This is a genomic window from Hydrogenophaga sp. PML113 (assembly GCF_001777155.1).
In the GTDB taxonomy this organism is placed as follows: domain Bacteria; phylum Pseudomonadota; class Gammaproteobacteria; order Burkholderiales; family Burkholderiaceae_C; genus Hydrogenophaga; species Hydrogenophaga borbori.
The window spans coordinates 224,098-281,071 of record NZ_MIYM01000004.1; the positions used below are offsets into that span (position 1 = coordinate 224,098).

At 70.8% G+C, this 56,974-nt stretch carries 49 protein-coding genes (2 of these 49 running past the window's edge); 20 read left to right on the top strand and 29 right to left on the bottom strand.

The annotated features are described in order from the left end of the window. The 3 genes in view from BHU06_RS09530 to BHU06_RS09540 are tightly spaced (at most 3 nt apart) and all read right to left on the bottom strand, a layout consistent with a single transcriptional unit that may run on beyond the window. A protein-coding gene (locus tag BHU06_RS09530; RefSeq protein ID WP_070398938.1) for a TenA family transcriptional regulator crosses the window boundary here: on the bottom strand, positions 1-411 show its 5' portion. Its footprint begins 264 nt before the window's first position; only the first 411 of its 675 coding nucleotides appear in the window; it begins with the start codon at positions 409-411; its stop codon lies beyond the left edge, outside the window. Further along, the gene (locus BHU06_RS09535) at positions 408-1,889 is read right to left on the bottom strand and encodes an AMP-binding protein (RefSeq protein WP_070398939.1); all 1,482 of its coding nucleotides are present in this window, start codon (positions 1,887-1,889) and stop codon (positions 408-410) included. The genes BHU06_RS09530 and BHU06_RS09535 overlap by 4 nt, the downstream gene beginning before the upstream one ends. A 3-nt stretch (positions 1,890-1,892) precedes the next feature. Continuing rightward, positions 1,893-2,561 carry a thermostable hemolysin gene (locus tag BHU06_RS09540; protein WP_175442829.1) on the bottom strand — a complete coding sequence of 223 codons (669 nt, stop codon included), beginning with the start codon at positions 2,559-2,561 and terminating at the stop codon, positions 1,893-1,895. Between the two features lie 254 nt (positions 2,562-2,815). On the opposite strand from BHU06_RS09540, the gene BHU06_RS09545 reads away from it, so the two are divergent. After that, positions 2,816-3,832 carry a porin gene (locus BHU06_RS09545; RefSeq protein ID WP_070398941.1) on the top strand — a complete coding sequence of 339 codons (1,017 nt, stop codon included), beginning with the start codon at positions 2,816-2,818 and terminating at the stop codon, positions 3,830-3,832. A 120-nt stretch (positions 3,833-3,952) separates the two neighbouring features. Here BHU06_RS09545 and soxB read toward each other — a convergent pair whose 3' ends face one another. The 8 genes from soxB to soxC all read right to left on the bottom strand — a co-directional run bounded on the left by soxB (position 3,953) and on the right by soxC (position 11,065). Continuing rightward, positions 3,953-5,677 (bottom strand): thiosulfohydrolase SoxB, encoded by a 1,725-nt coding sequence (gene soxB / locus BHU06_RS09550; RefSeq protein ID WP_070398942.1) that lies wholly within the window; start codon positions 5,675-5,677, stop codon positions 3,953-3,955. Positions 5,678-5,759: 82 nt separating this feature from the next. Beyond that, on the bottom strand, positions 5,760-6,407 hold the full coding sequence (soxX, locus tag BHU06_RS09555) for a sulfur oxidation c-type cytochrome SoxX (protein WP_070398943.1): 648 nt from the start codon (positions 6,405-6,407) through the stop codon (positions 5,760-5,762). Positions 6,408-6,421: 14 nt separating this feature from the next. Beyond that, positions 6,422-7,228: a sulfur oxidation c-type cytochrome SoxA gene (gene soxA, locus BHU06_RS09560; RefSeq protein ID WP_070398944.1), complete on the bottom strand. Its 807-nt coding sequence runs from the start codon at positions 7,226-7,228 to the stop codon at positions 6,422-6,424. 83 nt (positions 7,229-7,311) lie between these two features. After that, positions 7,312-7,623, bottom strand: a complete 312-nt coding sequence (soxZ, locus tag BHU06_RS09565; protein ID WP_083293140.1) for a thiosulfate oxidation carrier complex protein SoxZ — start codon at positions 7,621-7,623, stop codon at positions 7,312-7,314. 45 nt (positions 7,624-7,668) lie between these two features. Further along, positions 7,669-8,124, bottom strand: coding sequence for a thiosulfate oxidation carrier protein SoxY (gene soxY / locus BHU06_RS09570; protein ID WP_070398946.1), 456 nt, complete (start codon positions 8,122-8,124; stop codon positions 7,669-7,671). Positions 8,125-8,167: 43 nt separating this feature from the next. Continuing rightward, positions 8,168-8,500, bottom strand: coding sequence for a c-type cytochrome (locus BHU06_RS09575; protein ID WP_070399214.1), 333 nt, complete (start codon positions 8,498-8,500; stop codon positions 8,168-8,170). A 65-nt stretch (positions 8,501-8,565) separates the two neighbouring features. Next, positions 8,566-9,588 (bottom strand): c-type cytochrome, encoded by a 1,023-nt coding sequence (locus BHU06_RS09580; protein WP_254668143.1) that lies wholly within the window; start codon positions 9,586-9,588, stop codon positions 8,566-8,568. Positions 9,589-9,718: 130 nt separating this feature from the next. Next, positions 9,719-11,065, bottom strand: a complete 1,347-nt coding sequence (gene soxC / locus BHU06_RS09585; RefSeq protein ID WP_070398948.1) for a sulfite dehydrogenase — start codon at positions 11,063-11,065, stop codon at positions 9,719-9,721. A gap of 209 nt (positions 11,066-11,274) precedes the next feature. Between soxC and BHU06_RS09590 the strand changes: the two genes are divergently transcribed. The 3 genes from BHU06_RS09590 to BHU06_RS09600 all read left to right on the top strand — a co-directional run bounded on the left by BHU06_RS09590 (position 11,275) and on the right by BHU06_RS09600 (position 15,262). Then, positions 11,275-11,577, top strand: coding sequence for a c-type cytochrome (locus BHU06_RS09590; protein ID WP_070398949.1), 303 nt, complete (start codon positions 11,275-11,277; stop codon positions 11,575-11,577). Positions 11,578-11,588: 11 nt separating this feature from the next. Continuing rightward, positions 11,589-12,866, top strand: a complete 1,278-nt coding sequence (locus tag BHU06_RS09595; protein WP_070398950.1) for an NAD(P)/FAD-dependent oxidoreductase — start codon at positions 11,589-11,591, stop codon at positions 12,864-12,866. Positions 12,867-12,985: 119 nt separating this feature from the next. Next, on the top strand, positions 12,986-15,262 hold the full coding sequence (locus BHU06_RS09600; protein ID WP_083293141.1) for a cation-translocating P-type ATPase: 2,277 nt from the start codon (positions 12,986-12,988) through the stop codon (positions 15,260-15,262). On the opposite strand, the gene BHU06_RS09605 is transcribed toward BHU06_RS09600, so the two are convergent. The 3 genes from BHU06_RS09605 to BHU06_RS09615 all read right to left on the bottom strand — a co-directional run bounded on the left by BHU06_RS09605 (position 15,256) and on the right by BHU06_RS09615 (position 20,267). Then, positions 15,256-17,172: a hypothetical protein gene (locus BHU06_RS09605; protein WP_070398951.1), complete on the bottom strand. Its 1,917-nt coding sequence runs from the start codon at positions 17,170-17,172 to the stop codon at positions 15,256-15,258. The two genes, BHU06_RS09600 and BHU06_RS09605, sit on opposite strands and share 7 nt — an antisense overlap. Positions 17,173-17,282: 110 nt before the next feature. Continuing rightward, on the bottom strand, positions 17,283-19,019 hold the full coding sequence (locus BHU06_RS09610) for an FG-GAP repeat protein (RefSeq protein ID WP_070398952.1): 1,737 nt from the start codon (positions 19,017-19,019) through the stop codon (positions 17,283-17,285). Positions 19,020-19,511: 492 nt separating this feature from the next. Further along, on the bottom strand, positions 19,512-20,267 hold the full coding sequence (locus tag BHU06_RS09615) for a hypothetical protein (protein WP_254668144.1): 756 nt from the start codon (positions 20,265-20,267) through the stop codon (positions 19,512-19,514). 42 nt (positions 20,268-20,309) lie between these two features. On the opposite strand from BHU06_RS09615, the gene BHU06_RS09620 reads away from it, so the two are divergent. Beyond that, a complete protein-coding gene (locus BHU06_RS09620; RefSeq protein ID WP_070398953.1) occupies positions 20,310-22,574 on the top strand; it encodes an ATP-dependent DNA helicase in 2,265 nt (754 codons plus the stop codon). A gap of 12 nt (positions 22,575-22,586) precedes the next feature. Here the strand turns inward: BHU06_RS09620 and BHU06_RS09625 are convergent, their stop codons facing one another. Continuing rightward, positions 22,587-23,906, bottom strand: a complete 1,320-nt coding sequence (locus BHU06_RS09625; protein WP_070398954.1) for a hemolysin family protein — start codon at positions 23,904-23,906, stop codon at positions 22,587-22,589. A gap of 27 nt (positions 23,907-23,933) precedes the next feature. Between BHU06_RS09625 and BHU06_RS09630 the strand changes: the two genes are divergently transcribed. After that, complete coding sequence (locus BHU06_RS09630; protein ID WP_070398955.1) at positions 23,934-24,767, top strand: symmetrical bis(5'-nucleosyl)-tetraphosphatase; 834 nt, start codon at positions 23,934-23,936, stop codon at positions 24,765-24,767. Between the two features lie 12 nt (positions 24,768-24,779). Here BHU06_RS09630 and BHU06_RS09635 read toward each other — a convergent pair whose 3' ends face one another. The 3 genes from BHU06_RS09635 to dcd all read right to left on the bottom strand — a co-directional run bounded on the left by BHU06_RS09635 (position 24,780) and on the right by dcd (position 27,913). After that, on the bottom strand, positions 24,780-26,246 hold the full coding sequence (locus BHU06_RS09635; protein WP_070398956.1) for a DEAD/DEAH box helicase: 1,467 nt from the start codon (positions 26,244-26,246) through the stop codon (positions 24,780-24,782). Positions 26,247-26,397: 151 nt separating this feature from the next. Continuing rightward, positions 26,398-27,285 (bottom strand): neutral zinc metallopeptidase, encoded by an 888-nt coding sequence (locus BHU06_RS09640; protein ID WP_070398957.1) that lies wholly within the window; start codon positions 27,283-27,285, stop codon positions 26,398-26,400. A gap of 61 nt (positions 27,286-27,346) precedes the next feature. Further along, on the bottom strand, positions 27,347-27,913 hold the full coding sequence (gene dcd, locus BHU06_RS09645; RefSeq protein WP_070398958.1) for a dCTP deaminase: 567 nt from the start codon (positions 27,911-27,913) through the stop codon (positions 27,347-27,349). A gap of 94 nt (positions 27,914-28,007) precedes the next feature. Between dcd and hemP the strand changes: the two genes are divergently transcribed. From hemP to BHU06_RS09695, 10 genes are all read left to right on the top strand, one after another. Then, positions 28,008-28,196 carry a hemin uptake protein HemP gene (hemP, locus tag BHU06_RS22805; protein WP_070398959.1) on the top strand — a complete coding sequence of 63 codons (189 nt, stop codon included), beginning with the start codon at positions 28,008-28,010 and terminating at the stop codon, positions 28,194-28,196. Positions 28,197-28,304: 108 nt separating this feature from the next. Then, the gene (locus tag BHU06_RS09655; RefSeq protein ID WP_070398960.1) at positions 28,305-30,527 is read left to right on the top strand and encodes a TonB-dependent hemoglobin/transferrin/lactoferrin family receptor; all 2,223 of its coding nucleotides are present in this window, start codon (positions 28,305-28,307) and stop codon (positions 30,525-30,527) included. Between the two features lie 20 nt (positions 30,528-30,547). After that, the gene (locus BHU06_RS09660) at positions 30,548-31,621 is read left to right on the top strand and encodes a hemin-degrading factor (RefSeq protein ID WP_070398961.1); all 1,074 of its coding nucleotides are present in this window, start codon (positions 30,548-30,550) and stop codon (positions 31,619-31,621) included. 8 nt (positions 31,622-31,629) lie between these two features. Further along, positions 31,630-32,520 carry a hemin ABC transporter substrate-binding protein gene (locus tag BHU06_RS09665; protein WP_070398962.1) on the top strand — a complete coding sequence of 297 codons (891 nt, stop codon included), beginning with the start codon at positions 31,630-31,632 and terminating at the stop codon, positions 32,518-32,520. An 88-nt stretch (positions 32,521-32,608) separates the two neighbouring features. Continuing rightward, a complete protein-coding gene (locus BHU06_RS09670) occupies positions 32,609-33,625 on the top strand; it encodes an iron ABC transporter permease (RefSeq protein WP_254668153.1) in 1,017 nt (338 codons plus the stop codon). Further along, positions 33,622-34,428, top strand: a complete 807-nt coding sequence (locus BHU06_RS09675; protein ID WP_083293144.1) for a heme ABC transporter ATP-binding protein — start codon at positions 33,622-33,624, stop codon at positions 34,426-34,428. Before BHU06_RS09670 ends, BHU06_RS09675 begins: the two co-directional genes overlap by 4 nt. Before the next feature lie 113 nt (positions 34,429-34,541). After that, positions 34,542-35,132, top strand: a complete 591-nt coding sequence (locus BHU06_RS09680; RefSeq protein ID WP_070398964.1) for a GbsR/MarR family transcriptional regulator — start codon at positions 34,542-34,544, stop codon at positions 35,130-35,132. A 25-nt stretch (positions 35,133-35,157) separates the two neighbouring features. Further along, positions 35,158-36,519 (top strand): cytochrome ubiquinol oxidase subunit I, encoded by a 1,362-nt coding sequence (locus tag BHU06_RS09685; RefSeq protein ID WP_070398965.1) that lies wholly within the window; start codon positions 35,158-35,160, stop codon positions 36,517-36,519. An 18-nt stretch (positions 36,520-36,537) separates the two neighbouring features. After that, positions 36,538-37,536: a cytochrome d ubiquinol oxidase subunit II gene (locus tag BHU06_RS09690; protein ID WP_070398966.1), complete on the top strand. Its 999-nt coding sequence runs from the start codon at positions 36,538-36,540 to the stop codon at positions 37,534-37,536. A 153-nt stretch (positions 37,537-37,689) separates the two neighbouring features. After that, positions 37,690-39,633 carry a metallophosphoesterase gene (locus BHU06_RS09695; RefSeq protein ID WP_070398967.1) on the top strand — a complete coding sequence of 648 codons (1,944 nt, stop codon included), beginning with the start codon at positions 37,690-37,692 and terminating at the stop codon, positions 39,631-39,633. A gap of 57 nt (positions 39,634-39,690) precedes the next feature. Here the strand turns inward: BHU06_RS09695 and guaD are convergent, their stop codons facing one another. The 10 genes from guaD to BHU06_RS09745 form a co-directional block, all read right to left on the bottom strand. After that, positions 39,691-40,974, bottom strand: coding sequence for a guanine deaminase (gene guaD, locus BHU06_RS09700; RefSeq protein ID WP_070398968.1), 1,284 nt, complete (start codon positions 40,972-40,974; stop codon positions 39,691-39,693). A 79-nt stretch (positions 40,975-41,053) separates the two neighbouring features. Further along, positions 41,054-42,151, bottom strand: coding sequence for a BMP family ABC transporter substrate-binding protein (locus BHU06_RS09705; RefSeq protein ID WP_070398969.1), 1,098 nt, complete (start codon positions 42,149-42,151; stop codon positions 41,054-41,056). 107 nt (positions 42,152-42,258) lie between these two features. Continuing rightward, positions 42,259-43,122, bottom strand: a complete 864-nt coding sequence (locus tag BHU06_RS09710; RefSeq protein WP_070398970.1) for a hypothetical protein — start codon at positions 43,120-43,122, stop codon at positions 42,259-42,261. 170 nt (positions 43,123-43,292) lie between these two features. Beyond that, positions 43,293-44,303: an adenosine deaminase gene (locus tag BHU06_RS09715; protein ID WP_070398971.1), complete on the bottom strand. Its 1,011-nt coding sequence runs from the start codon at positions 44,301-44,303 to the stop codon at positions 43,293-43,295. Positions 44,304-44,305: 2 nt separating this feature from the next. After that, on the bottom strand, positions 44,306-45,301 hold the full coding sequence (locus BHU06_RS09720; protein ID WP_070399218.1) for an aromatic ring-hydroxylating dioxygenase subunit alpha: 996 nt from the start codon (positions 45,299-45,301) through the stop codon (positions 44,306-44,308). Positions 45,302-45,364: 63 nt separating this feature from the next. After that, positions 45,365-46,513, bottom strand: coding sequence for a BMP family ABC transporter substrate-binding protein (locus BHU06_RS09725; protein ID WP_070398972.1), 1,149 nt, complete (start codon positions 46,511-46,513; stop codon positions 45,365-45,367). Positions 46,514-46,603: 90 nt separating this feature from the next. Further along, complete coding sequence (locus BHU06_RS09730) at positions 46,604-47,524, bottom strand: ABC transporter permease (protein WP_070398973.1); 921 nt, start codon at positions 47,522-47,524, stop codon at positions 46,604-46,606. Between the two features lie 100 nt (positions 47,525-47,624). After that, positions 47,625-48,680: an ABC transporter permease gene (locus tag BHU06_RS09735; protein ID WP_070398974.1), complete on the bottom strand. Its 1,056-nt coding sequence runs from the start codon at positions 48,678-48,680 to the stop codon at positions 47,625-47,627. Continuing rightward, entirely contained in the window at positions 48,667-50,220 is a 1,554-nt protein-coding gene (locus BHU06_RS09740) for an ABC transporter ATP-binding protein (protein WP_070398975.1), read from the bottom strand. Before BHU06_RS09740 ends, BHU06_RS09735 begins: the two co-directional genes overlap by 14 nt. Beyond that, positions 50,217-51,173 (bottom strand): LysR family transcriptional regulator, encoded by a 957-nt coding sequence (locus BHU06_RS09745; protein WP_070398976.1) that lies wholly within the window; start codon positions 51,171-51,173, stop codon positions 50,217-50,219. The genes BHU06_RS09740 and BHU06_RS09745 overlap by 4 nt, the downstream gene beginning before the upstream one ends. 155 nt (positions 51,174-51,328) lie before the next feature. On the opposite strand from BHU06_RS09745, the gene xdhA reads away from it, so the two are divergent. Continuing rightward, complete coding sequence (gene xdhA, locus BHU06_RS09750) at positions 51,329-52,816, top strand: xanthine dehydrogenase small subunit (protein ID WP_070398977.1); 1,488 nt, start codon at positions 51,329-51,331, stop codon at positions 52,814-52,816. After that, on the top strand, positions 52,813-55,119 hold the full coding sequence (xdhB, locus tag BHU06_RS09755) for a xanthine dehydrogenase molybdopterin binding subunit (RefSeq protein WP_070398978.1): 2,307 nt from the start codon (positions 52,813-52,815) through the stop codon (positions 55,117-55,119). The genes xdhA and xdhB overlap by 4 nt, the downstream gene beginning before the upstream one ends. 13 nt (positions 55,120-55,132) lie before the next feature. Here the strand turns inward: xdhB and BHU06_RS09760 are convergent, their stop codons facing one another. Beyond that, positions 55,133-55,822 carry a phytanoyl-CoA dioxygenase family protein gene (locus BHU06_RS09760; protein WP_070398979.1) on the bottom strand — a complete coding sequence of 230 codons (690 nt, stop codon included), beginning with the start codon at positions 55,820-55,822 and terminating at the stop codon, positions 55,133-55,135. Positions 55,823-55,875: 53 nt separating this feature from the next. On the opposite strand from BHU06_RS09760, the gene BHU06_RS09765 reads away from it, so the two are divergent. Together BHU06_RS09765 and BHU06_RS09770 are read left to right on the top strand one after the other, a co-directional pair. Continuing rightward, a complete protein-coding gene (locus BHU06_RS09765) occupies positions 55,876-56,454 on the top strand; it encodes a mechanosensitive ion channel family protein (protein WP_070398980.1) in 579 nt (192 codons plus the stop codon). A 123-nt stretch (positions 56,455-56,577) separates the two neighbouring features. Continuing rightward, on the top strand, positions 56,578-56,974 hold the 5' portion of the coding sequence (locus BHU06_RS09770; RefSeq protein ID WP_070398981.1) for a glycine zipper 2TM domain-containing protein. Its footprint extends 155 nt past the window's final position; only the first 397 of its 552 coding nucleotides appear in the window; the start codon lies at positions 56,578-56,580; its stop codon lies beyond the right edge, outside the window.

Here is a 56,974-nt window from a genome sequence, read left to right on the forward strand (position 1 = left end):
TTCGAGCACGTTGACCATGCCGAAGAAGCTCACCGGGTTGTGGCGGGCGATGCGGTCGTACACGTAGCCGACCATGAGCTCGGTGGGCAGCGAGGGCTCGCCGCGGCGCACCGCGTCGGGGTCGCCGCCGCAGGCCGCGATGTCGTTGAGGATCCACTCCTGGTGGCCGTACTCCTCCTCGATGTACTCGGCCACGGCCTGGCGCAGCCATTCCAGGCGATCGGGCAGGCGCGCGCCACAGGCCATGAGCAGCGGCACCGTGTGCTTGACGTGGTGGTAGGCCTGGGTCAGGAAGGCGATGTAGTCGGCCGTCGACACACGGCCTTCCATGGCCTGGCCGATGATGGGCGCGCCCAGCAGGTAGGCCCGTTCGCTGGCGGTCTGCGCCTGCAATTGGTCGAAGAAGTTCATGCGATGTCCTTGGGTCGGGAGGTGGGATCGATCGCGGCCAGGGCCGCGTGGTAATGCGCTCGCAGCGCGTCGCGCCGCAGGCGGCCATTGCTGGTGGCCAGGCCGTTGTCCGCGCTGAAGGCTTGCGCGGCGCGCCGCCAGTGGTGCGCGCGCGCGTAGTCGGGCAGGGTCTGGTTGACGGCGGCCACGGCGGCGGCCAGTTCGCCGTCGCTCACGCCGGCGTGTCGGGGCACCAGCACGGCCAGGTTCTCGGGCAGGGCCTCGCCGTACAGCCAGGCCTGCGCGATCGGCGCCTGCTGGACCAGCTCCGACTCCACCCATTCGGGGTTGACGTTGCGGCCGTAGGCGGTGATGAACTGGTGCTTCTTGCGCCCGCTCAGCAGCAGATGGCCTGCCTCGTCGAAGCGACCGAGGTCGCCGGTGGCCAGCCATTCGCCGGTCTCGGGCGCTTCACCCAGGTAGCCCAGGGCGCGCGCGCCCTGCACGAGCACCTCGCCGTCGTCGGCCAGCCGCACGCGCGCGTGCGGCAGCGGCCGGCCCACGGTGCCGATGCGGTTGTCGTTCGGCGCGTTCAGGCACACCACCGAGGCGCACTCGGACAGGCCGTAGCCTTCGAACACCGGCAGGCGCGCGGCCACCGCGCGGCGCAGCAGCGAAGGCGCCACGTGCGCGCCGCCCACGGCGATGAACCGCAGGCTGGGCGGCGGCGTCCAGCCGTGCTCGACCGCGCCCACCAGGGCCTGCAGCAATTGCGGCAGCAGGATCAGGCTGTGCGGCTGGCTCTCGCCCAGGCGCCTGAGCAGGCGCGGCAGGTCAAGCCCGCTCGCGCCCAGCAGGCCGATCTCGGCCATGGGCCGCAGTTCGGTGCGGGCGCCGCCCAGCAGCGGCGCGTACACGCCGGCCACGTTCTCCAGCAGCGTGGCCAAGGGCAGCACGGCCAGGTGCTGGCGCGCGCCGCTGGCCCCCACCACGTCCCAGAGGCTGGCCGCCACGGCGAGCATGGCCGGCGCGTCGAGGCACACGCCCTTGGGCAGGCCCGTGGTGCCCGAGGTGTAGGTGATCTTCACCGTGCCGGGGAACACCGGCGGCGCGTCGGCCACCGGGCGCTGGCTCAGGCCCGGCGCCACGGGGCGAAAGCCCGCCTCCTGCGACCAGGGGGCCAGCGGACCGATGAGCGTGTCCACCCCCGAGCTGTCGACCACGTGGCGCTGCTGCGCGGGCGAGAAGAAAGCCGGCACGGGCACGCAGACCAGGCCCTCGCTCAGCAGGGCGAGGTCCCAGAGCACCCAGTCGATGCCGTTGTCCAGGCACAGGGCCACGCGGCGCGCGCCGAAGCCGGCGAGCTGGGCACGGCGCCGCTGCACCTGCCGGACCAGCTCGGCGTAGTCCAGGCGCTGCGTGCCATCGCTGAGCGCCGGTCGATCGCCGTGCGCGAGCAGCGTCTGCCAGAAATGTTCGGTGGAAAGCTTGGACGGCATGGCTCACTCCCCGTCCAGCCACCAGCCCGGCGTGCCGGGGTGGCGCGACAGCTGGCGCTGCGCGGGCGGGATCTCGCCGAACACCACCTGGGGCTGCTGGGTGTAATAGCGGCCCCACTGCGGCAAGGCATCGCCCATGCGCGCGGGGTCGGCGGGGGCCAGCACGCGCGGCGCCAGGCCCAGGCGGCGAAAACTGTTCAGCAGGCCGCGCGTGCCGGTGAAGGCGACCCACCGGTAGCCCTGCGTGGCCAGCCAATCGGTCAACGCGACGATGAGCAGGCGGGCGCTGCCCGGGCCCTCGGCCGCGAGGTTGCCCACCTCCACCACCTCGTGTCGCGCCACGGGCTCGCCCGTCTCGGCCGCGATCGCGGCCTCGATCGGCACATCGATGTAGCGCTCCAGGAACAGCGCGCCACCGGCGGCGGGCCGGCAGCCCGCCGCGCCCACGATCGCGTTGTCGGCGTCCATGAGGCCCAGCAGGCCCGGCATGAAGTGCGTGAGCCGCGCCTGGTGTTCCCGCTCGAAGCGGCGCCGGATCAGGTCCAGGCCGCCTTCGCGGGCCGCGCCCACCAGGGGCCGCAGCGACAAGGGCCCGCGTGGCGCGGCGTCCGGCGCGCGGGGCGAGCGGCCTGCGCCAAGGCGCGGGTGGGAGGGAGGGGTTCGGGAGTTCATGCGCCGCATGCTCGGGCGCCCCTCTTAGCCCAACATTAATCCGTGATAACCCTCAGACGCCCGTGCGCACAACTTCATGCCAACGGCGCGAAAGCCCTTCCAACACCTAAGGATGCTCGTTGTAAATAGGGCAAACCATTACAAATGTAATCAGACGGTTATCTTCGCCACGTGGAATAGGCCCGTCGTCCCGCACGGTGCGGGAGGCACGGGTCCTCTCAGGGCCCGAGACCCCCCAACGGAGAAACCATTCCATGAAAAAGAGCCTGATTGCTCTGGCCGCCCTGGCCACCATCAGCGGCGCCGCCATGGCGCAGTCCAGCGTCAGCGTCTACGGCCGCCTCGACGCCTCCCTCGGCTCCGAGAAGGCCGGCGCGTCGGGCGCCGCCCAAAGCCAGTCGCAGCTGTCCAGCGGCCTGCTGAGCACCAGCCGCCTGGGCTTTCGCGGCACCGAAGACCTCGGTGGCGGCCTCAAGGCCATCTTCCAGCTCGAGACCACGCTGGGCGTGGACACCGGCGCCGCCTTCGGCGCCGGTTTCGATCGCCAGTCCATCGTCGGCCTGACGGGTGGCTTCGGCGCGGTCAAGCTCGGCCGCACCGAGACCGCCTTCGACGACATCCGCGACATCAGCGTCGGCAGCGCGCTGTGGGATTCGGAGTTCTCGCCGACCAAGATCGCCTACGTCAACAGCGTGGGTGGCGTCGCCGTGGGCCACGTGGCCGACTACTCCTCGCGCAGCAGCAACCAGATCCGCTATGAGTCGCCGAACTTCGGCGGCTTCACCGGCGGCATCAGCTACGGCCTGGACGAGCAGGCCTCGCCGGTCAAGCGCGACGTGACCGCCTTCAACCTGCGCTACCGCAGCGGCCCCCTGGACGTGGGCCTGGGCTACCAGGAGCAGAACCACGAGGTGTCGGCCACCAAGCGTGAGTACACCACCCTGGCCGGCGCCTACGACTTCGGCGCCGTGCGCGTCTCCGCTGGCTACAACATGGCCGAGCAGGGCACCCTGGAGTCCAACGGCTTCGTGGTCGGCGCCAACATGCCGATGGGTCCCTGGGACTTCTCGGTGGGCTACGCCTACAACAAGTCCGAGAACGCCGGTGTCGACACCGCCAAGTCCAAGGGCCTGGCTTTCGGCGTGACCTACTCGCTGTCCAAGCGCACCCGCGTGTACGCCGCCTACCTCAATGGCGACGCCGAGAACGGCGCCGGCACCGAGGTCGCCGAGCGCCGCCTGTACGCCGCTGGCATCCGTCACGACTTCTGATCGTGACAGCGGGGCCTCGCGGCCCCGCCCCGGGGCCCTCGGGCCCCTTCCTTTCCAAGGTTTGGTTTTGACAGCCATCGCCCCCGCGGGCGGTGGCTTTTTTCATGGGCGCGGCCTCAGTCAGGCCGCCATGCCCGGGTTGCCCTTCATGCCCACCAGCGTCGGGGTGTTGATCTTCACGCCCTTGACCACCTTCCTGGCGCGCAGGTGGCCGGCCACGACGTCCCACACCGGCTCGCCCTTGACGCCCTCCTGCACCGAGGCCCAGCCGGCCACCTTGTAGGTCTTGTCGGCCTCCACGGGCTTGCCCTTGAGCCGCATGTTCTGGATGCGCTGGCCCATGCGCTCGTTCGGCGCGATGGCGTACTGCATGCCGCCCACGCGCACCATGTCGCCGCCCTGCTGGTAGTAGGGGTCGGGGTTGAAGATGTTGTCGGCCACGTCTTCCAGGATGTCCTTGATCTGCGCGCCGGTGAATTCGTTGAGCGTGGTCGAGGGGTAGGTGATGGCCGTCTGGTCCATCAGCGCTTCCATGGTGATGGTGTCACCCGGCAGCAGCGAGGTGCCCCAGCGCACGCCCGGCGAGAAGCACAGGTCCGCGCCCTTCACGTCGATCAGCGCGTCGCAGATGACCTGGTCCCAGGAACCGTTGAAGTTGCCGCGGCGGTAGAGCAGGTCCTCGGTGACGGCCAGTTTCTCTTCCAGCCGGGCCTTGTAGGGCGCGCGCACGCCGTCGATGAAGGCCTGCATGTCGGCGTCGGCCGGCAGCAGGTTGGCGAAGATGGGCATGAGCTTGTACTGGTAGCCCTGAACCTTGCCGCCGCGCACGTCGAAGTCGAGCACGCCGAGGAACTTGGTGTTGGAGCCGGCGTTGGTGACCAGGGTCTGGCCGCCGGGGTTCTTCACCACGGTGGGCGCGGGCATGCCGTCGTGCGTGTGGCCGCCCAGGATGGCGTCGATGCCGCTGACGCGCGAGGCCAGCTTCAGGTCCACGTCCATGCCGTTGTGCGAGAGCAACACCACCACCTGAGCGCCCTTGCCACGCACCTCGTCCACCATCTTCTGCAGGTGGTCCTCCTGGATGCCGAAGGTCCAGTCGGGCACCATGTAGCGCGGGTTGGCGATGGGCGTGTACGGAAAAGCCTGGCCGATGACGGCGACCGGCACGCCGTTCATTTCGCGGATGGTGTAGGGCTTGAACACCAGGTCCTCGAAGTCGGTGGTCTTGATGTTGTGGGCCAGGAATTCCATGTGGCCCTTCAGGTCCTTCTCGACGATCTCCTGCACGCGCTTGGCACCGAAGGTGTGCTCCCAGTGCGAGGTCATGATGTCCACGCCGAGCTTCTTGCAGGCGTCGACCATGTCCTGCGCGTTGGTCCACAGCGAGGTGGCCGAGCCCTGCCAGGTGTCGCCGCCGTCCAGCAGCCAGGCGTGCGGGCGGCCCGAGCGCAGCCGCTTGACCAGCGTGGCCAGGTGCGCGAAGCCCCCCACCTTGCCGTAGGTCTTGGCGGCCTGGGCGAAGTCGAGGTAGCTGAAGGCGTGCGCCTGGGCGGTGCCGGGACGGATCTTGAAGTGCTTGAGCAGGGCCTCGCCCACCAGGTGCGGGGCCTTGCCGGTGGCGCCGCCCACGCCCAGGTTCATGCTGGGCTCGCGGAAATACACCGGCGTGAGCTGCGCGTGGCAGTCGGTGAAGTGCAGGAAGCTGACGTTGCCGAAGCTGGGCACGTCGTACAGGCGCTCGCCGGCGCCGGCGCTGGCGGCGAGGGCGTCGCGGTGGTCGAGCGCCATGCCGGCGGCGCTCGCGGCGGCCAGCAGTTGCATGAATTCACGACGGCTCAGGCTCATGGGGCACTCTCTCTAGAAGCAAATGCTGATATTCAAACGCACAAAAAAGCCCGGCGGCACAGGGGCCGCCGGGCTGCAGGGATCACTTGTTGACGGGCGAGTTCGGGTCGAGCAGCAGCGCCATCACGTGCTTGAGCTGCGTCTCGTTGAGGATGCCCTTGTGGCCGGCGCGCGGCATCTGCGAGCAGGCGTTGTAGGCCCGCGCGTTGTAGAGCTTGCCCCAGGTGTACTCGACGATGGCCTTGGAACCCGCGGCGTTCGGGTCGCTCACGCCGCGCAGCTTGCCGTAGTTGTAGAGGCTGGGGCCCAGGGTGCCGAAGGAGATCTCTTCCTTGCTGATCTGGTGGCAGTTGTAGCAGTTGCCCCCGTTGGCCTGCTTCGCGTCGTCGGTCCAGGTCAGGCCACGGCCGCTCTGGGCGATCTTCTCGCCCTCTTTCCAGTCGCCCAGGAACTTGCCATCGGAAGGCCATTTGATGGTCTTCATGTTGGCCTCCTCGACCGCCTTGGCGAGCTTCTCGTCCAGGGGCTTGCCCGAGAGATCGGCTTGCAGGCAGGTGGCGTTGGCCTGATCCTGCTCCAGGCGATCCAGGGTGGCGATGCCCTTGGCCTGGAAGGAGTTCTTCATCATGTCGGCCGTGGCCTTCTCGACGTCGGCCTGCGAGGGCGGCATCGAGCAGGCGGCGAGCAGCGCGGCCAGCGGCAGGATGGCGAGGATGGTCTTCTTGTTCATCGTGGGTCTCCTCTTCAGCGCTTGATCGCGGGCACGGCGGACTCGGCGCCCTTGGCGTTGACGCCCATGTAGACGCTCAGCGCCAGCGTGGCGTCGCTGCCGAACTTGGGCTCGGGCCAGCGCATCTGGCGGAAGCAGTCGTTCAGGCGCAGCTGCATGCCCCACATCTGCGCGTTGGACACGCGGTAGGCCGGCCAGGCGGCGAAGCCGACGCCGTCGCCCGGGTTCTTGGTGAGGTTGGGCAGGTCCTGCAGGCGGATGCGCTTGTCGTCCGCACCGTGGCAGGAAGCGCAGGAGAAGTCGTGCGTGCCGCCGCGCGTGAAGAACAGGCGCTTGCCCGTCTCGTACATCATCTTTTCCTGCGGATGCGACTGCGGCAGATCCATCTTCATGCCCTTGGACGCGGTGGCCACATAGGTGGCGATCGCCGTCACGTTGGCCATTTCCCCGCGGCGAAACGGCGTCTTGCGAACCTCGTCGCCGTTGAAGCCCTGCAGGGTTTCCATGCAGGTGATGATGCGGCCCTCCAGGTCTTCCACCCGGTTGGTGTCCTTGAAGTAGCGCGGCAGTTCCACGAAGGCGCCCTTGATCACGCCCGGGCCCTTGCCCAGGTCGCACTGCTCCAGCGAGGCCTTCTTCGGCCCACGCTTTTGTTTCCAGAGCTCTTCGCCCTTCATTTCGAACAGTTCGGCGGGGTTACCGTCCTGCAGCATCTCGCGGTACTTGGCGATGCCGTCGGCCGTGGACGATTGCGCGTGCGCGGCAGCGGCGCCAAGCACCAGCGCCGCAAAGGCGATGGCGCGGGAAACAGGTCGCTTCATGGGGAGATCTCCTCTTCTCAGGCGTTGTCGGAAAACCGGCGGCCACCCGCCCCGCCCTGGACGGATGGCCGCGTGGGGGGTACTCAGGCGATCGCCGCTTCGTCGGTGCGCGAGTCGCCCTTGTTGTCGCTCCACTTCACGACGATCTTGTCGCCCTTGGCACCGCCCTTGAACTTGAAGGACAGGAAGGGGTTCTGGGCCACGGCACCGGTGAACTGCGCCTGCAGCACGGTCTTGCCGTTGTGGGTGCAGTCGACGCTCGTGATGAAGTGACCGGGGATGAGGTTGCCGGACGCGTCGCGGCGCGTGCCAGGCTCCATGATGTGCGACATGAGCACGCGGACGGTGGTTTCGCCGTCGGCAACGGCGGCGCGGATGCGCATCGGATCAGCCATGGGGGACTCCTGTGTACGTTGAATCTCGGAAGGGGTGCGCGGCGATCAGCCGCCGCAGCCGCCCAGCGTGACCTTGGTTTCTTTGGTGGCCGAGTAGAGCTTGCCGTCGGCCTTGACCACGGCGATCACGTTGGAGCTCTGGCCCATCTTCAGGCGCGTGGAGATCTCGGGCAGCGTGCCGGCCGGGATGGTGAAGGCCGCAGCCAGGGGCATCGGGTTCTTCTCGACGATGAGGAAGATCTCGGTGGTATTGGGCAGCTTGCTCGCGGCGCCGATGGGCACCACGGCGCCGTTCTCGGCGATGTCCGGGGCCACCACGCTCACCTGGTCGCTGTTGGCCGGCGTGCCGCCGACGGCCTTGAGGGCGTCGGCCAGGGTCTTGCCCTCGAAGCTGGCGCGCTCCAGCGCGGCCTGCGCCTGGCTCTGGGTGACGATGCCCAGAGAGACCAGGGTGGCGAAGGCACCGGTGGTCTTGAGAGCGTCTCGACGGGTCTGGTTCATGGTTGAACTCCTGTACAAATTCGGGGCGTGAGGGGGTGGGAGTTTACTTATCGGGGGCACCGGCCAGCACCCAGGCGGCCAATAGCCTCAATTCGTCGTCTTTGAGACCGGGCTGGGGCGGCATGGGCACCGGGCCATACAGGCCCGAGCCGCCCGACTTGATGCGCGCGGCCACCTTCTCGGGCGCATCGGCCTGGCCCTTGTGCTTGGCGGCCACATCCTTGAAGGCCGGGCCGACCAGCTTGCGGTCGACCGCGTGGCAGGCCATGCAGGCGCTCTTGGTCGCCAGGGCCTTGGCGGCCGCCGCGTCCATCGCGTGCGCCGGCAGCGCCGACACGGCCGCGACCGCGGTCGCGGCGGCAATCAACATCTTCATGCTCATAGACTAATGTTTCCTCGTGGGAACGGACAGGGGGAAAACGCGTAGGGCGCGGGCCCGGTTCAGCGCGGACCCGCGGCGATCCAGCGCGCGATCGCCTGGGCCTCGGCGTCCTTGAGCTGGGGCTGGGGCGGCATGGGGACGGCGCCGAACACGCCGCTGCCCCCGGCCTTGATCTTGGCGGCCAGGTAGGCCTCCAGATCGGCCTTGCCCTTGTGCTTGGCCAGGATGTCGGTGAAGCCGGGCCCCACGATCTTGTTGCTCACGCCGTGGCAGGCCGTGCAGCCGTTGCTGCTCAGCAGCGCCTTGACGTCCACGCCGCCGGACGCGGCGGGCGCGGCGGCCACCACCACCGGCGCGGGCGGCGGCGCGCTGCCCACGGGAGCGGTCGGCGCCGGCTTGGTGGTGTCGGCGCCGCGCACCGGGCCCACCACGCGGTTCTGCTCCTGGATGTTGCCGTGCGCGTCGCGCGCGAAGTCGGGCAGCGCCGAGCGCACCTTGGCCTCGGTCGGGCAGTCCTTCATGCAGGCCACGTTCTTCACGTCGCCCTTGCCGGAGACCTTCCACAGCGGCTCGTAGAACACCAGTCCGTTGCGGTTGGGCAGGCGCTTCTGCACGTCGGCGATGTTCTCGTCCGACAGCGTGTAGTCGGCCGGCACCACATCGGCCAGGCTCAGCATGTAGGCCAGCACGCCGTAGACCTCGTCGGTCTTGAGCGACTTGGGCGCGTTCCAGGGCATGGCGCGGTTGATGTAGTCCCACAGCGTGGACACCGTGGACGCCTTCATCATCGTGGTGCGCTGCGGGAAGACGCTGCCCAGCTCGAGGTTCTTCACCCGGCCGCGCTCGATGTCGGCCTTGGTGGTGCCGCCGACGAGGGGCGTGAACACCTCGTTCGACTCGCCGAACACGCCGTGGCAGGACGCGCACTTCGCCTCCCACACCTGCTCGCCCAGCGAGACGCTGCCCGCGCCCTTGGGCAGGCCTTTGAAATCGGGCCGCACATCGATGTCCCAGGCCTTGATCTCGGCCGGGGTGGCCTCGCGGCCGAGCCCGTGCCAGGGCTGCGCTTGGGCCTGGGCCAAGGCCGGGACCGTCACAAATGCCAGAAGCGCGAACAACCCAGAAACACCGCGGAACCGGCTTGGCCGGGCCGCAGGTGTGGCCCCCTTGAGGGGGTCGCGCGCCGCGCGGCGGGGGTGGCTCATATTCATATCAATACACCTGTACGTTCGACACTTCGCCGTTCTCCGCCACCCGCCACGACTGGATCGCGTTCTGGTGGTAGATCGAGCGCGAGCCGCGCACCGCCCGCAGCTGGTTGATCTTCGGTTGCACGTAGCCGGTGCTGTCGATGGCCCGGCTTTGCAGCACGGCGGGCTGGCCGTCCCAGACCCAGTCGATGTTGAAGCGCGTGAGCGCCTTGTCCAGCACCGGGCCTTCCAGGCGCGCGGTGCGCCAGTTGCGCCCGCCGTCCACGCTCACGTCCACCCGCTTGATCGAGCCGCGGCCCGACCAGGCCAGGCCGCTGACGTTGTAGTAGCCCTTGTCGAGCAGCATCTGCCCGCCCGAGGGCGTGGTGATCACGCTCTTGCACTCCTGGATGCCGGTGTACTGGCGGTGCGTGCCGTCCGGCATCAGGTCGATGTAGTGGATGGTCTCGTCCTTGGTGGCCCACTTTTGGTCGCCCACCTCCAAACGGCGCAGGTACTTCACCCAGCTCACGCCCTGGATGCCCGGCACCACCAGCCGCAGCGGGTAGCCGTTCTCGGGGCGCAGCATCTCGCCATTCATGGCCCAGGCGACGATGCAGTCCTCCATGGCGCGCTCCATGTCGATGGTGCGCGTCATCGACGAGCCGTCGGCGCCCTCGGCCAGCACGTATTTGCCGAGCTTCTTGTCCACGCCGCACATCTCCAGCAGGGTGGACAGGCGCACGCCGGTGAATTCCGAGCAGCTCACCATGCCGTGCGTGTACTGCACGGACGGCAGGGCGACGTTGCCCCACTCGGGCGCCGAGTTCGCGCCGCATTCGATGAAGTGGATGCGCGAGACGCTGGGCAGGCGCATCAGGTCGTCCATGGTGAAGACGCGCGAGCGCTTGACCAGGCCGTGCACCATGAGGCGGTGCTGGCTGGGGTCGATGTCCCACCAGCCCTGGTGGTGGCGCTCGAAATGCAGGCCGCTGGGCGTGATGATCCCGAACAGGCCCTGCAGCGGCGTGAAGCTCACCGAGGCCTGCGGCACGCGCGTGAGGCCCGGGCTCTGGCGGCGCTGCAGGTTGGCTTCCCACTTGCTGGGCTGGCCATAGGGGTTGTCCGCCACCGGCCGGCCCAGGCCGCGGGTGTGCTCGGGCATTTTCAGGATGGCGGGGTCGCCCTCGCCTTCGCTCGCGCGCGCGCGCGGGGCGTGGCCCACGGCCACGGCGCCCGCGCCCATGGCCAGCGCCTTGCCCATGAAGCTGCGGCGCGCCTTGCGCGCGGCGTCGAGCTGGTTGGCGTCGAGGTGGTTTTCAGGGGCGGGCAGCACCCGTCCGATGGTGTGTTGCAGTGCGTCCGACACGATGCGTCCGTTCAGGGAGAGATCTCAGGGCCGCGACTATATCGTTAATTGCTGATATTTGGATGCGAGTAAACCCTTGATGCAATTCCCGACCGGCTGGTCTTCAATGTCCCTGTGCGTCCCGCGCATACCGGTACCTGTTTTTCGAGGGAGGCCCGCTGCTACAGTTTTGGGTGCGCTTCCATCCCAACCCGCAATCGGAGACGACGATGCAAAGAACAACAAAATGGCTGGCCGCGGCGACGCTGCTCGCCGCGGCCGCCGGGGCCCACGCCCAGGTCAACCAGATCAAGGTGTGGGCGGCGGCCTGCGCCAACTGCCATGGCACCGACGGCCGGGCCGAACCCGGCATGATCGCCCTGGCCGGCCGGGACAAGAACGAGCTGCTGCAACAGCTGATGGCCTTCAAGAACGGCCAGCGGCCCGCGACCATCATGCACCAGCTGTCCAAGGGCTACAGCGACGAGCAGCTGGCCCAGATCGCCGCGTACTTCGCGGCCCAGAAGAAGTGAGGAGCCCCGCCATGAAACGTCGTCAATTCGTACAGACATTGGGCGCCGGCTCGGCGGTGGCCGGCCTGGGCCTGCTGGCGGGATGCGCCACCGGCGGCGGTGCCGGCCCCAAGGTGGTGGTGGTGGGCGGCGGCTACGGCGGCGCCACGGCCGCCAAGTACCTGCGCCTGTTCTCCGAAGGCCGCGTCGATGTCACGCTGGTGGAGCCCAACGCCAACTTCGTGTCCTGCCCGCTGAGCAATCTGGTGGTGGGCGGCCACAAGACCCTGGCCGACATCACCGTGTCCTACGACCAGCTGCAGCGCAAGCACGGCGTGAAGCTGGTGCGCGACACGGTCGAGAGCATCGACGCCGACAAGCGCACCGTGAAGCTGGCCAGCGGCGCCACCCTGCCCTACGACCGCCTGATCCTCTCGCCCGGGGTGGACTTCATGCCCACCATCCCCGGCCTGGCCAAGCCCGGCGCGGCCGACAAGATCCTGCACGCCTGGAAGGCCGGCCCGCAAACGGCCGCGCTGCACGACCAGCTCAAGGCCCTGCCGGACGGCGGCACCTACGCGCTGTCGATCCCGCTGGCACCCTACCGCTGCCCCCCCGGCCCCTACGAGCGCGCCTGCATGGTGGCGAGCTACTTCAAGGTGGCCAAGCCCAAGAGCAAGGTCATCATCTTCGACGCCAACGACGACATCACCTCCAAGAAGGGCCTGTTCCTCAAGGCCTGGGACGAGCACTACAAGGGCCTCATCGAGTACCGCCCCAAGCACAAGGTGGTCGACGTGGACGCCGCCACCAACACCCTGAAGTTCGAGTTCAACGACGACTTCAAGGCCGGCGTGGCCAACGTGCTGCCCGACATGCGCGCCGGCGCCATCGCCGTCAAGAGCGGCCTGGCCACGGCCAACGCGCGCTGGTGCGAGGTGGACTTCCTCACCTTCGAATCGAAGGCGGCCAAGAACATCCACGTGCTGGGCGACGCGATCCAGATCGCGCCGGCCATGCCCAAGTCGGGCCACATGGCCAACCAGCACGGCAAGACCTGCGCGGCCGCGGTGGTCTCGCTGCTGATGGGCCAGCAACCGCCGCAGAACCCGCTGTACGCCAACACCTGCTACAGCTTCGTCACCGCCAAGGACGTGGTGCACGTGGCCAGCGTGCACCGCTACGACGCCGCGCAGAAGACCATGCTGACGGTGCCGGGCTCGGGTGGCCTGTCCAGCGCGGCGAGCGAGATCGAAGGCGCCTACGCCCTCGGCTGGGCGCGCAACATCTGGGCCGACATGCTGGCCTGATCCGCCGGCCGCCCCCAGGAACCAACCCCGCTTCGGCGGGGTTTGTCCTTTCTGGCGGCGCGGGCTTGACCCTGTACCCGCTACAGGGCTTTCAATCGGTGGACCGGAGAGAAACCACGATGTCCACCACCCGCCACGAACACGCGCACGACCACCACGGCCACGATCACGGCCACGGTCGGCACGACCACAACGAGCGCCACGACCACGGTCAGGCGCAGGCCTGCTGCGACGGCGGCGCCTGCGCCGCGCCGGTGTCGCTCACCCGCCCCGCGCGCGCCGCCGCGCCCGGCGAGCTGCTGCTGCGCATTCCCGCCATGGACTGCCCGACCGAAGAAGGCGAGATCCGCCGCGCGCTGGAGCGCTTCGGCGAGGTCCGCCGCCTGCGCTTCGACCTGCCCGGCCGCACCCTGGGCATCGAGGCGCCCGAGGCGTCCTGGGAACCGCTGGACGCGGCCATCCGTTCGGCCGGCTTCCAGACCGAACGGGTCGCCGCGCCGCCCTCGGCGCAGGCCACCGCGCAATCGCAGCAGCGCGAGCTGTGGCGGCTGGTCGCCGCCCTGGTGGTAGCCCTGCTGTCCGAACTCATCGAATTCTTCGCCCCCGGCACCCTGCCCTGGGACGCGCTGGGCATGGGCGTCGCGGCGGGCGCCATCGCGCTGGCCGGCACCTCGGTCTACCGCAAGGGCTGGTCCTCGCTGCGGCGCGGCCAGCTCAACATCAACGCGCTGATGGCGGTGGCCGTCACCGGCGCCTTCCTGATCGGCCAATGGCCCGAGGCGGCCATGGTGATGGCGCTGTACTCGCTGGCCGAGCTGATCGAAGCGCGCTCGGTGGAGCGCGCGCGCAACGCCATCGCCGGCCTGCTGGCGCTGTCGCCGCCCCAGGCGGAGGTGCGCCAGGCCGACGGCCAGTGGGCCCTGGTGGACGCGAAAGCGGTGGCCGTGGGCGCCACCGTGCGCATCAAGCCCGGTGAACGTTTCGCGCTCGACGGCCGGGTCAGCGCCGGCCACAGCGCGGCCGACCAGTCGCCCATCACCGGCGAGAGCATCCCCGTGGACAAGGGCCCGGGCGACGAGGTCTTCGCCGGCACCATCAACCAGCACGGCGCGCTGGAGTTCGAGGTGAGCAAGCCCGCGGGCGACACCGTGCTGGCGCGCATCATCGACGCCGTCGAGCAGGCCCAGTCCAAGCGCGCGCCCACGCAGCGCTTCGTCGACCGCTTCGCGTCCGTCTACACGCCGGCGGTGTTCGCCATCGCGCTCGCCGTGGCGCTGACCGGTCCGCTGCTGTTCGGCTGGCCCTGGCTGACCGCCGTCTACAAGGCGCTGGTGCTGCTGGTCATCGCCTGCCCCTGCGCGCTGGTGATCTCCACCCCGGTGACGGTGGTGAGCGGCCTGGCGGCGGCGGCGCGCCGCGGCATCCTCATCAAGGGCGGCGTGTACCTGGAGGAGGCGCGCCGCCTGCGCGTGCTGGCCGTGGACAAGACCGGCACCATCACCGAAGGCAAGCCGCGCCTGGTGGCGCAGGCCCTGCTGCCCGGCGCGCTGGCGCCCGAGCGGGTGCTGACCATCGCGCGCAGCCTGGCGGCGCGCTCGGACCACCCGGTGTCCAAGGCCATCGCGGCCGGCCTCGACGGCCCCGCCGCGCCCGTCGACGGCTTCGCCGCCGAGCCCGGCCGCGGCGTGCGCGGCCAGGTCGAGGGCCAGGCCTACGCGCTGGGCAACCACCGCTGGATGGAAGAGCGCCGGCAGTGCTCGCCCGAGCTGGAGGCGCTGATGCGCGAGCACGAGGCCCAGGGCCGCACCGTTACCCTGCTCGCGGGCGCCCAGGGCGTGCTGGCGCTGTTCGCGGTGGCCGACACCACCAAGGCCAGCAGCCGCGAGGCCATCCAGGCGCTGAACGCGCTGGGCATCGGCACGGTCATGCTCACCGGCGACAACCCGGCCACGGCCCAGGCCATCGCGGCCCAGGTGGGCATTCGCGAGGTGCGCGCCAACCTGCTGCCGCAGGACAAGCTGGAGGCCATCGAGGCCCTGCGCGCCCAGGGCGCCGTGGGCATGGTGGGCGATGGCATCAACGACGGCCCCGCGCTGAGCGCCGCCACCATCGGCTTCGGCATGGGCGGCGCGGGCAGCGACACCGCCATGGAGGCCGCCGACGTCATCGTCATGAACGACGACCTGCGCAAGCTGCCGGAGACGGTGCGCCTGTCCCGGCGCACGCACACGGTGCTGTGGCAGAACATCGCGCTGGCGCTGGGCATCAAGTTCGTCTTCCTGCTGCTCGCGCTGTTCGACGACGCCACCATGTGGATGGCGGTGTTCGCCGACATGGGCGCCAGCCTGCTGGTGGTGTTCAACGGCCTGCGGCTGCTGCGGGCCAAGGCTCAGTAGCCGAAAAACACGGCGCTGGAGGTGTCGACGTGGTGGCCGCTCAGCAGCAGCTCACTGCCGTCCCGCGTCATCGCGGTGGCCAGGCCGAGCCACTGGTTGCTCAAGGGCGTGGGCGCCTTCAGCCGCGCCTTGAGCACCAGGGGCTGGCTGGCGTCGGGGTTCGCCACGAAGCAGTACGCCGCACCGGCGTCGACCGGCGATTCGAGCCCTTGCGCGTCGTCCAGCGCGACCTCCGCCGCCCGCTGCAGGCCCTTGTGCCGGGCGCCGTCCTCGCTGGCCCCCACGAGCAACTGCGGCCCGTTGGCGCTCACCAGGGACACGCTGATGCCGAAGCGGTCGTTCGCGCGCGGCGTGTGCGCCAGCAGGACCGAGTGCTCGCTCCAGACCGCGCCCTGGCGCCGGTACACGATCACCTGACCCGCGGCTGAACGGATCGGGCCGCCGTCCTGCGGGTCGTAGCCCTTCTCGGCGTAACCCACCGCCAGCCAGTCGCCGCCCGCGCCCATGGACACGGCGCCACCGAAGCCTCGGTAGGCGGGCGATGAAGGAGCGGGGTTGGGCGTCACCGGCGAGGACCGGTTGGCCTGCGGCGCAAAACCCGCGGCCAGCGGGGCCGGCTTGGCCGCGCCGGACCAGAGCCAGGCCAAGTCGTAGATCAGCACGCCGCCGGCCAGTTGCCCGTTGAAGGACGCGCGCGGCGCGCCCACGGCGATCCACTGGGCCGACGGGTCCGTCGCGAGGGCCGCACCGAAGAACACGCCGGTCGATCCCGGCTGCACCGGCGGCTTCACATAGGCCTTGAAGCTGTAGAGATCGCCGCTGGCCGCGTACGCGTACACCGCGCCGCGGTCTTCGGCGCTGCGGTCGTTCAGGGCGTCCGCCTCGGCCGTGCCGTAGCGGTAGGCGTCGCCGTCCGCGCCGCCGTCCTCGTTGGGCGCGCCGACGATCAACTGCCCCTCGTTGCCGATGGCGACCGCAGTGCCGAAGGCGTCCTTCGCCCCGGCGTTGGGGGCCTTGATGCGCGCCACCAGGTTCCAGCCACCGCCGCTGGCGTGGCGGTACACCTGCACCGCGCCCGAATCGTTCACCGGCGCGGTGCCCACGGGCGGGTTGGGGTTGACGCCATCCAGGGCGCTCGGCGCGTCGTCGCCCGGTACGCCCACCGCGAGCCAGTGCCCATTGGCCGACAAGGCCACGCTGGCGCCGAAATGGTCGAGCGCTGCGCCGTTCGCCCGCGCCAGCGTGAGCGGCAGCGGCGACCAGGCGGCGCTGTCCACCGCGCGCTCGTACAGCAGCACCATGCCGCGCTCACCGTTGGCGCCCGGCAGGCCCACCGCCAGCACCTGGGTATTGCCGCGCTGGCCGCTGGCCATGGCGCGCGCCACCTGGGTGCCGTCGTCGACGTCGGCGGTCGCCGAGACGACGGCGCTGGCGAGGTCCCCACTCACCACGGCGGTGCCCCGGCCCAGGTCGCAGCCGCTGGCACCGCAGGCGGTGACGCGGTACCGGTGGTTCACCGCCTCCACCAGGCTCAGGTTGGTGAAGGTGATCGATGGCCCCTGCGACTGCGCCACTTCGGCGAAGCGGTCGGTGCCGTCGAGCGCATCGGCGTCGCGCTCGATGCGGTAGCTGGAGGCGCCGGCGACGGCGGGCCAGTCGAGCTTCAGGCCGCGTTGTGGCACGGCGGTGATGCTGAGGTTGAAGGCGGTGGAGCCGCCGGTGCCCGGATCGGGAATCGCCCCCGTGCCCGAGCCCGGGGGCGGCGACGCCGGTGGCGAGCCCGAGGGGGGCGGCGGCGCGGGCGGTGGCGGCGGCGTCGGGGCGCCCGGAGCGGGGCTCGGGCTCGGGCTGGGGCTCGGCGTGGCCGACGAACCGCCGCCCGATCCGTCGCGGTGGTTGGGGTCGTCCACCCCACCACCACAAGCACTCAGATACGCCACCGCCATCGCGGCCGCGAACCACCGCATCGAACGACGCGCCATCTGCATTCCTTTTTTTTTGGTTGAGTAGTCGAGAAGGCTCAGTAGCCAAAAAAGATCACGTTCGGGAAGAGCGCGCGCGGGTCGCCGTCGTACATGCCGCTCAGCAGGAACTCGTTGCCGTCCTGGGTCAGGGCCGTGGCCTGGCCCAGCCACTGCTGGTTCTGCGGATCGGGCGACTTCAGGCGCGCCTTCAGGGTCAGGGGCCGGCTGGGGTCGCTGGCGTTCCCGACAAAGCAATAGGCCGCGCCGGCCTCCGCTGGCGACGGCAGGTTCACGGGCACGATGTCCGCCGCCCGCATCACGCCCTTGTGCGGGGCACCGTCCTCGGGCGCACCGACGAGCAACTGGGGCCCGTTGGCGCCATTGACCAGGGCCAGGCTGGTGCCGAAGCGGTCGTTGGCGCGCGGGGCCGGCGCCACGGGCGAGGAATGCCAGGCCCAGGTGTTGTTCTGGTAGCGGTACACGGCCACCTGGCCCGCGTTCGCGGGCAGGGTCTGCCCGGTCTGCGGCACCAGGCCGCCCTTCTCGGCGTAGCCGGCGGCCAGCCAGTTGCCATCGGTGCTCATGGACAGGGCGCCGCCCAGGCCACGGTAGGCGGGGGACAACGGGCTGGTGCTGGCGTCCACGCAGCGATCGCCCCCGGGGCCGAAGGTTTGCAGCAGGTTCCACCGGGTCCAGGGAGGATCGCCCTGCGGGCCCCACGACACCCTGTAGAACGACACGCCCCCGGCGAGCGCGCCGTCGTACGACGCGCGGGGCGCGCCCACGGCCACCCGCTGCCCGGCCGCGTCCATGGCGAGCGCGGCACCGAAGTACATCGACGACTGAGAAGCGTCCGTGACGTACGGCTTCACGTAGGCATCGAAGGCATAACCCTGGCCGGTGTTCACGTAGGCGTACACGGCGCCCCGGTCCTGCCTGTTGGAGGGGCCATCGCCCAGCTCGGGCGCGTCGGCGGAGGACGGCTGGTACACGCCGGGGTCGGCCGCGCTGTCCTCGTTGGGCGCGCCCACGAGCAGGTTGCCGTCGTTGCTGATGGCCACGGCGGTGCCGAAGGCGTCGCCCGCCCCCGCGTTGATGGCCTTGAAACGGGCGTCAGGCGCCCAGCCCTGACCCGCCACGTACTGGTAGACCTGCACCGCGCCCGAGTCCTGCACGTCGCGCGCCAGCGCCGAGGGCTGGGGATTGACGCCCGTGCCGGCGCTCGCGTGGTCGTCGCCCGGCACGCCCACCGCCAGGTACAGGCCGTTGGGCGACAGGGCCACGCTGGCGCCGAAGAAGTCGCCCAGGGCCGCCTGCGGCAGCGACAGGGTCTGGACCTCGGTCCAAGCCCCGCCAAACGGCGCGCGCTCATAGACCTTGACCAGGCCCATGCCCTGGTTCGCCCCCGGCAGGCCCACGGCCAGCACGTGCCGCACGACGTCCTGGTCGCGCAGGGCCGTGGCCATCGCGCGCGCCCGGTTGCCGCCGGCATCGTCCACCGGGTTGGACAGGCTGTCGACCGCGGCGGCCAGGTCGCCGCTCACCGTGGCGACCGCCGTGCTCAGGACGGCGCCGCTGGGCGTCATGGCACTGACGCGGTACTTGTGGTTCATCGCCTCCGTCAGGCGCAGGTCGGTGAATGTGCGCGTGGGCGGCGCCGAAGACGGGACGAAGCCGAGCGCGCCGGAGCCGAAGTTGTCGACACCGTCGCTGGCATCCACGTCCCGTTCGATCCGGTAGTAGTCGGCACCCGCCACGGCGGTCCAATCGAGTTTCAGGCCGCGCTGGGGCACGGCCGTGATGCTGAGGGCGAATGGGGTGCTTCCCGTGCCGGCGCCGGGATCGGGAATCGGCGCCGAGCCCGAACCCGGCGGCGGCGCGGCCGGCGGCGTGCCGGCGGGCGGCGGCGCGGGGACGGGCGCCGGGGCTGGCGAGGGCGAGGGCGCCGCACCGCCGCCCGGAGCGGGACTGGGACTCGCACTGGGGCCCGCCGCGCCGCCCGATCCGCCACCACCACTGGCGGCATCGCCCCCGCCACCGCCGCAAGCGGTCACGGAGACCAGCGCCATCGCCGCCGCGAACCACGCCATCGATCGACGCACCGTCTGCATGCCGTATTCCCCAGGAAGCCGGGCCCACGCACGCCCTTGGGAACCCCCGCAAGCGCGACCGGGCGGGCCCGCCACCCGGTCAAGCCACAAGGTAGCCAGACGGCACGCGCGCGGGTATCCGCAGCCCGGCCGAGACCGCCCCGGCTGGACGGCCGACGGCCCGATGGTCAAAGGTCAGAGGGGCTGCTGATCGGGCTCGTCGGCCTGCAGGGGCGTGGCCTGCGCCAGGGCGAGCCATACGCCCAGGGGCAGCTGCGGCACGGCGCGGCGCGGCGCCTCGCGGCGCAGCTCCCAGCCCCCGGCCGCGCCCGCGTCCACCAGCACGCCACAGTCCTCGGGCACGTCGCGCTCGTCGCCGACGGGGCGGCCCTTGGCGTCGCGGCCCAGCACGTACCAGACCGCGCCCGCCATGCCGAGGTAGGCCGCGCGCTTGTCCGGCTTGCGCCGGTCGGACAGCAGGTCGGCGCGGCTCACCTTGATCTCGTGCACCACGGGCTCCAGCCAGTCGGCGCGCGAGCTGCGGCGGATCGAGTACACGTCCGGGCAGGCCACCACCCAGTGATGGGCCAGCGGTTCGCCCTCGCGCGGCAGCGGCGCGCGCAGCGCCAGCCCACACCAGGCCAGCCGGCCCGCGCGCGCCTGCTCCAGCGCGACGCGCTGCACCAGCGCCTCGTGCGCCGACAGCGCCGCGCGGTTGCGCGCGTAGATGCGCGCCAGCAGCGCGATGCCCGCATCGCTCACGCGCAGGTGCTCGCGCCCGGCGCCGTCGAAACAGCGCTGCAGGCAGCCGGCCGCGATCAGCTCGACCTCGATCGGATCGTGGCAGGGCCAGCCCGCCGAGCGGTGCATCTCGCGCAGGCGCTGGTGGTGGCGCCGGGTCAGGGGAAGCGGCAGTGGCAGTGGCAGTGGCAACGGGGAAGGCTCGCTCACCGCGCCATTGTCCTTCCTGTCCTTCCGTATCATCCCCGCTCCGTGTCCGCCGAACCCGTCCCCGAGCCCCTGCGCGTCGCCGTGCGGCGCCTGTGCGACTTCGCGGCGCGCACGGGCGACCTCGACCACCGCTTCACGCCCGCGCCCAGCGCCTTCGAGGGCATCGTGGGCCACGCCAGCGTGGCCGCGCGCCGCCCCGCGCACTACCAGCGCGAGCGCACGCTGTCGGGCCTGTGCGAGGGCCTGCTGCTGCAGGGCCGCGCCGACGGCTACGACCCCCAGGCCCGCCGCCTCGACGAAACCAAGACCCACCGCGGCGACCCGGCCCTCATCGCGCCCAACCGCCAGGCCCTGCATTGGGCGCAGGCGCAGGTCTATGGCTGGCTGCTGTGCGAAGCCGAGGGCCTGGCATCGATCGAACTCGCGCTGGTCTACTACGACATCGACAGTGGCCATGAAACGGTGCACACGCGCCAGGCCACGCGCGAGGCCCTGCAGGTCTTCACGCAAGGCCTGTGCGCGCGCTACCGCGACTGGGCGCGGCAGGAAGCCGCGCACCGCCGTGCGCGCGACGCCGCGCTGGCCGCCACGCCCTTCCCTTTCAGCGACTACCGCGCCGGCCAGCGCGAACTCACCGAGGCGGTGTTCCGCGCCCAGCGCGCGGGCCGCCACCTGCTGGCGCAGGCGCCCACCGGCATCGGCAAGACCGTGGCCACGCTGTTCGGCGCGCTGCGCGCCATGCCGCTGGTGCGCAGCGACCAGTTGCTGGTGCTCACGCCCAAGACCACCGGCCGCGCCATCGCGCTCGATGGCCTGCGCCGGCTGAAGGCCCAGCCGCTGCGCGTGCTGGAGCGCCTGGCGCGCGAAAAGGCCTGCGAGCACCCCGACAAGGCCTGCCACGGCGAGTCCTGCCCGCTCGCGCAGGGCTTCTACGACCGCCTGGACGGCGCGCGCCAGGCCGCCGCGCAGCGCGCCTGGCTGGACCGCGAGGCCCTGCGCGACATCGCGCTGGCGCACCGCGTCTGCCCCTACTACCTCGCCCAGGAAATGCAGCGCTGGGCCGACGTGGTGGTGGGCGACGTCAACCACTGGTTCGACCTCAGCGCCCAAGCCTGGTCGCTCGCCCAGGCCGAGGGCTGGCGCGTGCAGCTGCTGCTCGACGAAGCCCACAACCTGACCGAACGCGCGCGTGCCATGTACAGCGCCGAGCTGGACCCGCAGCGCTTCGGCGCCTGGCGCGCGCAGGCGCCGCTGGCCTTGAAATCCAGCCTGGACGCGGTGCACCGCGCCTGGGGCGCGCTGGCCCTGGACGGGCCCGGCACCACCACGCTCGACGACGCCCTGCCCGCCGCCTTCATGGCCACCCTGGGCCGCCACGCCGCCACGCTCAGCGACTTCATGGCGCGCCACCCGCAGGCCGGCGCCGCGCTGCAGCCCTGGCTGTTCGAGGTCCTGCACTTCCTGCGCGTGGCCGAGCGTTTCGGCGCGCATTCGGTGGTGGAGCGATCGCCCGGCCCACCCGCGCGGCGCGGCAAGCCGCGCCCGCGCCTGGCGCTGCGCTGCCTGCTGCCGGCCGAGCTGCTCGCGCCGCGCTGGGCCGACGCGCACGCGGCCACGCTGTTCTCGGCCACGCTGGCGCCCATGGCGCACACCCAGCGACTGCTCGGCCTGCCCGATCCCGTGGCGCGGCTCGACGTGGCCTCGCCCTTCGACCCGTCGCAGTGGTCGGTGCGCGTGGCGCGCGGCCTGTCCACGCGCTGGGCCGACCGCGCGCGCACCCTGCCGCGCCTGGTGAACGAGCTCGGCGCGCACTACCGCGCACACCCGGGCAACCACCTCGCTTTCTTCAGCAGCTTCGACTACCTCACGCAGGCGCTGGAGGCCTTTCGCGCCGCCCTGCCCGACGTGCCCGTGTGGTCGCAGTCGCGCAGCATGGACGAGGCCGCGCGCGAGGCCTTCATCGCGCGCTTCGCCGAAGGCGGGCGGGGCATGGGCTTCGCGGTGCTGGGCGGCGTGTTCGGCGAAGGCATCGACCTGCCCGGCTCGCGCCTGGTGGGCGTGAGCATCGCCACCCTGGGCCTGCCGCCGCCCGACCCCTTGAGCGAGGCCCTGCGCGAGCGCCTGCAGCAGGCCGGCGCCCAGGGCTGGGCCGATGCCTACCTCTACCCCGGCCTGCACAAGGTGGTGCAGGCCGCCGGCCGCCTGATCCGCACGCCCGAGGACCGCGGCACGCTGCTGCTGCTCGACGAGCGCTTCGCCAGCCCCGAAGTGCGCGCGCTGTTGCCGCCCTGGTGGGGCGTGGGCTGAAGCGGTGGCGGATCAGCCGTCCTGGCGCGCGTCGGGCGCTTCGGCGTCGTCCGGCGGCAGCGGCGTCACCCGCACGCGCGCGATGCGCCGGCCGTCCAGCGCCTCCACCTCGAAGCGCCAACCCGCGCCGTCCACGTGCTGCCCCTGGTGCAGCAGCTCGCCGGCCAGGGAGTGCATCAGCCCCGCCACGGTGGCGTAGCGGCCCCTGTCGTCGTCGGGCAGCGCGTCGATCTCCAGCCTCGACTTCAGCTCGGCCACCGGCATCGCGCCGTCCACCTGCCAGCTGCCGTCCTCGCAAGGGTGCGCCCAGGCGTCCACCGACCGCTCGGGCGAGAGCTCGCCCGTGATCGCCTCCAGCATGTCCAGCGGCGTCAGCAGGCCCTGCACCACGCCGTACTCGTCCACCACGAAGGCCATGCGCGTGGCGCGCGCGCGGAACTGCTCCAGCAATTCCATGCCGGTGAGCGTCTCGGGCACGAACACCGCCGGCTGCGCGAGCGGGCCCACCGGCCCCCGCTCGCCCCCGGCCTGCAGGGCCAGCAGGCGCGGCACGTGGATCACGCCCACCACGTCCTCCAGCCCGCCGCGGCACACCGGGTACCACGAATGCCCCGAGGCCGCGGCCTGACGCACCGCGTCGTCCACGCCGATCGCCGCGTCCAGCCATTCGATGTCCGAGGCCCGCACCATGATGGAGGTGAGCAGGCGTTCGTCCAGGCCGAACACGTTGCGCACCATGCGGTGCTCCTGCGCTTCGATGATGCCGGCGTCCACGCCCTCGGCCAGGCTGGCCTGGATCTCTTCTTCCGTGACCACCTGCGCGGCGCTGTTGTCCACGCGCAGGGCCTTCAGCACCCACTGCGTGGTGTGCGTCAGCAACCACACGAAGGGCTTGGCACCGCGCGCCACCGCCGCCATGGGCCGCGAGACCCAGCGCGCCACGGCCTCGGGGTAGAGCTGGCCGATGCGCTTGGGCACCAGCTCACCGAACACGATGGTGATGAAGGTGATGACCGTGACCACCAGCGCCGTGGCCAGCACGCCGGCCACGCTGTCCTTGAGGCCCAGCGACTGCAACCACAGGCCCAGGTCGTCGCTGAACGCCGCCTCGCCCACGATGCCGTTGAGCATGCCGATGGAGGTGATGCCCACCTGCACCGAGGACAGGAACTGCGTGGGGTTGTCGAGCAGGTCGAGCGCGGTGCGCGCGCCCTTGTCGCCGGCCTCGGCCATGGCCGCCAGGCGGGCCTTGCGGCTGGACGCCAGCGCGAGCTCGGACATCGCGAAAGCGCCGTTGAGCAGCGTCAGGAAAACGATGAGGACGGTATCCATGGCAGGGGCGGTACCCATAATCGGGCGATGGCAATTTATCTCATCGGCGATGTGCAGGGCTGTGACGAGCCCCTGGGCCGCCTGCTGAACCTCGTGGACTTCTCGCCCAGCCGCGACCGCCTCGTGGTGCTGGGCGACCTCATCAACCGCGGCCCCGCCTCGCTCGCCGCGCTGCGCCGGCTGATCGCGCTCGGCGGCAGCGGCCAGTGCCTGCTGGGCAACCACGACCTGCACCTGCTCGCGGTTTCGCAGGGCGTGCGCCGGCCGCACCGCGTGGACACCATCGGCGACATCCTGGCCGCGCCCGACCGCGAAGCCCTGCTCGACTGGCTGCGCCAGCGCCCCCTGGCCCTGATGGAGCGTGGCTGGCTGCTGGTGCACGCCGGCGTTCTGCCGCAGTGGGACGCGGCCGAGGCCCTGCAGCTCGCGCACGAGGTGGAAACCGTGCTGCAGTCCCCCGACTGGGGCGGCTTCCTGCACCAGATGTACGGCAACCAGCCCGCTCGCTGGCACGAGGCCCTGCAGGGCAGCGACCGCCTGCGCGTGATCGTCAACGCCTTCACGCGGCTGCGCTTCTGCACGCCCGAGGGCGAGATGGAGTTCGAGACCAAGGACGGCGCGGGCGCCGCGCCCGAGGGCCACCTGCCCTGGTTCGAGGTGCCTGGCCGCCGCACCGCGGACACCCCCGTGGCCTTCGGCCACTGGTCCACCCTGCGCGGCGTGCACCGGCCGCGCCTGCTGGCGCTGGACACGGGCTGCGTGTGGGGCGGCTGTCTCACGGCCGCGCGGCTGGGCGCCTCGCCGGACGATCTGGAGCGCTTCGAGGTGAACTGTCCCCAGGCGCAGCGCCCGGGGCGGTGAGGGCCGGTCCGGTCAGGACGCGGCCGGCGGCGGCGCGCTGGACTTGAACAGCGCCGGCACCTTGCGCCGCTGCTTGATGTTGGGCGACAGGCCCTTGGGCGCGTTCGCACGCTGCGCGGTTTCCCACTGCGGCGGCGCATCGCCGGCCGGCTTGGCCTCGTAGGGCTGGTCGAAGAAGGGGTCGGCCGGCGCGCGCGCCGCGCGCGGGGCCGGCGCACGGACGCCACGCGGTTCACGCGATTCGCGGGCCTCGCGGTTGTCGGCGCCTTCGCGCCCCGACCCCTCGCGCTGCCAGGCGCGCTGGCCGTCGTTGAAGCGGCCCGCGGGGCGGCGGTCCTGCTCCAGCTCCAGCGCCTCGATCTCCAGCTTCTTGCCCAGCAGCTTTTCCAATTCGCCCACCAGGCGCGCGTCGCGCCCCGAGACAAAGGACACCGCCAGGCCGGAGGCGCCCGCGCGGCCGGTGCGGCCGATGCGGTGCACGTAGTCCTCGGCGTTGAACGGGATGTCGAAGTTGAACACCGCCGGCACGTCCTTGATGTCCAGCCCGCGCGCGGCCACGTCGGTGCAGACCAGCAGGTCGACGTTGCCCTGCTTGAAGGCGTCGAGCGCCTTCAGGCGCTCGTCCTGGCTCTTGTCGCCGTGCAGCGCGGCGGTGTTCAGGCCGTCGCGCTCCAGCGAGCGCGCCAGGCGCGCGCAGCCGAGCTTGCTGTTGACGAACACGAAGGCCTGCTTGAGCCCGCGCTCGCGCAGGATCTGGCGCAGCGTGCCGCGCTTGTCGTCGTCGTCGACGCGGTAGAAGTGTTGCTCGACCGTGGAGGCCGTGGCGTTGGAGCGCGCCACCTCCACCGTGATGGGGTCCTGCAGGTAGCTGCCAGCCAGGCGCTTGATCTCGGGCGAGAAGGTGGCCGAGAACAGCAGCGTGGTGCGCTGCTTGGGCAGGTAGCTCAGGATGCGCTGCAGATCGGGCAGGAAGCCGATGTCGAGCATGCGGTCGGCCTCGTCGAGCACCACGTACTCGACCTGGTTGAGCACGCAGTTCTTGGCCTCGATGTGGTCCAGCAGGCGCCCCGGCGTGGCCACCAGCACCTCCACGCCCTTCTTCAGCTCCAGGGTCTGGGGCTTCATGTCCATGCCGCCGAACACCACGGTGCTGCGCAGCTGCGTGTACTTGGCGTAGAGCTTGACCTGCTCGGCCACCTGGTCGGCCAGCTCGCGCGTGGGCAGCAGCACCAGGGCACGCACCGGGTGGCGCGCGGGCGAGGTGGAGGCGTTCTCGTGCTTGAGCAGGCGCTGCAGCAGCGGCAGGGAGAAGGCGGCGGTCTTGCCGGTGCCGGTCTGGGCCGCGCCCATCACGTCGCGACCGGTGAGCACCTGCGGGATGGCCTGCGCCTGGATGGGCGTCATGGTCTCGTAGCCCATTTCGGCCACGGCCTTCGCGAGCGCGGGCGCGAGGTTGAGTTCGGAGAAGCTTTGGGTCATGTCAGGAACGCCGGGGTGGCGGTAAGCCCGCTATTGTCGCACCCGCGCCACAAGCCCGCCCGGTACCAATCCAGAGGTGCCACGGAACCGGCTTTGCCGGGCCGTCGGCGCCGCCCCCTTGAGGGGGTCGCGCGAAGCGCGGCGGGGGTGCTCAAAGTGACGCCGCCTTGAAGGTGTCGCAGGCCCGCACGTCGCCCGTCTGCAGGCCTTTCTGGAACCAGCGCTGGCGCTGGTCGCTGGTGCCATGGGTGAAGCTGTCGGGTACCACGTGGCCCTGGCTTTTCTTCTGCAGCGCGTCGTCGCCGATGGCCGCCGCCGCGTTGAGCGCCTCCTCGACGTCGCCGGGCTCGAGGATCTGGCCCTGCTGGTGGTTGTGGTTCGCCCAGATGCCCGCGAAGCAATCGGCCTGCAGCTCCAGGCGCACCGACAGCGCGTTGTACTCGCGCTCGCTCATGCGCGCGCGGGCCTTCTCCATCTGATCGGTGATGCCCATGAGGTTCTGCACGTGGTGGCCCACCTCATGGGCGATGACGTAGGCCTGGGCGAAGTCGCCGGGTGCGCCGAGCTGGCGGCGCAGGGTGTCGTAGAAGCTGAGGTCGATGTACACCTTCTGGTCCGCCGGGCAGTAGAACGGCCCCATGGCCGACTGGCCGGTGCCGCAGGCGGTGGGCGTGGCGCCGCGGAACAGCACCAGGCGCGGCTTCTGGTACTGGGCGTTGGCGGCCTGGAAGATCGCGCCCCAGGCGTCCTCGGTGCCGCCGAGCACGGCGGCCACGAAGCGGCCCGACTCGTCGCTCGGCGCGCCGGCCTGGCCCTGCGGCGCCTCCATGGGCGCGGGGGCCTGCAGGCCGCCGCCGTCCAGGGCGCCCAGGATGGTGAGCGGGTTGATGCCGAATATCCAGCCGGCCACCAGCGCGATGGCGATGGTGCCGAGGCCGATGCCTCGGCCACCGCCCATGCGCGGCAGGCGCCCCCCGCCGCCCGGGCTGTCGCGCCGGTCCTCGATCTGGTCCGACTGCCGGTTGTTTTCCCATTTCATCGCCAAGCTCCTTCACCCGCCGCGCGGGCCTGCTCGCGATGGTACGGCCAGCGGCCGCCGATCAGGCCTTGGGCAGGGTCACGCCCACCTGGCCCTGGTACTTGCCGCCCCGGTCCTTGTAGGACACATCGCAGACCTCGTCGCTTTCGAAGAACAGCACCTGGGCGCAGCCTTCGCCCGCGTAGATCTTGGCCGGCAGCGGCGTGGTGTTGCTGAACTCCAGCGTCACATAGCCCTCCCACTCGGGCTCGAAGGGCGTGACGTTGACGATGATCCCGCAGCGCGCGTAGGTGCTCTTGCCCAGGCAGATGGTGAGCACGTTGCGCGGGATGCGGAAGTACTCCAGCGTGCGCGCCAGAGCGAAGCTGTTGGGCGGGATGACGCAGACGTCCTTGTTGACGTCGACGAAGCTGTTTTCGTCGAAGTTCTTCGGGTCCACCACCGTGCTGTGGATGTTGGTGAATACCTTGAATTCGGGCGCGCAGCGGATGTCGTAGCCGTAGCTGCTGGTGCCGTAGCTGATGACGCGCTTGCCGTCGACCTGGCGGACCTGCCCCGGCTCGAAGGGTTCGATCAGGCCATGCTGCTCGGCCATGCGGCGGATCCACTTGTCGCTCTTGATGCTCATGGGCGGCGATTGTAGGCAGCGCCCCCACCACCTTTTTCATCCATTTTTTTGCATCCATTTGCGAATCGTTCGCATTTGTGTTTATGATGCAGGCATGCCGTCCGTGAAGCCCGCCACCCCCCTCCCGCCATCGACGCCCGCGCCCGCGCCCTCGCCGGTGCCCGCGGCGCAGGTGCAGTTCGGCCAGCTGAGCGGCGGCCGGCGCGACGTGTTCATCGAGCACGACGGCCAGCACTACAAGCTGAGCCTGACCGCGCAGAACAAACTGATCCTCACCAAATAGGTTCCACCGGCGCGCCGCGGCGCGCGCCTTTCGCTACCAGCCAGCCAGTTGCCGCTTCGCGGCGCGCGAGCCAGCCCGTGTCTTTCACCACAAACACCGGGTGCCCTCGTGCCACGCCTTCGCCTTTTCCCTTCTTCCGCCCTCCACCCCGTCGCGCTGGCCTGCGCGCTGCTCGCGGCCGCGCCGGTCCATGCGCAAACCGTCCCCGGCTCCGCCACGCAGGTCGCCCCCGGCTCGCTCAAGCCCGTGGTGGTGTCCGGCTCGCGCAGCGAGCGTGAGCTAGAGGAAGTGCCCGCGCGCATCGACGTGATCGAAGGCGAGGCCTTGGACCCCACCCGGGCCCAAGACATCCGCGAGCTGGTTCGCGAGCTGCCCAACGTGGAGGTCAAGCGCGCGCCGCAGCGCTTCGGCGCGGTCAGCGGCTCCACCGGCCGCGACGGCAACGCGGGCTTCAACATCCGCGGCCTGGACGGCAACCGCGTGCTGCTCACGGTGGACGGCATCCGCATGCCGCGCGAACTCAACAACCAGGTGTTCGGCGCCGCCGCATTCGGCCGCGACTACTACGACCTCGGCCTGATCTCGCGCGTGGAGATCCTGCGCGGCGCGGCCTCGGCGCTCCACGGCTCCGACGGCCTGGCCGGCATGGTGGCCATGACCACCACCGCGCCCAAGGACCTGCTAAAGGAGGGCCAGACCTTCGGCGGCCGCGCGGGCGTGCGCGCCGACACCGAGGACAAGAGCGCGGGCACGGGGCTCACGCTGGCCGGCATCGCCAGCGACCGCCTGCAGTGGCTGGGCAGCGTGCAGGTGGGCCGCGCCCGCGAACTGGACAACAAGGGCGACAACCGCTCGCTCAACAGCAACCGCACCGTCCCCAACCCGCAGAAAGACCGCAGCGTCTCAGCGCTGGGCAAGATCGTGCTCACGCCCGGCGCGGGCCAGACCCACACCTTCACCCTCGAACACGTCGACAAGAACACCGCGGTCGAGGGCTACACGGGCCGCTCGCCCACGGTCACCGGCGTGCAGGACCTCGATGGCACCAGCGAGATGCAGCGCACGCGCGCCAGCTGGGACGGCCGCTTCTTCCTCCAGTCCGCCTGGGCCGACACGCTGCGCGCCACCCTGGGCTACCAGCAGTCGCGCTCGCGCGAGTGGTCGCGCGAGGTCCGCACCGCCCTGCCCACCGTGCGCGAACGCGACGTGCGCTACGAGGAAGACCTCTGGCAGGCCGTGCTGCAGGCCGAGCGCACGCGCCCGCTCGGCAACGGCTGGGCCCATACCCTGGTCTACGGCGCCGACGTGTCGGTGGCCGAACTCGACAACCTGGTCACTGGCGTGGCCGGCCCGGCCTACGAAACCTACCCGCTGCAGCGCTTCCCCAAGACGCGCGAGACCAACAGCGCGTTCTTCCTGCAGAGTGAGTTCGTGAGCGAGCGCTGGAGCGTTATTCCCGCGCTGCGCTACGACCGCTTCTCGCTCAAGCCGCAGAGCAGCCCCCTGTACCCGCTCGCCCCGGCGGCGCTGTCCGACAGCGCGCTCTCGCCCAAGCTGGGCCTGATCCTGCGCCCCCATCCGCACTGGCAGGTGTTCGCCAACGCGGCGGCCGGCTTCAAGGCGCCAAGCCCGCTGCAGCTCAACAACTTCTTCCAGAACGCGCTCGCCAACTACCGCACCCTGCCCAACCCGGACCTCAAGCCCGAGACCAGCCAGACCCTGGAGCTCGGCGCGCGCGGCGAGCACGGCCGGCTGAACTGGTTGGTCACCGCCTTCACCGGCCGCTACAAAGACTTCATCGAGGACAACGTGCGGGTCGGCGGCACGGGCGCGCCGGGCAATCCCATCCTGTTCCAGGCCGTCAACCGCGGCCGCGTCAAGCTCAGCGGCGTCGAACTCGAAGGCCGCTGGACCGTGACGCCGGCCACCACGCTCAAGCTGGCCTATGGCCGGACCAAGGGCCGCGACACCTTGCTGAACCAGCCGCTGAACTCGGTGAACCCGGCCAAGCTGGTGCTGGGCGTGGACCACCGCATCGCCGACTGGACCCTGGGCGCCGTGCTCACGCACGCGCTGGCCAAGGACAGCGAGGACATCGACCGCAGCAGCACGCCGCAGCAGTTCGCCACGCCCGCCTGGACCACGCTGGACCTGCGCGCCACCTGGCGCATCACCCCCCGCACGCGCCTGAGCGCGGCGATCCACAACCTGACGGACCGTAAGTACTGGCTGTGGAGCAGCGTGCAAGGCGTGGCCGGCAACCTGGCCACGCTGGACGCCTACACCTCGCCCGGCCGCAGCCTGTCGCTGGCGCTGGTCACCGACTTCTGAGCCCCACAAGGAGAACCCGCATGGACATCCACGACATCCGCACCGCCTACCAGGCCGCGCGCGCCCAGGGTCGGCGCGCGCGCGACGCCGCCGAATCCATCGGCGTGAGCGAGGGCGCCGCGCTGGCCGCGCACATCGGCGCCGACGAAGGTCCCACGCGCGCCGTCGCGCTCAGGGCCGACTGGCTCGCGCTGCTGCGGTCACTCAAGCCCTGCGGGCCGCTGCTCGCGCTCACGCGCAACGAGGGCGCGGTACACGAGAAGACCGGCGTCTACGACAAGCTCTCCGGCGAAGGCGCCATCGGCCTGGCGCTGGGCGAGGACATCGACCTGCGCCTTTTTTTCCACCAATGGCACGCGGGCCTGGCGGTGACCGAGTGGACGCAGAACCCAGGCAACGAAGCCCTGCCCAGCCTGCAGTTCTTCGACCGCCACGGCACCGCCGTGCACAAGATCTTCTTGCGCGAGACCAGCGACCGCGCGGCCTGGCGCCGCGTGGTCGAGCAGTGGCAGGATCCGGCCGCCACGCCCGCCTTCGAGGCCCCGGCCTCGCCCGCCACCGAGACCCCCGCGCGGGTCGACGCCAAGGCCTTCTCCGAGGCCTGGGGCGCCATGACCGACACGCACCAGTTCTTCCCGCTGCTGCGCCAATTCGGGGTCGAGCGGCGCCAGGGCTTCCGCCTGGTCGAAGGCCGCTACACGCGCCGCGTGGAGCGCGGCGCCGTGCGCGAAACGCTCACCGACGCCGCCTTCAACGGCACGCCCATCATGGTCTTCGTGGGCAGCCCGGGCTGCATCCAGATCCACACCGGGCCGGTGAAGCGCGTGGAGCCGCTGGAGATGAACGGCCAGGCCTGGCTCAACGTGCTCGATCCCGGCTTCAACCTGCACCTGCGCGAGGACCTGATCGACGAGGCCTGGGTGGTGGAGAAGCCCACCAGCGACGGCGTCGTCACCTCGCTGGAGGCCTTCGACGCGCGAGGCGAGCTCATGGCCATGTTCTTCGGCGCGCGCAAGCCCGGCCAGCCCGAGCGCGGCGCCTGGCGCGACGTGCTGGCGCAGCGGCCCACGCTGGACGCGCCCACCCCGGCCTGAGGCGCGCCATGGCACCCACCCGCGTCCCCCCGCGCCGCCGCGCGCTGCTGCGCGCCACCGCCGCCCTGGTCGCCGGCACCGCCCTGCCCGCCTTCGCTGCGGCGCCACCGCGCGCGCCACGCCTGGTCACCGTGGGCGGCGGCATCACCGAGGTGGTCTACGCGCTCGGCGCGCAGGACCTGCTGGTGGGCACCGACACCACCAGCCTCTACCCCGCCGCCGCGCTGGCCACGCCCAAAGTCGGCTACCTGCGCCAGCTCTCCGCCGAAGGCCTGCTCGCGCTGCGGCCCGACACCGTCATCGCGCCAGGCGACGCGGGGCCGCCCGTGGTGCTCGACCAGCTGCGCTCGGCCGGCGTGACGGTCGATCTGATCGAGAGCAGCCACGACTGGGGCGAGGTGCGCCGCAAGGTGCAGGCCGTGGGCCGCGCCGCGTCGAAGGCGCGCGCGGCACAGGACCTGCTGGTCGCGCTGGACGCGCAATGGGACCAGGCCTTGCGGCGCGTGCGCGCGCACGCCGGCCCCGCGCCCCGCGTGCTGTTCGTGCTCGCGCACGGCGGCAGCCCCATGGTGGCCGGCGAGGCCACGGCGGCCCACGCCCTGATCGGCTTCGCCGGCGCGCGCAACGCCCTCTCGGGTTTCAAGGGCTACCGCCCGATGACGGCCGAGGCCATGGCCGCCGCCGCGCCGCACGCGATCCTCACCACCACGCAGGGCCTGGACGCCATCGGTGGCGAGGCCGCCTTCTGGCGCCGCCCCGAACTGCCGCTCACGCCCGCCTGGCGGCGCCGCGACAGCGGCCGCGCCCTCGTGCACCTGGACGCGCTCGAACTGCTGGGCTTCGGCCCGCGCCTGCCCCGCGTGGTGGGCGAGTTGCACCAGCGCCTGGTGGCCGCGTGAGCGCCGTTCGCAAGAGGATGCCGTGAGCACGCTCGCGCGCGCGAGCGCCTCGCCCTGGCCACCGGCGCAGCGGCGCGGCCCCTGGACCCTGGCCCTGCTGGGCCTGCTGCTCGCGCTGTGCGCGCTGTGGGCCGCCGGCCGGGGCGCCTACGGCCTGCCGCTGCGCGAACTGCCCCCGCTGCTGTGGGGCGCGCTCGGCCGTGGCGCCGAGGCCGCGCGCAGCGGGCCCGAACTGGTCTTCTTCAACATCCGCCTGCCACGCCTGCTGCTCGGCGTGGCCGCGGGCGCCGGGCTGGGCATGGCCGGCGCGCTCATGCAGGGCCTGTTCCGCAACCCGCTGGCCGATCCCGGCCTCATCGGCGTGAGCAGCGGCGCGGCGCTGGCGGCGGGCGCCACCATCGTGCTGGGCGCCACCTGGTTCCCCGAGCTGCCGCGCGCCCTGGGCAGCTGGCCGCTGGTGCTGATGGCCTTCGCGGGCGGGCTGGCGGTCACGGGCCTGATCTACCTGCTCTCGCGCAGCGAAGGCGGCACCCGCGTCGGCCTGATGCTGCTCGCCGGCATCGCGGTCAACGCGCTGGCGGGCGCGGGCCTGGGCCTGCTGAACTTCCTGGCCACCGACGAACAGCTGCGCAACCTGCAGTTCTGGCTGCTCGGCAGCCTCGGCGGCGCGCGCTGGAGCGCGGTGCTGCTGGTCGCAGGCATCACCACCGCCGCGCTGGCCATCGGCCTGCGCCTGGCGGGCGCGCTCAACACGCTGGCGCTGGGCGAGGCGCAGGCCGTGATGCTGGGCGTACGCGTGGAAGGCCTCAAGCGCCTGTGCGTCGTGGTCACGGCGCTCGCGGTGGGCGCGGTCACGGCCACCACCGGCACCATCGGTTTCATCGGCCTGGTGGCGCCCCACATCGTGCGCCTGCTCGCCGGCGCCGACCACCGCTGGGTGCTGCCGGGCTCGGCCCTGCTCGGCGCCTGCCTGGTGCTGGTGGCCGACGCCTGGGCGCGCACGGCGCTGGCGCCGGCCGAGCTGCCGCTGGGCGTGATCACCGCCGGGGTGGGTGTGCCCTTCTTCCTGGCCCTGCTGCGCAGTGCGCACGCAAGGACGCTGTGAGCGGCGGCGGCGACCCGAAGCGGCTGCACGCCGAGGGCCTGTGCGTGCGCCATGGCGCGCGCGAGGTGCTCAAGGGCGTCGACCTGCAGCTGCGCGCGGGCGAGGTGGGTGTGATCCTGGGCCCCAACGGCGCGGGCAAGTCCACGCTGCTGGGCACGCTGGGCGGCCTGCAACGCACCGACGCCGGCCGCGTGTGGCTCAACGGGCAGCCACTGCACACCGGCAGCGCGGCCGGCTTCGCCCGCCACCGCGCCTACCTGCCGCAGGACCTGGTACCCGCCTTCGACTTCACCGCGCAAGCGGTGGTGGAACTGGGCCGCTACCCGCACCGCCAGCACCCCGAACCCGATGAGGCCGCCATCGTGCGCGCCGCCATGCGCCGCGCCTCGGTCGAGGCGCTGGCGCGGCGCGGCATCCGCCAGCTCAGCGGCGGCGAGCGCGCGCGCGTGCAGCTGGCGCGCGCCATGGCCCAGGTCTGGCGGCCCTGCGCCGACGGCCTGCCGCGCTGGCTGCTGCTGGACGAACCCACCGCCGCGCTGGACCTGCAGCACCAGCACCAGAGCCTAAGCGCGCTGCGCGACTGGTCGCGCGAGCAGGGCATCGGTGTGCTGATGGTGTTGCACGACCTCAACCTCGCACTGCGCTACGCCGACCGCGCGTGGGTGCTGGCGCATGGCCAGGTGGTGGCCCACGGCGCCACCGCCGACGCCCTCACCGCCGACCTGGTGCGCGCGGTCTGGCGCGTCAAGGCCCACCCGGTGCTCGACCCGGCGGGCGTGCCGCAGTTCGTCATGACCCCCTGAGGCCCGGCCGGCCGGGCCGTCCAGGCCGCCGGCCCTCAGCGAAGGCCCTCAGGCCAATTCTGGAATTTCAGTAATTTCTGAAACTTCAGGCCAAACCGGCTACAGTGCCGGCCATGCCGCTGCAAGACCACCTCCCACCCCTCAACCGCGAGTTCGTCGCCCACTTCGGGGAGATGGGCAGCCGCTGGGGCATCAACCGCACCGTGGGGCAGATCTACGCCCTGCTCTACCTCTCGGACCAGGCGCTGTGCGCCGATGAGATCGCCGAAACCCTGGAGTTCTCGCGCTCCAACGTCAGCATGGGCCTGAAAGAACTCCAGGCCTGGCGCCTGGTGCGGCTGCGCCACCAGCCGGGCGACCGCCGCGAGTACTTCGAAGCGCCGGCGGACGTGTGGGAGATCTTCCGCGTGCTGGCCGAAGAGCGCCGCCGGCGCGAGATCGAGCCCACCCTGTCCATGCTGCGCACCGCGCTGCTGGAGACGCCCAAGTCCGAGGCCGAACGCCACGCGCAGCAGCGCATGCGCGAAATGCACGACCTCATCGACCGCCTCATGACCTGGTTCGACGACGTGCAGAAGCTCGCGCCCGAGACGGCCTTGCAACTCATGGGCATGGGCGCTACGGTCACGCGTGTGCTCGAGATCAAGGACCGCCTGACCGGCAAGGCCCCCGCGCGCGGCGACAAGGCCGGCAAAGCGGCCTGACCCAGAACCCGAAGGAGCGCCCGCCATGGAATTCGACACCCTGCTGCTCTCGCGCCTGCAGTTCGCCGCGAACATCAGTTTCCACATCCTCTTTCCCACCATCACCATCGCCCTGGGCTGGTTCCTGCTGTTCTTCCGCCTGCGCTTCGTGCGCACGCGCGAACAGGCCTGGGAGGAGGCCTATTACTTCTGGACCAAGGTGTTCGCGCTGAGCTTCGCGCTGGGCGTGGTCTCGGGCGTCACCATGAGCTTCCAGTTCGGCACCAACTGGCCGGGCTTCATGGAAAAGGCCGGCAACATCGCCGGCCCGCTGCTGGGCTACGAGGTGCTCACCGCCTTCTTCCTGGAGGCCAGCTTCCTCGGCATCATGCTGTTCGGCCGGGGCCGCGTGAGCGAGCGCGTGCATCTCATCGCCACCTTCCTCGTCGCGCTGGGCACCACGTTCTCGGCCTTCTGGATCCTCAGCCTCAACTCCTGGATGCAGACGCCGGCGGGCGCCGAGATCGTCAAGGGCGAGTTCATTGCGGTGGACTGGTTCGCCATCGTCTTCAACCCCTCCTTCCCCTACCGCCTGGCGCACAAGCTGCTGGCCTCGGGGCTCACCGCGTCCTTCCTCATCGCGGGGCTGTGCGCCTGGCAGCTCCTCAAAGGCAGCGCCACCGGCGGCACGCACAAGGCGCTGCGCACCGCCGTGTTCGCGGCCGCGCTCATCGCCCCGGTGCAGATCTTCGTGGGCGACCTGCACGGCCTCAACACACTGAAACACCAGCCGGCCAAGGTCGCCGCGATCGAAGCCGTCTGGGAAACCGAGAAGGGCGCCGCCCTCACGCTGTTCGGCATCCCCGACGAAAAGGCCGGCACCACGCATTACGCCGTCAAGGTGCCCAAGCTGGGCAGCCTCATCCTCACGCACGAGTGGGAGGGCGAGCTGCGGGGCATCGCCGACTTCCCGAACGCGCACCCGCCCGTGGCCCCGGTGTTCTATGCCTTCCGCGTCATGGTGGGCGTGGGCTCGCTGATGCTGCTCGTCGCGCTGTGGGGCGTGTACAAGCTGTGGCCGCAGCGCGGCGACGCGCGCACCCGGCTGCCGCGCCCGCTGCTGTGGACCCTGGCGGCCATGACGTTCTCGGGCTGGCTGGCCACGCTGGCGGGCTGGTACGTCACCGAGATCGGCCGCCAGCCCTTCATCGTCTATGGCCTGCTGCGCACGGCCGACGTGGCCACCACCATCGCCTCGGGCCACGTGGCGCTCACGCTCGCGGCCTACCTCACCGTCTACGGCCTGCTGCTGATCACCTACGTGGGCGTGCTCAAGTACATGGCCGAGCATCCCGTGAAGCACGCGCCCGAAGCGCCGCATGGCGAACTGGGCAAGGCCGGCGCCTGAACCTCGACGGAGATCCACATGACCTGGGCCGAATTCCTCCCCCTGATCTTCATGACCGTGATGGGCCTGGCGCTGCTGGCCTACGTGGTGCTCGACGGCTACGACCTCGGCGTGGGCCTGCTGCTGCCGCTGGGCGAGCGCGACCAGAAGGACACCATGATCGCCAGCATCGGCCCCTTCTGGGACGCCAACGAAACCTGGCTGGTGCTGGGCGTGGGCGTGCTGCTGGTGGCGTTTCCCAAGGCGCACGGCATCGTGCTGCAGGCGCTGTACCTGCCGGTGGCGGTCATGCTGGTGGGCCTAATCCTGCGCGGCGTGGCCTTCGACTTTCGCGTCAAGGCGCCCACCCGGTACCTGCCGTTCTGGAACCGCGCCTTCTTCGCCGGATCGCTGGCCGCCAGCATGGCCCAGGGCTGGATGCTAGGCAGCTACATCACCGGTTTCGACACCGGCCCGATCGGCACGCTGTTCAGCCTGGGCATCGCCGTCACGCTGCCCGCGGCCTACCTGCTGCTGGGCGCGGGCTGGCTCATCATGAAAACCGAGGGCGAGCTGCGGCACCGGGCCGTGGGCTGGGCGCGCCGCGCCCTGTGGCCCATGGGCGTGGCGCTGCTGGCCATTTCGGCGGCCACGCCGCTGGTGAACCCGGCGGTGGTCGAAAAGTGGTTCGGCCTGCCGCAGATCTTTGCCCTGCTGCCGGTGCCGCTGATCTGCGCGGCGGCCTTCTTCGCCGTGCATTGGGTGGTCACGCGGCCGAACCTCATCGACGCCGGCTATGGCTGGCTGGTGTTCGTGAACACCGTGCTGATCTTCGTGCTGGCCTTCTTCGGCCTGGCCTACAGCATCTTCCCGGACATCGTGATCGGCCGGCTCACGCTGTGGGACGCGGCGGCGGCCACGGGCTCGCTGACCGTCATCTTCATCGGCGTGGCGATCACGCTGCCGGTGATCGTCGTGTACACGATTTATTTGTACCGCGTCTTCTGGGGCAAGGCGCACCCGCTCACCTACAACTGAGTCCGGCGGCCCACCCGCCGGTGGGCCTGCACCCTGGCGAATGCGCCGCGCCGGTTCCGAACGGCCGCGCATTCACGCGAATGCCATGGGGCTTCCCGATCATTGGTGCGCCAACAGTTTTTCGTTGGCACCACCACAACGCGGAAGACCTCCATGCTCGCCAACAACAATGCCCGACCCCGTGCCAGCGCGCTCGCGCTGGCTGCCAGCCTCACGCTCGCCGCCTGCGGGGGTGGCGGTGGCGGCGCCGCCGACAGCGCCACCCCGCCCAGCCCGCCACCCAGCACCCACCCGACACCAACCACGCTCAAGATCGGCGTGATGCCCGACACCCAGGGCAGCAACTCCGGCGTGGCCCTGCACCCCATGAAGGCGGTGCTCGACTTCCATGTGCAGCAAGGCGTGAAGATCGTGCTCGCCGTCGGCGACCTGGTCGAGAACGGCACGCCGCAGGAATACGCGATGTGGCGCGGACTGGCCGACCAGTACAAGGACAAGCTGACCATCCTGCCCGTGATGGGCAACCACGAGCCCAAGGGAACGGACCAGGACTGGCACGACACCGTCGAGTCCCTCATCCCGGCCGACGCCGAGCACATGCCCGGCTCCCGGAACAAAAACTACGCGCTGGTGCGCGACAACGTGCTGCTGATCAACATCTCCTACGGTTGGTTCGAGCGCGCCTACGGCTTCGTCGAGGCCATGGTCAACAAGCACGCGGCCAAGGTCGACCACATCATCCTGCAGACGCACAACTCCTTCGCCGGCAGCCGCTACGGCCTGGTGCGCGAGAACATCGTCGACGGCAGCATCTCCATCGTGAACGACGTGCTGTTCCGCGACGCCTACGACAAGTACCGCCAGCTGCTCGCGGCGCACGACGTGATCTATGTGAGCGGCCATGAGCACCACTACTCGCGCAGCCTGATCCGCGACGACACCGACCGCCCCTTCCTGCAGATCATCTCCGGCAACGCCGCCTACAAGGGCTACGAAACCCGCTTCAGCGAGCACGAGCGCATCCAGGACTACCTGATGATGAAGGTGCAGAGCGACAGCACCGGCTTCGTCGACGTCAACGCCTCGGTGTTCGAGGTGACGGGGCCGACGATCGACTACCGCTCCTACTTCGTCACCCATTCGGTGCTCAGCAACGCCGCCGCGCTGCAGCAGCTGGACAACCCGAGCTGGACGCTGATGGACCGCTTCGTCCGCACCCGCGACCGCTGCGCCAAGACCGTCTACCCCTCCAGCGTGCCCAGCGACATCCAGCGCAATGGCGCCTACGACCCCTCGTACCGCACCAGCCCCTGCACATCGGCCGGCGGCAGCCGCGCGCGCCTGCTCGATGGCGTGAACAACACCTTCAACCGCCACGACACGCGCACCCGCACCATGAGCGCCACGCCAGGCTATTCCTTCGCGAACAGCAACCTGGAGATGGAGTCCATGATGTACCGCTACCTCTTCCAGCGCCACCAGAGCTACAGCCCCAACCTCAACAACAGCCAGCGCGCGCGCGTGATCAACGTCGGCGCGCCCGACGAGGAAGTGGAGGTGCGCGGCACCACCATCGACCTGAAGAAGCAGGTGCTGCTGAACTGGCAGGCGAAAGGCGGGGCCACCCTGAGCGACGAGCTGATCGTCAGCGGCATCAGCGGGCAGGGTGGCACCTACATCGACCCGTACGGCGTCGCCAAGGACATCGCCACCGACACCGGCCTGGCCGGCAGCTACGGCAACGGTACTGAGCTGGGCAAGGCGCCGGTGGTGCTGCCCACGCACGCCACCAAGACCTGGGCGCTGAGCGAGGCCACCGTGGGCGACAGCTACGTGCTCGAGTTCACCGCCCCAGCCGGTCGCACCGCGGCCAACAGCGCGATCGCCCGTTACGACACCGCGGCACGCGCCTGGGTGCCGCTGGCCGACGCCGGCTGCGTGAGCGCGCAGGCCTACCAGACCGGCTACCTCACGGCCCTGCCCGCCGACGTGAACGCCAGCTGCGGCAACACCACCGTGGTGGGTTTCGACGCCGGCCGGGGCGCCTTCTGGGCCCGCCTGAACCGCGACGACCGCCTGGCCATCGTGGCGCGTTGACGGTGGGCGGGTGGGCGGGTGCCCGCCCGTGCCGGGCCGCGCCCGCGCGGACGGGCCCTAGCGGCCGTTGACCACGGTGCGCGCGACCACGCGGTCGTCGCCCAACACGATCAGGGCGAACAGGAACTCGTCCAGGCTGTCGGCCTGGGCGGTCTTGCGCGCCAGCAGTGGCGTGGCCTTGGGGTCCAGCACCACGAAGTCGGCCTCATGACCCGGCTGCAGGTTGCCCACCACGCCTTGCAGGCCCAGTGCGCGCGCCGCGCCCGCGGTGTGCTGCCACCAGAGCTGCCCGGGCGCGAGGCTCAATCCCGGCTTGGTCTGGCCCTCGCGGCCCACCGTGTAGGCCGCCAGCATGGTGCGAAACGGCGAGAAGCTGGTGCCGCCGCCCACGTCGCTGGCCAGGCCATAGCCCATGCCGGCCGCGTCGGCGGCCCGGTAGTCGAAGAAGCCGCTGCCCAGGAACAGGTTGCTCGTGGGGCTCACGGCGGCCACGGCCCCGGTGGCCGCCATGCGTTCGCGATCGGCCTGGCTCAGGTGGATGCAATGCGCGTAGACGGCGCGCTCGCGCAACAGGCCGAAGTCCTCGTACACGCCGAGGTAGCTGCGGCTGTTGGGGAAAAGCTCCAGGGCCCAGCGCACCTCGTCGAGGTTCTCGGCCACGTGCGACTGGATCCAGACCTCGCGGTGGACCGCCGCCAGTTCGCCCGCGCCGCGCAGCTGCGCGGGCGTGCTGGTGGGCGCAAAGCGCGGCGTGATCGCGTAACCCAGCCGGTCCACGCCATGCCAGCGGCGGATCAAGGCCTCGGTATCGAGCAGGCTTTGTTCGGTGTCGTCGCGCACGCCCTCGGGGCTGTGCCGGTCCTGCAGCACCTTGCCGGTGATGAAGCGCAGGCCGCGCGCGCGGGCCTCCTCGAAAGCCGCGTCCACCGAGACCGGGTGCGAGGTGGCGAAGGTGAGCGCGGTGGTGACGCCGTTGCGCGCCAGTTCGTCGAAGAAGAAGCGCGCCACCTCGCGCGCGTGAACGGGGTCGTGGAAGCGCGATTCGTGGGGGAAGGTGTAGCGCTCCAGCCAGGGCAGCAGACCGGCGGCGGGCGCGCCAATCACATCGGTCTGCGGGTAGTGCACGTGCATGTCGATGAAGCCCGGCGCGATCAGATGGCCGCGCAGGTCCTGCACGGCCACGCCGGGGTATCGGTCGATCAGCGCGCCATGTGCACCGGCCGCGCGCACCACGGCCCGGCCCTGGTGGTCCGGCCCGATCACCAGCAGGCCGTCGTCGTCGAACTGGGGGGCGCCGCTGTCCTCGTCGAAGCGCAGCAGGCTGGCACGGTAGGCATTCATGGCCGGGAGCCTACACGGCCCGGCGCACACTGTCATACGGCCGCGCCGATGCGGCCTATGCCCGCCGCAGGAGGCGGTTTCAGTTCAAGCTGCCTTGCACGCCCTCAACGAACCAGTTCATCGTCAGGATCTGCTCGTCGCTCAGGCGCTGCCCGGCCGCGATGACGGTCTGGCCGTTCTGGCCGCGCACCGGGGCCGAGGCGGGCGCCGCGAACACCGCCAGGCGGCCGGCGGCCATGTCGGCCTGGCGCGCGTTCACCTCTTTCTGCACGGCCTCGGGCACCTTCTTGCCGAAGCCCTCGACGCGGATGAACCCCTGCGCCACCCCGCCCCAGACCTGCTCGCTGCGCCAGCTGCCATCGAGCACGGCCTTCACGCGGCGCGTGTAGTAGTCGCCCCAGCGGTGGGTCACGGCCACCACCTGCGCGTCGGGCGCCACCGCGCGCATGTCGGAGTGGTAGGCCACGGCGAGCTTGCCGCGCTCCTGCGCGGCCACCATCACGGCGGTGCTGCCGGTGTGGAAGGCCAGCACCTCGGCACCCTGGTTCATCAGCGTCATGGCCGCGTCGCGCTCGCGCGGCGGGTTGAACCACTCGCCCAGCCACACCACCTTCACCGTGGCGCGCGGGTTCACCGAGCGCATGCCCAGGGTGAAGGCGTTGATGCCCTGGATCACCTCGGGAATGGGAAAGCCCGCCAGGTAGCCGGCCTGCGTGGCCAGCCGGCCCGCCGCCACGCCCGCCAGGTAGCGGCCCTCGTAGTAGCGCGCGTTCGCCGTGGCCACGTTGGGCGCGGCCTTGTAGCCGGTGATGGACTCGAACTTCACGTTCGGGAAATCGCGCGCCACCTTCAGCGTGGGCTCCATGTAGCCGAAGCTGGGCGTGAAGATGATGTGGTTGCCCTGCTGCGCGAGGTCGCGGATCACGCGTTCGGCGTCGGCGCCTTCGGCCACGTTCTCCACGTAGCTCGTCTGGACGCGCTCGCCCAGCGCCGTCTGCACGGCCTGGCGGCCGAGCTCGTGCTGGCGCACCCAGCCGGCCTCGGTGAGCGGCGTCACATAGACGAAGGCGGCCTTCACCGGCGGTTTGACCGGCTGGGCCTCAGCGACAAGGGGGGATACCAACACGGCGGCCAATGCCGGCGCGAAGGCGCGCCAGGCCGCGAGGTTTTTGTACATGGTGTTCCTCTACATGGCTTCCAGTGACGAAAAAACGCGAGCCGGGGAAGCTCCGGCTCGCGTCGGGGCCGTATTGTAGGCGGGCCCTCGGTCGCGGGGCCTTCGCCTCACTGGCGCAGGAAGTCCAGGCCGGCCTGGTCCGCGCCCTGCAGTTGCACGTCGCGCTGGCTCGGCGTGTACGAACACCCCAGGCACAGCGGGTCGGACGGCGTCACGGTGTAGGCCCCATCCGGCAGCACGAAACCGTAGGCCCCGAGAGCGTCGACGGCGCGCACCAGGGAGGCCGCGCCGGCGCCCACGGTGATCCAATCGGCCGTGCTCGGCAAGCCGCTGCCGGCCCAGCTCACGCCACCCGAGAGGCGGTGGGCCGGCGCCTGGAAGTCCACGCCCCCCACGTCGGCGGACACGATGTCGACGGTGCGCGAGGCCGGCTGGAAGGCGAAGCCGAACGGCCCGGACCGCGGCGTCACCGCATAGCGCCCCGGCGGCAGGCAGCTCAGGGCGTAGTCGCCCCGCGCCGCGCCGCTCATGGGCAAGGCCGTGGCGCTGGCGGGACCGGCCAGCGCCACGCTCACCCCGCTCTCGGCGTAGCCGAGGCCCCAGAGGCCGCCGTCGCTCAGCACACGCCCGGACAGCGCGAACGACGGCCCGGTCTTGCGAATGTCCAGGCGCGCCGTGCCGGCGAGCCCGGCCGTGTCGGTGGCGGTGACGGCGATGCGGTTGGTGCCCGGCACCAGCGGCACGGTGGCGCTCCAGGTGTGCCCATACAGGCCCAAGAAGGGGCTCGTCTTCACCGACTGGCTGGCCGTGCCGGCGGCGCCCGAGGTCTCATTGCGCCAGGTCACGGTGACCGCGGTCATCTCGACCGCCGAGCCGCCGCAGCAATGCCAATCGGTCGGACTGATGAAGGCCTCGCCGCTCAGGCCAAGCTCGTTGCACACCGTGTCGGTCGACGCCGGGGCATCGATCACGACCCAGCCCGAAGGTGGGGGTGGCGGCACCGAGCCCCCGCTGCCGCCACAGGACAACTGAGCCAGCGACAGACCCACGGACAACAGAGCACGCCCAACGCGCATGGCTCACCCCTTGCGATGCGATGGGCCACTCTAGGCCGACCCGACCGGCCGCAGGATGACGCGCGTCAAGGCGGCGCGCTGGCCGCCTCCAGCCGCGCCAGGTAGCGCTGGCGCGTCTCTTCGTCGATGAAGCTCGCCTCGAAGCTGTTGCGCGCCAGGGTGATGACCTCCTCGCGCGACAGGCCCAGGGCTTCGACGGTCTGCACGAAGTTGGCATTGAGGTAACCGCCGAAGTAGGCCGGGTCGTCGCTGTTGACGGTGGCGCACAGGCCGGCGTCCAGCAGGCGCTTCATCGGATGCTCGCGCAGGTCGTTCACCACGCAGAGCTTGAGGTTGGACAGCGGACAGACCGTGAGCGGCGTGCGCCGGCGCGCCAGCTCGGCGACCAGCGCGGGGTCGTCCAGGCAACGCACGCCGTGGTCGATGCGCTCGGCCTTCAGGTCGTCCAGCGCGCCCCAGATGTAGGCCGGCGGCCCCTCCTCGCCCGCGTGCGCCACGACATGCAGGCCCAGCTCGCGACAGCGCGCGAACACGCGCGAGAACTTCTCCGGCGGGTGGCCCAGCTCGCTCGAGTCCAGGCCGACGCCGACGAAGTGCTGGCGGTACGGCAAGGCCGCGTCCAGCGTGGCGAAGGCCTCTTCTTCGCTGAGGTGGCGCAGGAAGCACAGGATGAGCCGGCTGGAGATGCCCAACTCGGCCTGCGCCCATTCGCAGGCGCGCTGCAGCCCACCGATGACCACGCCGATGTCCACGCCGCGCGCGGTATGCGTCTGCGGGTCGAAGAACAGCTCGGCGTGGATCACGCGGTCGGCGTAGGCGCGCTGGAAGTAGGCCCAGGCCATGTCGAAGAAATCGGCCTCGTGCAGCAGCACGCTGGCGCCCGCGTAGTAGATGTCGAGGAAGCTCTGCAGGTTGGTGAAGGCGTAGGCCTCGCGCAGGGCCTCCACGCCGCGGTACGGCAGCTTCACGCCGTTGCGCTGCGCCAGCGCGAAGATCAGTTCGGGTTCGAGCGAGCCTTCGATGTGGATGTGCAGTTCGGCCTTGGGCAGGTGGGCGGCAAGTTCGGCAGGCGACATGGTCAGCAGGTTCCCAGGGCAATGCCCAGTCGTTGAAGGTAGCGGCGGTAGGCACTGCTCACGCGGTCGGCGGGGCCGTGCACTTCGGCCACGCGGGCGGTGCGGCCGATCGGCAGCGCCTTGGGCGTCTGGGATTCCACCACCGGCCGGTCCTGCGCGAACACCGTGTCTTGGAAATCGACCAGCGCCTCATCGCTGGAGCGGTCGTTCTGCGTGGCCATCACGAACCAGGCGGTGCAGGCCTCGTCGCCATCGGGCCGGATGAACAGGGCGATGGCGTTGCGCATCGGGTCGCCATCGCTGGCGTCCTTGCGCAACAGCGCGGCGTAGGGGTGCGGCACCTCGTAGGCGTAGTCCACCCAGGCGCCGCCGCCGGCCTCGGCATAGCCGCGCGGCTGCCAGGCGCGGGCCTTGAGCACCTGAAGGCCTTGCGGGCTTTCGCTGACCACGCCGCCGAGCACCTGCGCGTGTCCGCGTTCGCCCAGCCAGCCTTCGTGCACGAAGCCGAAGTGGCTCAGGTCCAGGAAGTTCTCCACCAGGCGCGGCGCACTGGTGGCCACCGCGTACGGTCCGCAGACCACGCGGCGCCAGCCGGCGTCCCCGGCCTCGGCGAAAGCGGGCGGCGCGTCGGGCAAGCCGGCCGTCGGCGCGTCCAGCCGCACCCACACCAGACCGTGCGCTTCGCGCGCTTCGAAGGCCGTGGTCGCGTGGCCCAGGGGCGGCTGGAAATCGGGCGAGGCCGGCACGTGGCGGCAGCGCCCGCCGGCCTCGAACTGCCAGCCGTGGTACGGGCATTCCAGGCGCGGCCCCTGCACGGTGGTGAGCACGCGCCCCAGCGACAGGCGGGCGCCCCGGTGCGGGCAGCGGTCGGCCCAGGCGTGCACCGCGCCGTGCTCGCGCCACAGCACCAGCGCTTCGCCCAGCAGGCCCCGGGCCAGCGGCGCCTCGCGCAGCGTGTGCGAAGCCACCACGGGATGCCAGAGTTGCCGTTCGATCATGGCCGCCATTCAAACAAAAAGGGCCGCCTTTGGGCAGCCCTTTTCGGTTCAGGGGGCTTTCGCTCAGTTCGGGAGCTTGCCTTCCACGCCCTTGACGTAGAACTTGATGCCCCCCAGGAAGGCGTCGTCCGCCTTCTGGTCCTTGGCCAGCACTTCCTTGCCGGCCTGGTCCAGGATGGGACCGGTCCAGGGGTGGAAGCTGCCGTCCTTCAGGCCGGCCTTGATGGTGTCGATCTTGGCCTTGGTCTCGGCCGGCACGTCGTCGGCGATGGAGACCATGTCGATCGCGCCTTCCTTGTGGCCCCACCACACACCGCCGGTGCTCCAGGTGCCTTCCAGCACGTCCTTGGTGGCCTTGATGTAGTACGGGCCCCAGTTGATGACGGCCGAGCCCAGGTGGGCCTTGGGACCGTAGGCGGTCATGTCCGAGTCCCAGCCGAAGGCGCGCTTGCCGGCCTTCTCGGCGGTCTGCAGCACGGCCGACGAGTCGGTGTTCTGGAACAGGATGTCGGCGCCGCCGTTGAGCAGCGAGGTCGCGGCCTCGGTCTCCTTGGGCGGATCGAACCAGCCGTTCACCCAAACCACCTTGGTCTTGATCTTCGGGTTCACCGACTGCGCGCCCAGCGTGAAGCTGTTGATGTTGCGGATCACCTCGGGGATGGGGATGGAGGCCACCACGCCCAGGGTGTTGGTCTTGGTCATGGAGCCCGCGATCACGCCGGCCATGTAGGCGCCCTCATAGGTGCGGCTGTCGTAGGTGCGCATGTTCTCGGCCGTCTTGTAGCCGGTGGCGTGCTCGAACTTCACGTCCTTGAAGTCGGCGGCGACCTTGAGCATGGGCTCCATGTAGCCAAAGGTGGTGCCGAAGATGAGCTTGTTGCCGTTGGACGCCATGTCGCGGATCACGCGCTCGGCGTCGGCGCTCTCGGGCACGCTCTCCACGAAGGTGGTCTTGATCTTGTCGCCGAACTCGGCTTCCAGCGCCTTGCGGCCGTTGTCGTGCGCGAAGGTCCAGCCGCCGTCGCCCACCGGGCCGACGTAGGCGAAAGCGATCTTCAGCGGCTCGGGCGCGGCCGGGGCGGCGGCGGGCGCAGCCGGCGCGGGCGCGGGCGCGGCGGCCTCTTCCTTCTTGCCGCAGCCGATCAGCACGGCGGCGGCCAGCGCGCTCATCGCGGCGACCTTGAACAGGGAACGCTTGTGGAGGTCTGTCATGGGTTTCCTCGGGTGTCGACGGTTGGGTGAATCGGACCGGTGCGGGCGCCGCAGCTCCACCCCGGTGGGGTATTCAAAGTGACAAGCAAATTATGACCCCGGGTAGAACGGTTTCCCGATCGACGAGGGCATGTTCACGCGGATCCAGGTCGGGTTGCGCGAAATCAGCACCAGCACCACCACGGTGGCCAGGTAGGGCAGCATGGTCAGGAACTGGCTGGGGATCTGCAGGCCGATGGCCTGCAGGTGGAACTGCAGCATGGTGACACCGCCGAACAGGTAGGCGCCGAGCAGCACGCGCGCGGGTCGCCAGGTGGCGAAGGTGGTCAGCGCGAGGGCGATCCAGCCCTTGCCGGCGATCATGCCCTCCACCCACAGCGGCGTGTACACAGTGGACACGTAGGCGCCCGCCAAGCCGCACAGGGCGCCGCCGGCCATCACCGCCAGCAGGCGGATGCGCCGCACCGGGTAGCCCAGGGCGTGTGCCGACTCGGGGCTTTCGCCGACGCTGCGCAGCACCAGGCCGGCGCGCGTGCGGTACAGGAACCAGATCAGCCCCAGCGCCATGGCCACGCAGGCATAGACCATGGGGTGGTGGCGGAACAGCGCCGCGCCCAGCAGGGGGATGTCCGCCAGGCCGGGGATGGCCCAGCGCACCTGCTCGGGCAGGGTGGCCTGCACGTAGCCCGTGCCCGCGAAGGCCGAGAAACCCGCGCCGAACAGGCTGAGCGCCAGGCCCGTGGCGTACTGGTTGGTGTTGAGCCAGATCACCAGCACGCCGAAGACGGCCGCGAGCAGCGCGCCCGCGCCCATGCCCGCCAGGAAGCCCAGCCAGCTGCTGCCCGTGTGCACCACGGTGGCGAAGCCGGCCAACGCGGCGCAGAGCATCATGCCCTCGGCGCCCAGGTTGACGATGCCGGCCTTCTCGTTGATCAGCAGGCCCAGCGAGGCGATGGCCAGCACGGTGCCCGCGTTCAGCGTGGCGGCAATGAGCAGTGCGTACGATTCCATAGGTGTCAGTTGTTGAAGAATGGCCTGCCGCCGGGCCACCCCAAGGCACGGCCGCTCCCCCTTGGGGGGCAGCGTCCCGCAGGGGGGAGCGTGGGGGTCGTCATTGCTTCCAGCGCACGCGGTACGCGATGAGCGTGTCGCAGGCCAGCAGCGAAAACAGCAGCAGGCCCTGGAACACGCCGGTGATGGACTTGGGCAGGCCCAGGCGCGACTGCGCCAGTTCACCGCCGATGTAGAACATGCTCATGAGCACGGCCGAAAAAACAATGCCCACCGGGTGCAGCCGCCCCACGAAGGCCACGATGATGGCCGCGAAGCCGTAGCCCGCCGGCACGTAGGGCGTGAGCTGGCCGATGGGGCCGGCGACCTCGAAGGCCCCGGCCATGCCCGCCGCGCCACCCGAGGTGAGCAGCGCCACCCACAGCGCCTTGCGCGAGGAAAAGCCGGCGTAGCGCGAGGCCATGGGCGCCAGCCCGCCCACGGTCTGGGCATAGCCCGAGACCGTGCGGAACAGGAACAGCCACACGCCGGCCACGCCCAGCAACGCGAACAGCAGGCCGATGTTCACGCGCGAGCCGTCCATCAGGCGCGGCATCTGCGCCACCCGCTCGAAGGTCTTGGTCTGCGGGAAGTTGTAGCCCGCCGGGTCTTTCCAGGGGCCGTACACCAGGTAGTTGAGCACCTGCACCGCCACGTAGACCAGCATCAGGCTCACCAGGATTTCGTTGGCATTGAAGCGGTCGCGCAGCAGTGCGGTGATGCCGGCCCACAACATGCCGCCCAGCATGCCCGCCAGGATCACGGCCGGCACGATCCACAGCCCGGTGCCCTTGTCCGCGGTGAGCGCCACGCCCCCCGCGAACACCGCGCCGATGATGTACTGCCCCTCGGCGCCGATGTTCCACACGTTGGAGCGGAAGCACACCGCCAGGCCCAGGGCGATGATCAGCAGCGGCGTGGCCTTCACCAGCAGCTCGGAGAGGGCGTAGCCGCTCTTGATGGGTTCCCAGAAGAACACCTGCAGGCCGCGCACCGGGTCCTTGCCCAGCACCTCGAACAGGGCGATGCCGATCAGCACCGTGATGGCCAGCGCCAGCAGCGGCGAGGCGTAGCCCCACAGCTTCGACGGCTGGGGACGGGCTTCAAGCCGCAGCATGCGCGGTCTCCTTCTGGTTGTTGTCCCGCTCGCGCCCGGTCCACAGGCCCGACATCCATTCGCCGATGCGCTCCACCGTGGCGTCCGCGCGGTCCAGGCTGGGCGACAGGCGCCCCTTGGCGATGACGTGCAGGCGGTCGCTGATCTCGAACAGCTCCTCCAGTTCTTCGCTCACCACCAGCACCGCGCAACCGGCGTCGCGCAGCGCCAGGATCTCGCCGCGGATCTGCGCCGCCGCCCCCACGTCCACGCCCCAGGTGGGCTGGCTGACGATCAACAGCTTGGGCTTGGCCTCGATCTCGCGCCCGACGATGAATTTCTGCAGGTTGCCGCCCGACAGCGACTTGGCCGCCGCGTCCGGCCCGTTGGCCTTGACCCTGTAGCGCTCGATGATGTCCGCGGCCTGGCGCCGCAGCGCGCCCACGCGGATCCAGCCACCACGGCCCACCGCATCGCGCCGCGACAGCAGCAGGTTCTGCGCCAGCGACAGCGTGGGCACCGCGCCGCGGCCCAGCCGCTCCTCCGGCACGAAATGCAGGCCCAGGGCGCGCCGCCTCGCGGGGCCCAGCGCGGCCACATCCCGCTCGCCCAACCGCACGCTGCCGGCCGGGGCGCGCACGTCTTCGCCCGAGAGCGCGCGCAGCAGCTCGCCCTGGCCATTGCCCGACACGCCGGCGATGCCCACCACCTCGCCCGCGCGCACGCTCAGCGCCACGTCCTGCAGCGCGGTGCCGAAGGGGTCGTCGCTGGCCAGGGTGAGCGCGTTGACCCGCAGCACCGGCTCGCCAGCGTGCAGCGGCCGGTGCGTGAGCTCGGGCGGCTCGGCGCCGATCATCAGGCGCGAGAGCGAGGCGTTGCTTTCCTCGCGCGGATCGCACACGCCGGTGACCTTGCCCCCGCGCAGCACCGTGCAGGCGGTGCACAGCTCGCGGATCTCGTGCAGCTTGTGGCTGATGTAGAGGATGCTGCAACCCTCGGCCGCCAGCTGGCGCAGCACCACGAAGAGCTTGTCCACCGCCTGCGGCGTGAGCACCGAGGTGGGCTCGTCCAGGATCAGCAGCTGCGGGTTGGTGAGCAGCGCGCGGATGATCTCCACGCGCTGCATCTCACCCACGGACAGGGTGTGCACCGGGCGCTCGGGGTCCACGTCCAGCCCGTACTCGCCCGCCTTGGCGCGGATGGCCGCGCGCACCTGCGCGAGCGAGAAGGACCTGTCCAGTCCCAGCCAGACGTTCTCGGCCACGGTGATGGTGTCGAACAGGCTGAAGTGCTGGAACACCATGCTGATGCCCAGGGCGCGCGCCTCGCGCGGGTCGCGCACGTGCACGGCCTGGCCATTGAAGCGCACCGCGCCTTCGTCGGGCTTGGCGGCGCCGTAGATGATCTTCATCAGCGTGGACTTGCCGGCGCCGTTTTCGCCCAGCACGGCGTGGATTTCGCCGGGGCGCACGCTCAGCGAGACGCCGTCGTTGGCCACCACGCCGGGGTAGCGCTTGGTGATGCCGCTGAGTTCGAGTCGTAGAGAGGGGAATTCGCTCATGCGGCCTCGGCACGGGTGGATTCGCTCGCGCGCAGCGAGGCGGCGACGGACTTGACCTGGTCACGCAGCCAGCGCCCCGCCTTGGACGCGTGGGTGCGCTCGTGCCAGAGCTGGTAATACATCATGCGGGGGAAGCTCACGGGCGGGGTCAGGATGGTCACGGGCAGCTGCGCCGTGAAACGCTCGCAGTATTGCCGACCGGTGGTAAGCACCAGCAGGCTGCCCGCCACCATGGCCGGGATCAGTCCGAAATGCGGGCAGCGCGCCGTGATGTGCCGCGTCAGGCCCAGGCCGGCCAGGTGCTCGTCGATGACGCCGCGCGCGCCCGGGTGCGTGGGCGTGGGCGCCACGTGCTCGGCGCTGAGCCAGGCCTCGGCGTCCCAGCCACGGCGCACCGCCGGGTGGTGCTTGGCCACCAGGCTCACCACCTCGTCGCCGAACAGGCGGCCCAGGTGCAGGTCCTCGGGTGGGCGCATCCAGTTCCCAATCACCACGTCCACCGTGCCCTGGGCCAGGTGGTTGCGGTAGTCGGCGTCGCTGGACAAGGGGTGGATGTCGATGCTGGCGTTGGGCGCCTGCGCCTTGATCTGGGTGACCAGCTGGGGCAGGAACAGCGGGTCCAGGTAGTCGCTGGCGGCCAGGCTGAAGACGTGGGAGGCGGTGGCCGGGTCGAAGGCGCGGGCGTCGGAGAACAGCACCTCGGCGCTGCGCAGGATGTCGGCGGCCGGCTCGATCATGCGCAGTCCGGCCACCGTGGGCACCATGCCGGCGCCCGAACGCACCAGCAGGGGGTCGCCGGCCAGCTCGCGCAGGCGCTTGAGCGCGGCGCTCACCGCCGGCTGGTACATGCCCAGCTTGATGGCCGCCCGCGACACGCTGCGCTCCGTGAGCACGGTGTGCAGCACACGGATCAGGTGCAGGTCGATGCGCTCGAACATGGGGCCGTATTTCATGGCGCAGTCGGGTTCAGTGGCATCGGATGGAAGGCATTGGCGGCATACGCCCAAGCATATGACGTGCTGTGCCGGTATGGGTATGCTGGCCCGCATGAGCGTCGCCCGGCCGCCCGAAGACGCTCGCCTCGTAGCGCCATGCGCGGAGATTGTCAATGTCCGTCCAGAATTCGACCGCCCAGCCCCTGACCTTCCTGCGCCGCGGCCAGCCCGTCACCCTGCCCGCCGTGCCGCCCGACCGCACCCTGCTGCAGGTCCTGCGCGAGGACCTGCACTGCACCGGCACCAAGGAGGGCTGCGGCGAGGGCGACTGCGGCGCCTGCACCGTGGTGCTGGGCGAAGCGGTGGACGGGCGGCTCCAGCTGCAGGCCGTCAATGCCTGCATCAAGCTGGCGCACTCGGTCCAGGGCCAGGCGGTGTTCACCGTGGAAGACCTGGCCGTCGACGGTCAGGCCCACCCGGTGCAGGAAGCCATGGTGCAGTGCCACGCCAGCCAGTGCGGCTTCTGCACCCCGGGCTTCGTCATGAGCCTGTTCGCCCTGTACGAACACACCGGCGGTGGCCAGGGCGTGGACCACGCCGCCGCCCAGGCCGCGCTGTCGGGCAACCTGTGCCGCTGCACGGGCTACCGGCCCATCCTGGACGCCGCCGCGCGCATGGGCCAGCTGCCCTGCCCGGCCGGCGCCCGCGTCGACGAGGCCGCCGTGCTGCGCGGCCTGCGCACCCTGGGCCAACCCGACCCCGAGGCGCCCTACCGGCGCCCCGCCAGCCTGCAGGCCCTGCTGCAGGCGCGCGCCGCCCACCCCGAGGCGCAGGTGGTGGCCGGCACCACCGACGTCGGCCTGTGGATCACCAAACAGCACCAGCGCTACCCCCGACTGCTCGACGTGACCGGCGCCGCCGAGCTGCGCCGCGTGGAGACCTACCCGCACCACATCGCCATCGGCGCCGCCGTGAACCTGACGCAGGCCTACGCCGCGCTGGTGGCCGAGCGGCCCTCGCTCGCCGCCTTCGCCCACCGCTTCGCCGGCCTGCCGGTGCGCAACGCCGGCACCCTGGGCGGCAACGTGGCCAACGGCTCGCCCATCGGCGACAGCATGCCGCTGCTCATCGCCCTGGGCGCCAGCGTCGTGCTGATGCGCTGGGACACGAAGCGGCGCGCCATCGCCCACCGCGAGCTGCGCCTGGAAGACCTGTACACCGGCTACCGCCAAAACGTGATGCGGGCGGACGAACTGCTCTGCTGGATCAAGGTGCCGCGCCCCTCGCCGGATGAGTGCCTGCAGGTCGACAAAGTGAGCAAGCGCTTCGAAGACGACATCTCGGCCGTCTGCCTGGCCGTGAAGCTGCGCATCGACGGCGGCGTGGTGCGCGAAGCCCGCATCGGCGCCGGCGGCGTGGCCGCCACGCCGGTGCGCGCGCCCCTGACCGAGGCGGCGCTCACCGGCCAGCCCTGGAACGAAGACACCGTGATGGCCGCCAGCGCCGTGCTGCGCGACGAGTTCCGCCCCATCAGCGACATGCGCGCCAGCGCCGACTACCGCCGCGCGGTGCTGGGCAATCTGCTGCGCCGCCACTGGTTGGCGCAGCAGGGCCAGCGCGGCCTGCGGCTGGAATCCCTGGACCTGGAGGCCCTGGCATGAACGCCCCCGACACCGCCCTGCTGCAGCGCCAGACCACCAGCGCCGCTGGCGCCTCGCGCTTCCATGAAAGTGCGCACGCCCAGGTGGCCGGCGCCGCCACCTACATCGACGACATCCCCGAGGTGCGCGGCACCCTGCACGCCGCGCCCGTCTGCTCGCCCGTGGCCCACGGCCGCCTGAGCGGCTTCGACACCGCCGAAGCCCTCGCCCTGCCCGGCGTGCGCGCCTTTGTCGGCGCGGCCGACGTGCCCGGCGACCCCATCCTCGCCGCCTTCGGCCACGACGAGCCCGTGTTCGCGCAAGACTCGGTGCAGTTCCTGGGCCAGGTGATGGGCCTGATCGTGGCCGACGACGCCATGACCGCACGCCGCGCCGCCCGCCTGGTCAAGCCCCGCATCGAGCCCCTGCACCCCGTGCTGAGCGTGCACGAGGCGCACGAGCTCAAAAGCTATGTGCTGCCGCCCGTGCACGTGGCGCGCGGCGACGCCGCCGCCGCGCTGGCGCGCGCGCCGCACACCCTGGACGGCGAATTCGAGGTTGGCGGCCAGGAGCACTTCTACCTGGAAGGCCAGATCGCCTATGCGCTGCCGCTGGAGCAGAACCAGTGGTGGATCCACAGCAGCACCCAGCACCCCGGCGAGGTGCAGCACTGGGTGGCGCACGCCCTGGGTGTCCCCAACCACGCGGTGACGGTGGAGTGCCGGCGCATGGGCGGCGGCTTCGGTGGCAAGGAAACCCAGGCCGGCCACCTGGCCGTGTGGGCCGCGCTGGCCGCGCGCAAGACCGGCCACCCGGTCAAGCTGCGGCTGGACCGCGACGACGACTTCATGGTCACCGGCAAGCGCCACCCCTTCGCCTACCGCTACCGCGTGGGCTTCGACGGCGACGGCCGCCTGAGCGGCCTGCACATCGTCATGCTGGCCAACTGCGGCTTCAGCGCCGACCTCTCGGGCCCGGTCGCCGACCGCGCCATCTTCCACTGCGACAACGCGTACTTCCTGGAAGACGTCGCCATTCACTCCTTCCGCTGCAAGACGAACACGCAGAGCCACACCGCCTTCCGCGGCTTCGGCGGGCCGCAGGGCGTCATCGCCATCGAGCGCATCCTGGGCGACATCGCGCGCCACCTCGGCCTCGACCCGCTACAGGTGCGGCTGCGCAACCTCTACGGCATTGGCGAACGCGACCAGACGCACTACGACATGAAGGTGGAGGACAACATCCTCGAACCGCTCATGACGGCGCTCGCGCGCAGCGCGGGCTACGAACGCCGCCGCGCCGCCATCGAGGCCTTCAACGCCCGCAGCCCGGTCATCAAGAAAGGCATCGCACTCACGCCGGTGAAGTTCGGCATCAGCTTCACCGCCACCCTGTTCAACCAGGCGGGCGCGCTGGTGCACGTCTACACCGACGGCAGCGTGATGGTGAACCACGGCGGCACCGAGATGGGCCAGGGCCTGAACACCAAGGTCGCGCAGGTGGTGGCCGATGAGCTGGGCGTGCCCTTCGAGCGCGTCATCGCCACCGCGGCCGACACCAGCAAGGTGCCCAACGCCAGCGCCACCGCCGCCAGCAGCGGCACCGACCTGAACGGCCGCGCCGCGCAGTTCGCCGCGCGCCACGTGCGCGACAACCTCGCGGCTTTCGTGGCCGGCCAGGACGGCTGCGGCGCGGGCGCGGTGCGCTTCCTCGGCGGCGAGGTGATCACCCCCAAGAGCACGCGCCGCTTCGAGGACGTGGTGAACGCGGCCTACGCCAACCGCATCCAGCTCTGGAGCGACGGCTTCTACCGCACGCCCAAGATCCACTACGACAAGCTGACCATGAAGGGGCGGCCCTTCTACTACTTCGCCTACGGCGCGGCCTGCAGCGAAGTCGCCATCGACACCCTCACCGGCGAGAGCCGCGTGCTGGCCGTGGACATCCTGCACGACGTGGGCCACAGCATCAACCCGGCCATCGACATCGGCCAGATCGAGGGCGGCTTCATCCAGGGCATGGGCTGGCTCACCACCGAGCAGCTGGTGTGGAACCACAAGGGCTACCTGCAGACCCACGCCCCCAGCACGTACAAGATCCCCACCGCGGGCGACCTGCCGCCGCGCTGGAACATCGACCTCTGGCCCGAAGCCAACCGCGAGGACAACGTGCACGGCAGCAAGGCCGTGGGCGAACCGCCGTTCATGCTGGCGATCAGCGTCTACGAAGCGCTGCGGGACGCGGTGGCGCAGGCCGGCGGCGACCCCGAGGCGATGAACGCACCGGGGACGGCGGAAGAGGTTCTGAAGGCCCTGGGCGGCTGACGCGGCGGCGCCCTCAGGGGCCGAACAGGCAGCGCGTCGTCGCCATCAGGCGCATCTGCCGGGTGGCGTTGATCGACGGCGTGTGCAAGAGGCGCATGTCCATCAGGTAGACATCGCCCGCGCGCCCTGACATCTCGACGACGTCGACCCCGAGCGCCTGCAGCCGCGCCGCCCGATCCGCCGTTGAACGCAGCGCCTCGCGCAGCGACACCCCGTCGGCGCCGCGCTGCGCCGCCGCCCGATGCGATCCCGCCAGCGCCAGCGTCGCGCCGCCGTGAGGCGCCACATCGTCGATCAGGAAAAACGCCTGGATGCCCGGCAGGCGCCCGGGGGGATCGGCCACCACGTCCACGTGCCAGTTCAGGCCCTCCAGACGCCAGGCCCCTTGCTGCGGCGGCGACAACAAGAGCTGAAGCGGCTGCGGCACAGGCGCAGCGCGCCCGGACAGCTGGCCGATGCACGCCATCAGGGCTGGCGTCACCAGCGCCCCGTGCGCCCCGGGCACCTTCACCAGGGACGACAGCTTGCCGATCTGCTGAAACACCGGCAGCCCCTGCACCGCGCGCGGCAGGCCCTTGCCGCCGGTGAGGCGCCGGAGCTCGTCGAGCACGCGCTGCCGCACGGGCGCCACGCCCCGGGCGTGAAAGCCGTCCAGTCGCACGATGCCCCTGTCGTTGAAACTGTGGACCTGGTCGGGCGTCATCGATCGCCGACACTAACGGATGACCCGCCCCTCCCGCAAGCGACCCGACAGACATGAAACCCTTCCTCCCCGACTGGGCCCACCCCTGGATCGAAGCCATCACCATCGCCCTGCAGATCGTCGTGATCGTCCTCGTCGCGATGCTGCTGCGCTCCCTGCTGCACCGCTTCATCACCCGGCTGGCCGCCGAGAAGAACCTGCCGCTGGACTTCACCGTGGGCAGCAAGCGCCTGGTCACGCTGCTGCTGAGCGGCGCCGCCCTGCTGTGGATCCTCGATCGCCTGGGCGTGTCGGCCGGCGTCATCTGGGCCGGCTTCACGGGCTTCGTCACCGTCGGCGCCATCGCCTTCTTCGCGGCCTGGAGCGTGCTCTCCAACATCTTCTGTTCGGTGCTGATCTTCACCACGCGGCCGTTCGGCCTGCACGACCACATCGAGCTGCTGGAAGGCGGCGACAAGCCCGGCCTGGCCGGCGAGGTGCTGGACATCAACCTCGTCTACACCACCCTGAAGGAAGACCCTGTGGACGGCAAGGAGCCCACGCACCTGCGCATTCCCAACAGCCTGTTCTTCCAGCGCACCACGCGCCTGCGCAAAAGCCAGCAGCCGGTGCTCGGATCGTTGCTGGACTGAGCCGCCAGCCGGCCGCTTCGTAAAGCCCGTTACCGATCTGTTTCCACTCCCGCGCGCCAGAAACCGGTGGTTACAGGCGCCCCTGGCCAGCGCCGCAGACTCGCGGCCAAAGGAGTGAGCCACATGGACACATCAATGATCAAGGGCATCGCCATCGGCGGACTCGCCATGGTGGTGCTGGGCGCCGGTGCCGTCGGCGGCTACCAGACCCTCGCCAGACCCAAGCTGGCCGAGGTGGTGTCGGTCAAGGAAGTGATGACCACCGTCAACACGCCACGCGAGGTGTGCGAGAACGTGGCCGTGCAGCGCCAGGCGCCTGTGAAAGACGAACACCGCATCGCCGGCACCGTGGTGGGCGGTCTGGCCGGTGGCCTGCTGGGCAGCACCATCGGCAAGGGCTCCGGCAAGACGGTGGCCACCGTGGCCGGCGCCGCCGCCGGGGGCTACGCGGGCAATCAGGTGCAAAAGCGCATGCAGCAAAACGACACGGTGACGACCACCGAACGCCGCTGCCGAACGG

What these genes read in the sequence shown, in the direction of transcription:
- BHU06_RS09535 (WP_070398939.1), bottom strand. Translation starts at nt 1,889, where the DNA reads ATGCCGTCCAAGCTTTCCACCGAACATTTCTGGCAGACGCTGCTCGCG.
- BHU06_RS09540 (WP_175442829.1), bottom strand. Translation starts at nt 2,561, where the DNA reads ATGAACTCCCGAACCCCTCCCTCCCACCCGCGCCTTGGCGCAGGCCGC.
- BHU06_RS09545 (WP_070398941.1), top strand. Translation starts at nt 2,816, where the DNA reads ATGAAAAAGAGCCTGATTGCTCTGGCCGCCCTGGCCACCATCAGCGGC.
- soxB (WP_070398942.1), bottom strand. Translation starts at nt 5,677, where the DNA reads ATGAGCCTGAGCCGTCGTGAATTCATGCAACTGCTGGCCGCCGCGAGC.
- soxX (WP_070398943.1), bottom strand. Translation starts at nt 6,407, where the DNA reads ATGAACAAGAAGACCATCCTCGCCATCCTGCCGCTGGCCGCGCTGCTC.
- soxA (WP_070398944.1), bottom strand. Translation starts at nt 7,228, where the DNA reads ATGAAGCGACCTGTTTCCCGCGCCATCGCCTTTGCGGCGCTGGTGCTT.
- soxZ (WP_083293140.1), bottom strand. Translation starts at nt 7,623, where the DNA reads ATGGCTGATCCGATGCGCATCCGCGCCGCCGTTGCCGACGGCGAAACC.
- soxY (WP_070398946.1), bottom strand. Translation starts at nt 8,124, where the DNA reads ATGAACCAGACCCGTCGAGACGCTCTCAAGACCACCGGTGCCTTCGCC.
- BHU06_RS09575 (WP_070399214.1), bottom strand. Translation starts at nt 8,500, where the DNA reads ATGAAGATGTTGATTGCCGCCGCGACCGCGGTCGCGGCCGTGTCGGCG.
- BHU06_RS09590 (WP_070398949.1), top strand. Translation starts at nt 11,275, where the DNA reads ATGCAAAGAACAACAAAATGGCTGGCCGCGGCGACGCTGCTCGCCGCG.
- BHU06_RS09595 (WP_070398950.1), top strand. Translation starts at nt 11,589, where the DNA reads ATGAAACGTCGTCAATTCGTACAGACATTGGGCGCCGGCTCGGCGGTG.
- BHU06_RS09600 (WP_083293141.1), top strand. Translation starts at nt 12,986, where the DNA reads ATGTCCACCACCCGCCACGAACACGCGCACGACCACCACGGCCACGAT.
- BHU06_RS09625 (WP_070398954.1), bottom strand. Translation starts at nt 23,906, where the DNA reads ATGGATACCGTCCTCATCGTTTTCCTGACGCTGCTCAACGGCGCTTTC.
- BHU06_RS09630 (WP_070398955.1), top strand. Translation starts at nt 23,934, where the DNA reads ATGGCAATTTATCTCATCGGCGATGTGCAGGGCTGTGACGAGCCCCTG.
- BHU06_RS09635 (WP_070398956.1), bottom strand. Translation starts at nt 26,246, where the DNA reads ATGACCCAAAGCTTCTCCGAACTCAACCTCGCGCCCGCGCTCGCGAAG.
- BHU06_RS09640 (WP_070398957.1), bottom strand. Translation starts at nt 27,285, where the DNA reads ATGAAATGGGAAAACAACCGGCAGTCGGACCAGATCGAGGACCGGCGC.
- dcd (WP_070398958.1), bottom strand. Translation starts at nt 27,913, where the DNA reads ATGAGCATCAAGAGCGACAAGTGGATCCGCCGCATGGCCGAGCAGCAT.
- hemP (WP_070398959.1), top strand. Translation starts at nt 28,008, where the DNA reads ATGCCGTCCGTGAAGCCCGCCACCCCCCTCCCGCCATCGACGCCCGCG.
- BHU06_RS09660 (WP_070398961.1), top strand. Translation starts at nt 30,548, where the DNA reads ATGGACATCCACGACATCCGCACCGCCTACCAGGCCGCGCGCGCCCAG.
- BHU06_RS09665 (WP_070398962.1), top strand. Translation starts at nt 31,630, where the DNA reads ATGGCACCCACCCGCGTCCCCCCGCGCCGCCGCGCGCTGCTGCGCGCC.
- BHU06_RS09680 (WP_070398964.1), top strand. Translation starts at nt 34,542, where the DNA reads ATGCCGCTGCAAGACCACCTCCCACCCCTCAACCGCGAGTTCGTCGCC.
- BHU06_RS09685 (WP_070398965.1), top strand. Translation starts at nt 35,158, where the DNA reads ATGGAATTCGACACCCTGCTGCTCTCGCGCCTGCAGTTCGCCGCGAAC.
- BHU06_RS09690 (WP_070398966.1), top strand. Translation starts at nt 36,538, where the DNA reads ATGACCTGGGCCGAATTCCTCCCCCTGATCTTCATGACCGTGATGGGC.
- BHU06_RS09695 (WP_070398967.1), top strand. Translation starts at nt 37,690, where the DNA reads ATGCTCGCCAACAACAATGCCCGACCCCGTGCCAGCGCGCTCGCGCTG.
- guaD (WP_070398968.1), bottom strand. Translation starts at nt 40,974, where the DNA reads ATGAATGCCTACCGTGCCAGCCTGCTGCGCTTCGACGAGGACAGCGGC.
- BHU06_RS09705 (WP_070398969.1), bottom strand. Translation starts at nt 42,151, where the DNA reads ATGTACAAAAACCTCGCGGCCTGGCGCGCCTTCGCGCCGGCATTGGCC.
- BHU06_RS09715 (WP_070398971.1), bottom strand. Translation starts at nt 44,303, where the DNA reads ATGTCGCCTGCCGAACTTGCCGCCCACCTGCCCAAGGCCGAACTGCAC.
- BHU06_RS09720 (WP_070399218.1), bottom strand. Translation starts at nt 45,301, where the DNA reads ATGATCGAACGGCAACTCTGGCATCCCGTGGTGGCTTCGCACACGCTG.
- BHU06_RS09725 (WP_070398972.1), bottom strand. Translation starts at nt 46,513, where the DNA reads ATGACAGACCTCCACAAGCGTTCCCTGTTCAAGGTCGCCGCGATGAGC.
- BHU06_RS09730 (WP_070398973.1), bottom strand. Translation starts at nt 47,524, where the DNA reads ATGGAATCGTACGCACTGCTCATTGCCGCCACGCTGAACGCGGGCACC.
- BHU06_RS09735 (WP_070398974.1), bottom strand. Translation starts at nt 48,680, where the DNA reads ATGCTGCGGCTTGAAGCCCGTCCCCAGCCGTCGAAGCTGTGGGGCTAC.
- BHU06_RS09740 (WP_070398975.1), bottom strand. Translation starts at nt 50,220, where the DNA reads ATGAGCGAATTCCCCTCTCTACGACTCGAACTCAGCGGCATCACCAAG.
- BHU06_RS09745 (WP_070398976.1), bottom strand. Translation starts at nt 51,173, where the DNA reads ATGAAATACGGCCCCATGTTCGAGCGCATCGACCTGCACCTGATCCGT.
- xdhA (WP_070398977.1), top strand. Translation starts at nt 51,329, where the DNA reads ATGTCCGTCCAGAATTCGACCGCCCAGCCCCTGACCTTCCTGCGCCGC.
- xdhB (WP_070398978.1), top strand. Translation starts at nt 52,813, where the DNA reads ATGAACGCCCCCGACACCGCCCTGCTGCAGCGCCAGACCACCAGCGCC.
- BHU06_RS09760 (WP_070398979.1), bottom strand. Translation starts at nt 55,822, where the DNA reads ATGACGCCCGACCAGGTCCACAGTTTCAACGACAGGGGCATCGTGCGA.
- BHU06_RS09765 (WP_070398980.1), top strand. Translation starts at nt 55,876, where the DNA reads ATGAAACCCTTCCTCCCCGACTGGGCCCACCCCTGGATCGAAGCCATC.